Source organism: Algoriphagus sp. A40 (assembly GCF_002002735.1).
Lineage (GTDB): Bacteria > Bacteroidota > Bacteroidia > Cytophagales > Cyclobacteriaceae > Algoriphagus.
This window is the reverse complement of sequence record NZ_MUNY01000059.1, coordinates 57,672-115,342: the sequence shown is the minus strand read 5'-3', so window position 1 is coordinate 115,342 and position 57,671 is coordinate 57,672. Positions and strand designations below refer to the sequence as shown.

The 57,671-nt window shown below is 44.9% G+C and carries 43 protein-coding genes and 1 pseudogene (2 of these 44 cut by a window edge); 17 read left to right on the top strand and 27 right to left on the bottom strand.

The annotated features are described in order from the left end of the window. The 8 genes and pseudogenes from B0E43_RS14060 to purL form a co-directional block, all read right to left on the bottom strand. On the bottom strand, positions 1-103 hold the 5' end (the start) of the coding sequence (locus tag B0E43_RS14060; RefSeq protein WP_077350780.1) for a zinc-binding alcohol dehydrogenase family protein. It extends 923 nt beyond the left edge of the window; only the first 103 of its 1,026 coding nucleotides appear in the window; it begins with the start codon at positions 101-103; its stop codon lies off the left edge, out of view. 157 nt (positions 104-260) lie between these two features. Continuing rightward, positions 261-1,193: an aldo/keto reductase gene (locus B0E43_RS14055; protein WP_077350778.1), complete on the bottom strand. Its 933-nt coding sequence runs from the start codon at positions 1,191-1,193 to the stop codon at positions 261-263. A 174-nt stretch (positions 1,194-1,367) separates the two neighbouring features. Next, the gene (locus B0E43_RS14050) at positions 1,368-2,708 is read right to left on the bottom strand and encodes a serine hydrolase (RefSeq protein ID WP_077350776.1); all 1,341 of its coding nucleotides are present in this window, start codon (positions 2,706-2,708) and stop codon (positions 1,368-1,370) included. A gap of 55 nt (positions 2,709-2,763) precedes the next feature. After that, complete coding sequence (locus B0E43_RS14045; protein ID WP_077350774.1) at positions 2,764-3,570, bottom strand: metallophosphoesterase; 807 nt, start codon at positions 3,568-3,570, stop codon at positions 2,764-2,766. Between the two features lie 83 nt (positions 3,571-3,653). Continuing rightward, positions 3,654-4,028 carry a hypothetical protein gene (locus B0E43_RS14040; protein ID WP_077350772.1) on the bottom strand — a complete coding sequence of 125 codons (375 nt, stop codon included), beginning with the start codon at positions 4,026-4,028 and terminating at the stop codon, positions 3,654-3,656. Between the two features lie 66 nt (positions 4,029-4,094). After that, positions 4,095-4,463, bottom strand: coding sequence for a type II toxin-antitoxin system HigA family antitoxin (locus tag B0E43_RS14035; RefSeq protein WP_077350770.1), 369 nt, complete (start codon positions 4,461-4,463; stop codon positions 4,095-4,097). 2 nt (positions 4,464-4,465) lie between these two features. Further along, positions 4,466-4,761 (bottom strand): annotated as a pseudogene (locus B0E43_RS14030) (type II toxin-antitoxin system HigB family toxin). A 124-nt stretch (positions 4,762-4,885) separates the two neighbouring features. Continuing rightward, positions 4,886-8,560, bottom strand: coding sequence for a phosphoribosylformylglycinamidine synthase (gene purL / locus B0E43_RS14025; protein ID WP_077350768.1), 3,675 nt, complete (start codon positions 8,558-8,560; stop codon positions 4,886-4,888). A 580-nt stretch (positions 8,561-9,140) separates the two neighbouring features. Here purL and B0E43_RS14015 point away from each other — a divergent pair. The 5 genes from B0E43_RS14015 (at position 9,141) to B0E43_RS13995 (ending at position 16,348) form a co-directional block, all read left to right on the top strand. Then, complete coding sequence (locus B0E43_RS14015) at positions 9,141-9,746, top strand: TetR/AcrR family transcriptional regulator (protein WP_077350764.1); 606 nt, start codon at positions 9,141-9,143, stop codon at positions 9,744-9,746. Between the two features lie 14 nt (positions 9,747-9,760). Further along, positions 9,761-11,119: a TolC family protein gene (locus tag B0E43_RS14010; RefSeq protein ID WP_077350762.1), complete on the top strand. Its 1,359-nt coding sequence runs from the start codon at positions 9,761-9,763 to the stop codon at positions 11,117-11,119. A 40-nt stretch (positions 11,120-11,159) separates the two neighbouring features. Further along, a complete protein-coding gene (locus tag B0E43_RS14005; RefSeq protein ID WP_077350760.1) occupies positions 11,160-12,293 on the top strand; it encodes an efflux RND transporter periplasmic adaptor subunit in 1,134 nt (377 codons plus the stop codon). Between the two features lie 3 nt (positions 12,294-12,296). Then, positions 12,297-15,704, top strand: coding sequence for an efflux RND transporter permease subunit (locus tag B0E43_RS14000; RefSeq protein ID WP_077350758.1), 3,408 nt, complete (start codon positions 12,297-12,299; stop codon positions 15,702-15,704). Positions 15,705-15,832: 128 nt separating this feature from the next. Further along, a complete protein-coding gene (locus B0E43_RS13995; protein ID WP_077351063.1) occupies positions 15,833-16,348 on the top strand; it encodes a UpxY family transcription antiterminator in 516 nt (171 codons plus the stop codon). Between the two features lie 159 nt (positions 16,349-16,507). On the opposite strand, the gene B0E43_RS13990 is transcribed toward B0E43_RS13995, so the two are convergent. From B0E43_RS13990 to ligA, 15 genes are all read right to left on the bottom strand, one after another. After that, positions 16,508-18,259 carry a toll/interleukin-1 receptor domain-containing protein gene (locus B0E43_RS13990; protein WP_077350756.1) on the bottom strand — a complete coding sequence of 584 codons (1,752 nt, stop codon included), beginning with the start codon at positions 18,257-18,259 and terminating at the stop codon, positions 16,508-16,510. A 110-nt stretch (positions 18,260-18,369) separates the two neighbouring features. Next, the gene (locus tag B0E43_RS13985; RefSeq protein ID WP_077350754.1) at positions 18,370-19,074 is read right to left on the bottom strand and encodes a hypothetical protein; all 705 of its coding nucleotides are present in this window, start codon (positions 19,072-19,074) and stop codon (positions 18,370-18,372) included. A 126-nt stretch (positions 19,075-19,200) separates the two neighbouring features. Next, positions 19,201-19,389, bottom strand: coding sequence for an exodeoxyribonuclease VII small subunit (gene xseB, locus B0E43_RS13980; RefSeq protein WP_077350752.1), 189 nt, complete (start codon positions 19,387-19,389; stop codon positions 19,201-19,203). Then, positions 19,386-20,693 (bottom strand): exodeoxyribonuclease VII large subunit, encoded by a 1,308-nt coding sequence (xseA, locus tag B0E43_RS13975; RefSeq protein ID WP_077350750.1) that lies wholly within the window; start codon positions 20,691-20,693, stop codon positions 19,386-19,388. The genes xseB and xseA overlap by 4 nt, the downstream gene beginning before the upstream one ends. A gap of 7 nt (positions 20,694-20,700) precedes the next feature. After that, positions 20,701-21,561 (bottom strand): 4-hydroxy-tetrahydrodipicolinate synthase, encoded by an 861-nt coding sequence (dapA, locus tag B0E43_RS13970; protein ID WP_077350748.1) that lies wholly within the window; start codon positions 21,559-21,561, stop codon positions 20,701-20,703. Positions 21,562-21,861: 300 nt separating this feature from the next. Beyond that, positions 21,862-24,171: a cation:proton antiporter gene (locus tag B0E43_RS13965; RefSeq protein WP_077350746.1), complete on the bottom strand. Its 2,310-nt coding sequence runs from the start codon at positions 24,169-24,171 to the stop codon at positions 21,862-21,864. 248 nt (positions 24,172-24,419) lie between these two features. Further along, entirely contained in the window at positions 24,420-25,139 is a 720-nt protein-coding gene (locus B0E43_RS13960; RefSeq protein ID WP_077350744.1) for a LytTR family DNA-binding domain-containing protein, read from the bottom strand. Continuing rightward, entirely contained in the window at positions 25,123-25,863 is a 741-nt protein-coding gene (locus tag B0E43_RS13955) for a histidine kinase (RefSeq protein ID WP_217349171.1), read from the bottom strand. Before B0E43_RS13955 ends, B0E43_RS13960 begins: the two co-directional genes overlap by 17 nt. A gap of 204 nt (positions 25,864-26,067) precedes the next feature. Continuing rightward, entirely contained in the window at positions 26,068-26,700 is a 633-nt protein-coding gene (locus B0E43_RS13950) for a DedA family protein (RefSeq protein ID WP_077350742.1), read from the bottom strand. A gap of 53 nt (positions 26,701-26,753) precedes the next feature. After that, complete coding sequence (locus B0E43_RS13945) at positions 26,754-28,190, bottom strand: dicarboxylate/amino acid:cation symporter (RefSeq protein ID WP_077350740.1); 1,437 nt, start codon at positions 28,188-28,190, stop codon at positions 26,754-26,756. A 1,155-nt stretch (positions 28,191-29,345) separates the two neighbouring features. After that, positions 29,346-29,777 (bottom strand): VOC family protein, encoded by a 432-nt coding sequence (locus B0E43_RS13930; protein ID WP_077350734.1) that lies wholly within the window; start codon positions 29,775-29,777, stop codon positions 29,346-29,348. A gap of 72 nt (positions 29,778-29,849) precedes the next feature. Further along, positions 29,850-31,022, bottom strand: a complete 1,173-nt coding sequence (locus B0E43_RS13925; RefSeq protein ID WP_077350732.1) for a dicarboxylate/amino acid:cation symporter — start codon at positions 31,020-31,022, stop codon at positions 29,850-29,852. A gap of 134 nt (positions 31,023-31,156) precedes the next feature. Continuing rightward, positions 31,157-31,528 carry a DUF1801 domain-containing protein gene (locus tag B0E43_RS13920; protein ID WP_077350730.1) on the bottom strand — a complete coding sequence of 124 codons (372 nt, stop codon included), beginning with the start codon at positions 31,526-31,528 and terminating at the stop codon, positions 31,157-31,159. Between the two features lie 70 nt (positions 31,529-31,598). Next, complete coding sequence (locus B0E43_RS13915; RefSeq protein ID WP_077350728.1) at positions 31,599-32,582, bottom strand: virulence RhuM family protein; 984 nt, start codon at positions 32,580-32,582, stop codon at positions 31,599-31,601. Between the two features lie 155 nt (positions 32,583-32,737). Beyond that, positions 32,738-35,191, bottom strand: coding sequence for an NAD-dependent DNA ligase LigA (gene ligA / locus B0E43_RS13910; protein WP_077350726.1), 2,454 nt, complete (start codon positions 35,189-35,191; stop codon positions 32,738-32,740). Positions 35,192-35,428: 237 nt separating this feature from the next. On the opposite strand from ligA, the gene B0E43_RS13900 reads away from it, so the two are divergent. The 3 genes from B0E43_RS13900 to metG are packed head-to-tail and all read left to right on the top strand — an operon-like array spanning position 35,429 to position 38,813. After that, positions 35,429-36,061, top strand: a complete 633-nt coding sequence (locus B0E43_RS13900; protein ID WP_077350722.1) for a TetR/AcrR family transcriptional regulator — start codon at positions 35,429-35,431, stop codon at positions 36,059-36,061. A gap of 57 nt (positions 36,062-36,118) precedes the next feature. Then, complete coding sequence (locus B0E43_RS13895; RefSeq protein ID WP_077350720.1) at positions 36,119-36,703, top strand: GrpB family protein; 585 nt, start codon at positions 36,119-36,121, stop codon at positions 36,701-36,703. A gap of 49 nt (positions 36,704-36,752) precedes the next feature. Then, entirely contained in the window at positions 36,753-38,813 is a 2,061-nt protein-coding gene (gene metG / locus B0E43_RS13890; RefSeq protein WP_077350718.1) for a methionine--tRNA ligase, read from the top strand. 147 nt (positions 38,814-38,960) lie between these two features. Here the strand turns inward: metG and B0E43_RS13885 are convergent, their stop codons facing one another. Further along, complete coding sequence (locus B0E43_RS13885) at positions 38,961-40,478, bottom strand: potassium/proton antiporter (protein ID WP_077350716.1); 1,518 nt, start codon at positions 40,476-40,478, stop codon at positions 38,961-38,963. Positions 40,479-41,211: 733 nt separating this feature from the next. Between B0E43_RS13885 and B0E43_RS13880 the strand changes: the two genes are divergently transcribed. The 4 genes from B0E43_RS13880 to B0E43_RS13865 are packed head-to-tail and all read left to right on the top strand — an operon-like array spanning position 41,212 to position 45,238. Next, the gene (locus B0E43_RS13880) at positions 41,212-42,639 is read left to right on the top strand and encodes a circularly permuted type 2 ATP-grasp protein (RefSeq protein WP_077350714.1); all 1,428 of its coding nucleotides are present in this window, start codon (positions 41,212-41,214) and stop codon (positions 42,637-42,639) included. Between the two features lie 11 nt (positions 42,640-42,650). Beyond that, positions 42,651-43,631, top strand: a complete 981-nt coding sequence (locus B0E43_RS13875; RefSeq protein ID WP_077350712.1) for an alpha-E domain-containing protein — start codon at positions 42,651-42,653, stop codon at positions 43,629-43,631. Further along, positions 43,628-44,371, top strand: coding sequence for a peptidase (locus tag B0E43_RS13870; RefSeq protein WP_077350710.1), 744 nt, complete (start codon positions 43,628-43,630; stop codon positions 44,369-44,371). Before B0E43_RS13875 ends, B0E43_RS13870 begins: the two co-directional genes overlap by 4 nt. A gap of 3 nt (positions 44,372-44,374) precedes the next feature. Further along, positions 44,375-45,238 (top strand): transglutaminase family protein, encoded by an 864-nt coding sequence (locus B0E43_RS13865; protein WP_077350708.1) that lies wholly within the window; start codon positions 44,375-44,377, stop codon positions 45,236-45,238. 8 nt (positions 45,239-45,246) lie between these two features. On the opposite strand, the gene B0E43_RS13860 is transcribed toward B0E43_RS13865, so the two are convergent. The 3 genes from B0E43_RS13860 to B0E43_RS13850 all read right to left on the bottom strand — a co-directional run bounded on the left by B0E43_RS13860 (position 45,247) and on the right by B0E43_RS13850 (position 50,832). Continuing rightward, positions 45,247-46,023 carry a DUF6503 family protein gene (locus B0E43_RS13860; RefSeq protein ID WP_077350706.1) on the bottom strand — a complete coding sequence of 259 codons (777 nt, stop codon included), beginning with the start codon at positions 46,021-46,023 and terminating at the stop codon, positions 45,247-45,249. 213 nt (positions 46,024-46,236) lie between these two features. Further along, the gene (locus B0E43_RS13855; protein ID WP_139352771.1) at positions 46,237-47,748 is read right to left on the bottom strand and encodes a SusD/RagB family nutrient-binding outer membrane lipoprotein; all 1,512 of its coding nucleotides are present in this window, start codon (positions 47,746-47,748) and stop codon (positions 46,237-46,239) included. A 24-nt stretch (positions 47,749-47,772) separates the two neighbouring features. Continuing rightward, a complete protein-coding gene (locus tag B0E43_RS13850) occupies positions 47,773-50,832 on the bottom strand; it encodes a SusC/RagA family TonB-linked outer membrane protein (protein WP_077350704.1) in 3,060 nt (1,019 codons plus the stop codon). Positions 50,833-50,975: 143 nt separating this feature from the next. Here B0E43_RS13850 and B0E43_RS13845 point away from each other — a divergent pair, with 143 nt between their 5' ends. From B0E43_RS13845 to B0E43_RS13825, 5 genes are all read left to right on the top strand, one after another. Beyond that, positions 50,976-51,326 carry an AraC family transcriptional regulator gene (locus B0E43_RS13845; protein ID WP_077350702.1) on the top strand — a complete coding sequence of 117 codons (351 nt, stop codon included), beginning with the start codon at positions 50,976-50,978 and terminating at the stop codon, positions 51,324-51,326. Between the two features lie 177 nt (positions 51,327-51,503). Further along, entirely contained in the window at positions 51,504-52,730 is a 1,227-nt protein-coding gene (locus B0E43_RS13840) for a PepSY domain-containing protein (RefSeq protein ID WP_077350700.1), read from the top strand. 366 nt (positions 52,731-53,096) lie between these two features. Continuing rightward, positions 53,097-53,765 carry a response regulator transcription factor gene (locus B0E43_RS13835; RefSeq protein ID WP_077350698.1) on the top strand — a complete coding sequence of 223 codons (669 nt, stop codon included), beginning with the start codon at positions 53,097-53,099 and terminating at the stop codon, positions 53,763-53,765. 13 nt (positions 53,766-53,778) lie between these two features. Then, positions 53,779-55,158, top strand: coding sequence for a HAMP domain-containing sensor histidine kinase (locus B0E43_RS13830; protein ID WP_077350696.1), 1,380 nt, complete (start codon positions 53,779-53,781; stop codon positions 55,156-55,158). A 72-nt stretch (positions 55,159-55,230) separates the two neighbouring features. Next, positions 55,231-57,671 carry the 5' portion of a CusA/CzcA family heavy metal efflux RND transporter gene (locus B0E43_RS13825; RefSeq protein ID WP_077350694.1) on the top strand. Its footprint extends 1,882 nt past the window's final position, so the window shows 2,441 of its 4,323 coding nt (coding positions 1-2,441); its start codon is at positions 55,231-55,233; its stop codon lies off the right edge, out of view.

The window sequence follows — 57,671 nt, the reverse complement described above, 5'->3', positions numbered from 1 at the left end:
CGACCATACCCACTTTGAGCAGGACTTCTCCGGCTTTGGGAGCCGGTTTTTCGATTTCCCGAACTTCGGATTTCCCGATTTCGGTTAGAAAAAGAGCTTTCATAGGTTCGTTTTTTTGTCAACAGTCCATGGACCATAGTCCACAGCCGTTGCGTTTAATTTTCATTTTGGAGTTTCCTACAAATTCAGGAAAATCAAATTTTTGGACATTCGAGCTTCTCTTTTTTCAAAATCCGAAATCCGAAATCCGAAATCCGACATCAAATATTGTTCTCTTCCTTTCCCTCAAACCACATCCGGTTTTTGACGGGAGCCAAGAGTGTTTCGATTTTTTCCAAAAGTTCGGATGGAATCTCAAAATCCAAAGCAGCGACATTTTGTTTGACCACATCGAGTTCACACATGCCCACAATTGTCGTAGCAATCAGTTCATGATCCATTGCATAACGCAAAGCAACATCACTCAGTCGTACTCCATAGCTTTTGCAAAGCTCCAATAGAATGGGCTGCATCGCTTTGACTTCATCCGGTGAGCGATGCCAAGGCGGCAAGCTCCCATCCGAAAGGATTCGCTGCATGAGCGGGGCGGCATTCATCAGACCGAAGCCCATTTCCTGGGAGAGGGGCACCAATTCGTCGTTGATTTCGTCTTCTAGTAGATTGTAATGACCCCAAGAAAGGACGGTGTCCGGATTGGTTTCTCTGGCGATTTGGGCCAGATAACGAACCGGCAAACCAGTGATGCCCCAAAATCGGGCTTTGCCGGAAGCTACCACCTCCTGAATCGCCGGAATCGCCTCTTCGAGGATGATCCGTTTGTCCACAAACTCGATGTCGTGTAGCTGAAACAGATCCAGGTAATCGGTTTTCAGTCGGGTGAGGGATTCGTCAATGCTTTTTAGAATTCTTTTTCGGGAAAAGTCAAAGTCCTGCAGATCGTAACGCCCGCATTTGCTGGCCAGAATGATGTCCTTTCGCTTGCCTTCCAGGGCTTTTCCCAATCGGCTTTCCGCCAAAGTCAAGCCGTAAAAAGGAGAAACGTCAAAGAAATTGACTCCCTGATCCAAGGCATAATGGACCGCTGAAATTCCCTCCTTTTCATCGACAGGGTCAAAGACATTGCCCAAAGGCGAGGCTCCAAATCCCAGAATGGATACTTCCAGGCCGGTTTTTCCTAAAATTCGGTACTGCATAGGTTGGTAGGTAAATTGGGTTTTTGAGCTTCAGAAGCCAAGATAAAAGAAATTTGAGAAGTCTTTGTCCTGTCAGGCTATGGTTAGCGAAGTCCTCCTAATTTGGCGACTTAATATACGCTCAACGCAAAAGCTGCTTTGATTCAGAAGGAGAATCAGTTTCATTCAAACACATTATTCGATCTTTTCTATTTCGGTCCTGACTCCGGAAGAAATCAAAAAGACGCTCGCCACAGCACCGGAGCCATCAAACTGAAATTCCAGCTGCCGGTCTGAGTCATCGTCAAAGAACAATTTCTGCGGCGATTCAGCTTTTAGCTCGATCTCATAGCCGTCAGCAACAATCCTGAACAGTTTCCCTTCCTTTTTTGTGATTTCAAACGGAACTGAGCCTTCGAACTTTCCAAGGAAAACCTCAAGCTGCTCCTCTGAAAGAGTCACTTCCTTATGGACATAAGGCAGCTCGATGGGCAATCCGAAAATCAGGTGGCCCAGGCCAACACCGATAGTTGGGGTGTTGCTGGAATTGTTGGAAAGGGCAATGATGTACATCCCATCAGTCGGATAGTAGGCGACATAAGAGGAAAAGCCCGGGATGCTTCCGTCATGCCAGACCCTGAGGTGATTTTCCAGGCTGTCAATAATCAGCCCGTAGCCGAACGGATCCTTGCCGTCAGAACCATAGGGCGTTGTCATTTTTTTCAAAGAGGCCAAGGACACAATCTCATTATGATGAAGGGACTTGGTCCATTCATACAGATCATCCACGGTAGAATAAAGCGCACCTGCGCTCCAAGAACCTTCCATTGAGATGTATCCGGCATTGCGGAAGACATCTTTCCGTCGGTAATAGCCCCTTGCCCGAAAGGTCAGGACCGAATCAATTTTGTCCAAAGCGGTGTTTTGCAGTCCCGCCGGGGTAATGATGTTTTGGGCAAGGTAGCTTGAATAGGATTGCCCGCTGGCTTTTTCAATGATCAAACCCAACAGAATATAGCCCGAATTGCTATAGCTGCACTTGGCGCCAGGCTCAAAGTCGAAAGGCCTGTGCTTGAAAAGAGAAATCAACGAGTCGGTTTCCAGCCGTATGAATGCAGGGCCATCCCAAAACTCATCCAAATTGGTATAGTTGGTGATCCCTGAGGTGTGGGAAAGCAGCATGTGGACGGTGACTGTGTCGCCTTTTGGATAGTCCGGGATATACTTGCTGAGCTTGTCGTCCAGACTCAGCTTCCCTTCTTCAGCCAGTTTGAGGATGGCTGCAGCGGTGAATTGCTTGGTATTGGAGCCGATTCTGAATTTGGTCTCCGGAGTATTCAGGTTTCCCCACTCTCTATCGGCTTCGCCAAAACCCTTTTTATAGATTATCTCTTTCTCGTTTGCTACCAAGACGGTGCCGCTGAATTGCTTTATCCTGACCTGGGCATCCATGTACCGATCAATCGAAACCGGTAAATCAGTCTGAGCAAAACAGGCAAATGGAATAAAAAGCAGCAGAAGCAGAATTGACCTCATGACAGATTCAAGGTTTTCAAGTAAAAGTTAAATAATGCACTCATTGAAATGCTACCTACAGGTTATTTCCATTGAGGATCGTTCCGTCTTTCACCGTCTTGAGGTAGGTGATGGTCTTGCCGTCTTCCCCGACTTCACAGACTCTGTAGCTTGGAAAAGGATTGCCCCAGCTTCCCCCAAAGTGGCCTGACCAGAGAAACGGTTTTTTCTTGTAAAGCATGATTCCATCCACGTCGTGATCGTGTCCGTGAAAAGTGGCCTTGATATTCGGATAGCTGGCAATCATATCCAGGATATCCTGGCAGGGGACGCCGTGTCGGGTCCAGTCGTTTTGGGAGATGTGGACAAAAAGAAAGACGTGGGAGAGGTCTTTGTAAGCCTCCAGTTGGGACTTTAGAAATTCCGTTTCGACGCAGAGGTATTTTCCTGCTTCGTTGGAGGAGCTGGCCAGAATAATTCCGTAGTCTTCTTTGCTGACAAATCCGAAATTATCAGGACGCCCCCAGATTTGCTCCCAAACTTCATCCGAAACCCGGTCGTGGTTGCCTCTGGTGGTGAAATAGGGGACATTCAAGGTGTCATAGACTTTTTTTACTTCAGGCATCCATTTGGGTTCGTCGTGGATCAAATCCCCGTTGAAAACCACAAAATCGACATTTTCCTCTTTGTTGATCGCAGCGATCAGATTGCGGTGGGAAGTTTCAAAGTCTGTGTCCGGCTGCCCAAAATGCCCGTCAGAAGCAGTGATAAATTTGAGTCGGGTGGCTTTGGGGAATTCCATTTTCCCAAAGGAGACAAATGGCATGGTAACGAGAGCAGAGCCAATCAGGCTGATTTTTTGGAGAAAAGGGCGACGTTGCATTTGGTTAATTTAGGATTAAGGCCAGCAAAATCGAGTATTTCTCGGATGAATCAAAAGCTCTAGCCGAATTCCAGAATTATCCTTCAGTTAATTTTGCTTTTGACTTTCAAAAGCAAAAAAGACAGTATCCAGAAAGGAAAAGTGGAGAGGATGATCCTGTAATTCCCAGAAAGAATGCCTGCCAAGAGAAAAAAGAAAACAATAACGGAAAGCAGGATCAGGCTACCAAGTAGCAGCCATTTTTTTGGTTTGGGAATGAAAATACAGGAGACCAAGCCAATTTGTCCTAAAAGTCCGGCAAGAATCAAGGGGTGTGCAAAAGCTGAAATGTTGTCTTTTAGATCTTCGAAAAACCGGGCTTCAATCTCAAAAATAAAGGCTGACTGGTCTGTTCCCCATTCGGTATAGCAAAAGGAAAAACCGAGTATCACCCCAAGTATCAGCAGCTTGTAATTCACGAACTGAATTTAGGGAATATGGAGAAGAGTGAAAAAAGTCCCCTTTGGAATTGGTCAGAGGTATTATCAGGCCGAAAGTTCATAATCCTTTACAAGGATTTCAGCCGGAAGTTGGAGCTTGGAGGTTAGTTTCCTGATCATTTCAAGCGTGAGTTTTCTTTTTCTGTTGAGGATTTCAGAGACCCGATTGGCTCCCCCCATGGCCTCAGCCAGGTCCATCTGTTTCAGTGAAAGTTCCTCCATCCGGATTTTGATTGCCTCGATAGGATCAGGAGAATCTATTGGGAAGTTTCTGCTTTCATAATCGTTGATTATCAAAGCCAAAATATCCGCCTCATCGCTTTCTTGAGTCCCGATTGGTGCATCAAACAATACGTCCAGTCTTTTCAGAGCTGATTGGTAATCGAATTCTGATTTAATGGGTTTGATAGTCATGGTCAGATTGTGTTTGCGTCAATTTTATCATAATCCTGATGGGTTCCGATAAATCGGATAAACAGCCACTCTTTTTCGTAATTAATTCTGGAAACCAGCCGGTAGGAATTCCCTTTTATATTGAAAATAACCCTTCCATTTTTTAAGATACTGGCATTTGCAAAGGTTGATTTCACATCAGATGGACTTTTCCAACTTGCATTCATCACGGATTCATACCAAGTTTTTAGATGATGTTCTGAATCGGGATGGTTCACCCAAAATCCCTAATAGTTCCTTTAGAAAAAATCCGCTCCATAAATACATTTTAAAAGTAATTTAAATTCCCAATTTGGGAATTTTATTTTTTATGAACAAAAAAAATCCCTTCCGGTTTTCACCAGAAGGGATTGTATCAAATCTCAAATCTCAAATTTCGAATCTCAAATCCGTTCTTCTACCCAAACTTTTGCATTGACAAAAGCCTCCATCCAAGGCGTGAAGTCATCCTGTCTGTCTGCCGGATAGTGTGCCCAGTTCCAAGGCTTCAGGCTTCGCTCGATGTGCGGCATGATCGCCAGATGACGTCCGTCTTCTGAGGCAATTCCTGCTGTCGCAAAGTCCGAACCGTTGGGATTGCCCGGATAAGCGGCATAGCTGTATTTCATGGCAAAGTTGTATCCGTTTTCACCTTTTGGAAGGGAGAATTTACCTTCACCGTGAGCCACCCAAACGCCCAATCGCTGTCCACTCAGACTGCCGAGCATCACGGATTTGTTTTCCGGCACGGTCACATTTACAAAGCAAGACTCAAATTTATGGCTGGCGTTGTGGAGCATTTTTGGCTTCTGATCGTGGTCAGGAGTCACGAGACCCAGTTCGACCATCAGTTGACAACCATTGCAAACTCCTAAAGAAAGGGTGTCAGGTCTTGCGTAGAAGTTGTCCAATGCCTGTTTTGCTTTTGGATTGTAAAGAAATGCACCGGCCCAGCCTTTGGCAGAACCCAATACGTCGGAGTTGGAGAAGCCGCCCACAAAGACGATCATCTGCACATCCTCCAGGTTTTCACGACCGGCAATCAGGTCAGTCATGTGAACGTCCTTCACTTCAAATCCAGCCAACCAAAGCGCATAGGCCATTTCACGGTCGCCATTCACACCTTTTTCACGGATGATGGCAGCTTTGGCTTTGCCTTTTGTTTTTCTGAAAGGATCAAGACCCAGCTTGCTGAAGCTGCCGGTCCAAGCCGGAGCAAATTCATAGGAAAGGGCTTGGTTTTTATAATTGTCAAAGCGGTCCTTGGCCAGTTTTTCTCCACTTTGTTTTCTATCGAGAAGGTAGGAAGAGCGGAACCAAACGTCACGCATTTCGGCTAGATTCAGGCTCAGGCTTTCCAGATTCACAGTTCCATCCAAAGTAACTTCAGCCAGCTCGACAAAGTCAATGTCATTTTCAGACAGGAAGTTTTCGACGGCATTTTCATCGGAAACCTGAATCAAGATTCCCGGATTTTCAGCAAAAAGTGCTTTTACCAGATCGCTTTCTCCCAATCTGGATTCTTTCACTTTCAAGCCGACCTTCTGAGAAGGAAAGCACATTTCAAGCAAGGCGGTGATAGTTCCACCAGATGATATATCGTGACCTGAGAGCACCAATCCTTTTTCGATCAAGGTCTGCACAGCTCCAAATGCTTTTGCGAAATAGGCCGAATCAGTAACGGTAGGTGTATCAGTACCGATCTTGTTCAAAATCTGATAAAAGGAAGAACCGGCGAGTTTTGCTGAGTCTTTGGAGAAATCGATGTATAGGACTTTGCTTCCTGCTTTTGGAAGTAGCGCAGCTTTTACGGTCTTTTTCACATCAGAGCATTCTCCGACAGTAGAAATGATCACCGTTCCTGGGGAATAAACCACTTTCCCGTCCTTGTACTTTTGAGTCATGGAGAGCGAATCTTTTCCAGTAGGAATATTCACTCCCAGCTCGATTGCGAAGTCAGAAACGGCCTTCACTGCGCGGTACAATCGGTCGTTTTCGCCTTTGTTTTTTGCCGGCCACATCCAGTTGGCAGAGAGAGATATTCCGCTCAATCCATCTGCAATCGGAGCAAAAACCAAATTGGTCAAAGCCTCTGCAATTGCCAGTCGGCTGCCTGCCTCAGGATCTGCCAAAGCGGCCACTGGAGCATGCCCGATGGAAGTGGCGATGCCCTTGTTTCCGGTAAAATCCAAAGCCATCACGCCAAGGTCGTTGAGCGGAACTTGGATTTCTCCGACAGTCTGCTGCGTAGCTACCCGACCGGTTACGGATCGATCCACTTTATTGGTCAACCAATCCTTACATGCAACTGCTTCCAGTTGAAGCACTTCGGTGATGTACGATTTGATCTGCTCCGGATTGTATTTGCCTTCGGCAAAAGAAGCGTTTCCTGAGTTGTCCTCTAGAATCGTTTTTGGAGAGGAACCGAACATGTAGGCCAAGTCCCAATCCACAGGTTTTTCACCGGTCTTCTGGTTTTCAAACTTGAAGTGCATGTCTCCGGTTGTTTCGCCCACCACATAAAACGGTGCGCGCTCCCGGTCGGAAAGCTGCTTCAGGATATTGACATCTTTTTTGCCCACGACCAATCCCATTCTTTCCTGGGATTCGTTTCCGATAATTTCCTTGGCGGAAAGGGTAGGATCTCCCACCGGTAATTGGTCGATGTGGATCGTTCCTCCTGTACTTTCTACCAATTCAGAAAGACAGTTCAAGTGGCCTCCAGCACCATGGTCATGAATAGATATGATCGGATTGTTTTCGCTTTCCGCCATGGCACGGATTACGTTGGACACACGCTTTTGCATCTCCGGATTGGAGCGCTGGATTGCATTGAGTTCGATGGCGTTTGAAAGTTCCCCAGTATTAAGTGAGGAAACCGCAGAACCGCCCATACCGATTCGGTAGTTGTCACCGCCCATGATCACGATCTGGTCGCCTGCTTTTGGCTCGCCTTTTTTGGTGTATTTGGCATTGGTGAAGCCTACTCCACCCGCCAGCATGATGACTTTGTCGAAACCGTATTGTTTGTCGCCTTCTTCGTGTTCGAAAGTCAAAACCGATCCGGCGATCAAGGGTTGTCCGAATTTGTTACCAAAATCAGAAGCTCCGTTGGAAGCTTTGATCAGGATGTCCATTGGGGTTTGGTACAGCCAAGGACGCTCGGCAAGGTTCTTTTCCCAGCTTCTTCCTTTCTCAGATCGGGAATAAGAAGTCATGTAAACCGCAGTTCCAGCCAAAGGAATTGAGGCAGTTCCACCCGCCAAACGATCGCGGATTTCTCCGCCAGCTCCTGTTGCCGCTCCGTTGAATGGCTCGACAGTGGTTGGGAAATTGTGGGTTTCTGCTTTGAGAGAAATGACAGTGTCGATCTCTCTTTGCTCAAAGAAGTCCGCCACATGCTGTGTTTTCGGAGCGAACTGCTGTGCTTTTGGTCCGGTTACAAAGGCCACGTTGTCCTTGTAAGCCGAAGCAATCCGGTTGGGATGCTTTTTGGAAGTTTCTTTGATCAGCTGGAAAAGGGTCAGCGGTTTTTCCTCCCCATCTATTATAAAAGTACCGTTGAAAATTTTGTGACGGCAATGCTCGGAGTTGACCTGAGAGAAGCCAAACACCTCGGAATCTGTCAGAGGTCGGCCCAATTGAACGGAAACATTGTTGAGGTAATCGACCTCTTCCTGGCTGAGGGCAAGTCCTTCAGACTTGTTATAGGCAGCGATATCGGTGACCGCTTTGATCGGTTCGGGTTGGAGGTGAATGTCGTAGATTTCCTGATCCAGATCCTCGTAAGCTTTCTGAAGCATCGGATCAATCTGATCGCCTTCGTTCATCGGGAAAAACTCCTCAATGCGCTTGATTCCACTGATTCCCATGTTTACCGTGATTTCGACGGCATTGGTGGACCAGGGAGTGATCATTTCTTTGCGCGGACCGGAGTATCTTCCGGTTACTTTTTCTCCCTGGATTAGCTTGGCTTCGCCAAAAAGCCAGGTGAGTTTTTCGATGTCTTCAGTGCTGAGTGGTTGAGGAACTTGAACTCCGTAGATGAGTTTCTGAGGTGATTCAAAGAAGAAAATCATGTCCTTGGGCTGGTAAGCCGCAAAGGTAAGGAATTGAGGGGGAGATTGGAAAGTCAGGGGATTGAAAGATTGGAAAAAACACTTTTGAGTGGGCAGAGATCAGTAGGCAGTAGTTTTCAGTGATCAGTGATCAGTCCCAGTCCTCAATCGCAGAGTCAGTCTCAGTTTTGCCAGATTTTTTGCTTTTGGGTCAAAGAAGGGTAGCAGACGATTTGTCTCAGGTGGGGTTAAGAATTTTAAAAAAGCAACAATTTAGAGGCTGAACAATTGGAAATAAGAGCGTGTGGTTTTCAATTTTCTGGATAAGAGTTGGAGGAAAATAATCCAATCCATCACCTTTTTTCCCAAACTATTTTGGCTGTAATACCAACCTATATCCCGTTTTTGTTGAAAAATGAAAAGTAAATCCGATTTCCATTTTGCGAATTTAATTCTGTTTAATCTGGTCATTTTAAATTTTTGTTCGATAATGTACAGAATGATGTCAGTTTCGAGAAATAATATTTTTCAAAAAACCCAGGAAACTTTGAACAATATGAGAGTTTCCATAGTTTTGCCTCCCTGTTCAAATAGGAGATAGGTGACAAGGACTAGAATATTAGAAATCGCGACAGAGCAGTTTTCCCGGTATGGGGTCAGAGCAGTGACCATGGAGGATATTGCCAGGCTGGGAGGGATTTCAAAGAAAACTATCTATCTGGAGTTTTCTGACAAAAAGGACCTGGTAAAAGAGGCTTTTGAAGTGCTTCTGGAAGAAGACCGAAAGAAGCTGAGTTTCATTCTGGAAACGGAGGATGGAGTGATCGAGCATTTGGTGAAAACCTCCAAGATGGTTCGTGAGAGGCTTCAAAACATGAATCCTATGGTGATCATGGAAGTCCAAAAGTATTTTCCGGAAGCCTGGAGGATGTTTGAGGACTTCAAAGCCAATGTAATCATGGAGGACCTGGTCAACGTGATCGAAAAAGGAAAGAAACTCGGATATTTCAGACCGGAAATAGATTCCCAGATTTTGGCCAAAGTCAGAATTAACCAGATTACTTCTGGATTTGATCCGGATAATTTTACCCGAAAGGATTTCAACCTGGTTGAGGAGCAAATGGTCCTGTTGGATCATTTTTTACATGGAATATTTACGGAGAAGGGCCGGATGGCCTTTGCTGCACATCAAGCTATAGAAGATTGAAAACTAACCCACCTATGAAAAAGCACCTTTTTACGCTTTTGGTATTTTTACTGTCATTTTCAGCTATACAGGCTCAGGAAGTCGCTCAACTGACCTTGAACGAGTCCATCTTGTATGCGATTGAAAACAACTATGTGACCAAAAATGCCAGATTGGAAACCCTGGTTTCTAAGGCCACGGTGAAAGAAACAACTGCTCTCGGACTTCCTCAGATCAACGGTAATTTTAACCTGGATTTCAATCCCAAAATTCCGGTTATATTTCTCCCCAACCAGCCGCCATTTGGTGATCCAAGTAATCCCAGTGATGTAATTCCTGCAAGATTTGGAGTAAGCTATTCTTCGGGACTTGGGGTGAATGTGACCCAGATGATTTTTGACGGTTCATTTTTCATCGGTTTAAGAGCTGCAAAAACCTTGACTCAACTTACTGATTTTGATCTGGTGAAGGCAGAAAATGACGTGATCGAAAATGTCAAAAAAGCCTACTTCGGTGTCTTGGTCAATCAGGAAAGAATACGACTGGCCGAATCCAATTTGTCAAGGATTGATACCTTGCTCAAGGAAACCAAGGCCTTAAACGAGGCTGGATTTGCCGAAAAAATCGACGTTTCCCGAATTCAGGTCCAGCGAAACAACACCTATACACAAGTGGAACGCAGCCGAACCGCATGGGAAATCAGCAAGGAATTGCTCAAAATCCAAATGGGCATGCCGCTCACCTTTGACATTCTGATCACCGAAACTCTTCAGGAGCTAAATCCCCGGGAAGACCTTAATCAGCTTTTGGCGGATGAAGGAGAAAGCAGAATCGAACTTGACCAATTGAATACCCAAATCGAACTGCAACAGTACGATCTCAAGTACAACACTTCCCAGTACATGCCTACGATTGACTTTCTCGGAAATATGAGGAGGAGCGGTGCAGGGAACGAACTTAACACGGTATACGACAGCCAAAACTGGTTTGGAAGTTCCCTGGTCGGGGTCGTTATGAACATTCCAATCTTTGACGGGCTTAGCAAAAGTGCCCGAATCCAAAAAAACCGGTATACCATCAGTCAGCTCGAAAATCAGCGGTTTTTTCTGAATGACAGTTTCAAGAACGAAATTTTCACAGCAAAAACTTCCCTAAAAAATGACCTCAATATCCTCGATGTCCAGCGTGAAAACTTGGCGCTCGCACAGGAAGTGTTTGAAATTGCAAGGATCAAATACCAGGAAGGTGTCGGTTCCAACCTGGAAGTAGTGGATGCAGATGGCGCACTGATCGAAGCTGAAATAAATTATCTGGCAGCGCTGTACGATGGTTTGATTTCCAAAGTAAATCTTGAGAAAGCACTTGGCCTGTTGAAGGCTGATTTGAACAACTAAACCAACTCTTCTTTTCCATCTAAAAAAATATCTTCTCCATATGAAACCTATCATTAAGTTTTTACCATTCGTGTTCCTGGCTGCACTGACGATTTCTTGTGCCCAGGAAGAAGGCGTTGACGCCATGAAAACCAAACTTTCGGAGATGAAAGATCAGGTCAGCACACTCAATTCCGAGATTAAATCACTTGAAACTGAGATTTCAAAACTTGACCCGGAGTTTGCAAAATCAAATAAAAAATCTATCCTGATTACAACTGCTGCAGCCAGGAAGGGTGAGTTTTCACACTTTGTGGAGGTGACCGGATCTGTGCTTTCCAAGAAAAATGTAAGCATCAGTGCAGAGACTGCAGGTCGAATCCTGGAAGTTCCTGCCGTCGAAGGGATGAGGGTAACCAAAGGTCAGATTTTGGCCAGAATCGACGCAGAATCGATTCAGCGAAACATTGAGGAGATGGAGAGTTCTTTGGAATTGGCTACTACAATTTTCCAAAAACAGGAAAGACTCTGGAACCAAAAGATAGGAACCGAAATCCAATATCTGGAAGCCAAAAACAGAAAAGAAGGACTGGAAAAAAGTCTGGCTGCCATGAAAACCCAAATGGACAAGGCTTTGGTAAAAGCACCTTTTAATGGAACTGTGGAAAGCGTTGATGTGAGAATCGGTGAGTTGGTTCAGCCGGGAGTTCCGATGTTTCAGTTTGTGGGAGAAAGCGATCTCTTTATTCAGGCTGACGTTTCGGAAAGTTTTGTGGGAATATTGAGAAAAGGCGATTCAGTTGGAGTGGAATTTCCATCTATTAATAAGACGATGAAAACCAAAGTGTCCTCAGTAGGTGGGGTGATCAATCCAAACAACAGAACCTTTAAGGTGGAAGTTTCCCTTCCGAATCTTTTTGAATTGAAACCTAACATGATTTCGATCCTGAAGATCAAGGATTACGAAAGCAAGGAAAGTGTCATTGTACCGGCACATTTGATCTTGGCTGACAACCAAGGCGACTACCTGTTCATTGTTGAAAATGGAACTGCCAAGAAAAAATACGTGAAGCGGGGATTGACCAGTGGCGACGAAACCGAAATCAAGGAAGGATTGATCGGTACCGAAACAATCGTGGACAAAGGCTTCCGGGAAGTTGGGGATAATTTCAGTGTAAATATCGCACAGCTCTAAGCCATGTCAGATACTCCTAAATCTTCTATTATCCGGGAATTTGGGCTGTCCAGCTTTAGCGTGGACAATTCTACTTCCGTGGTTATTTTGACTCTGATCATTACGGTACTTGGACTTGGAGCCTATCGGACCATGCCCAAGGAAAGTTTTCCTGAGATTGTAATTCCGACTGTATACATCGGTACTCCTTATCCCGGCAACTCGCCGGTGGATATGGAAAACCTGATCACCCGTCCGATCGAGAAAGAACTGAAATCACTCAACAATGTGAAGGATATCAGGTCTACTTCAGTCCAGGATTTCTCCTCCATCGTAATTGAATTTACTCCCGGGATCGAAATTTCCAAGGCGATTCAGGATGTGAAAGATGCTGTGGATAAGTCGAAGAGTGAACTTCCTTCTGACTTGGATCAAGAGCCTAATGTACTGGAAGTCAATACTTCGGACTTCCCGATCATGAATGTGAACATTTCCGGCCCGTATTCTGAGCAGGAGTTGAAGAAGTTTGGAGAATATCTTGAAGATGTGATCGAAAAGCTTCCGGAGATTTCCAATGCTGACCTTGCAGGAACTGTAGAGCGGGAAATCCAGATCAATGCTGATCCTTATAAAATGGAATCCGTCGGTGTCAATTTTGGGGATATCTCCGAAGCGATCCGTGCAGAAAACCTGACTATTTCCGGGGGAAGTATTAAAAGCGGTGATTTCGAACGGACGCTTCGGGTGGATGGCGAGTTTACCAGTCCAGCCGAATTGCTCGACATCATTGTGAAGACGGACCAGCAAAAGATCGTCTATCTAAGAGATGTAGCCGAAATCAAGGATACCTTCAAAGACCGGACTTCCTACGCCCGTAGCAAAAACCTGCCTGTAGTCACTATCAACGTGACCAAAAGAAGCGGTGAAAACCTCTTGGATGCTGCTGACAAAATCAAAACCATCATTGAGACGACCAAAGCAAACCGGTTCCCTCAGGATTTGGAAATTACTATAACCAATGATCAAAGCAAGCAGACCAGAACTCAGGTAAGCGACTTGGAAAACTCCATCATTTTCGGGATTATCCTGGTGGTTTTGGTATTGATGTTTTTCATGGGTTTCAGGAATGCATTGTTTGTGGGTTCGGCGATACCGCTTTCCATGTTTATTTCATTTCTGATCCTGAATGCTTTCGGGATTACGCTAAACCTCATGGTTCTTTTCTCACTTATCCTTGCTTTGGGTATGTTGGTGGACAACGGGATTGTGGTCGTGGAGAATATCTACCGAATGATGCAGGAAGGAAAATCCAGCATTCAGGCAGCAAAAGAAGGTGTGGGGGAAGTGGCCTGGCCTATCATTACTTCTACCTTAACCACCTTAGCGGCATTTCTGCCCTTGGCATTTTGGGATGATTTGGTTGGGGAATTTATGAAATACCTTCCCATCACGCTGATCATTGTGCTTTCCGCGTCACTTTTGGTTGCCTTGGTGATCAATCCTGTGATGACTGCCATGTATATGAAAATCGATCCTTCGGACAAAAACAGACCCAAACAGCGATCTTTTATTGTCGCCGGGATTTTCCTGGTTTTGGCTACAATATTCTACATGGTGGGATGGACTTCCATGGGTTCTCTTTCTTTGGTTTCTTCGATTCTTACTGTGTTCAATGTTCTCTTTTTGAGAAACGCCATCAATTGGTTTCAGGAAGTTTTTTTGGTAAAGTTGGAAAATGGGTACGAGTCCACCCTACTTCATGTCTTGAATGGGAAAAGACCCTATTACTATTTCGGGGGAATGTTTGGCCTATTGTTTTTCTCCATCATATTACTAGGAATTCGGTCCCCTAAAGTGCTTTTCTTTCCGGACAATCAGCCTCAACTGATCAATGTGTTTGTGGAGTTTCCGATCGGAACAGATATCAACGCAACCAATGTTTTTGTCGACAAAATGGAAGACGAAATGATGGAAGTATTGGAACCCTACGGCGGAATATTGGAGTCGGTGATTTCCCAAGTGGGTGAAGGAACCGGGGATCCAATGGAAGGGCCTAGTCAGCAAGGGACTCCACATAAAGCAAAAATCACCATAGGTTTTGTGGATTACATTGACCGACAAGGAATCAACACCAATGGGGCCATGGAAGTGATCCGGGATTTGGTGGAAAAATATCCCGGAGTATTGGTTACAGTGGATAAACAACGCAACGGGCCACCTGTAGGAAAAGCAGTAAATATTGAGTTTGTAGGTGAAGACTATGAGCAGCTGATTGCTTTCGTGAATGAAACCAAAGAATATCTAGAGTCCACCAGTATTCCCGGTTTAGAAGAGCTGAAAACGGATCTTTCCACAGGAAATCCCGAGGTTGTCATCGACATTGACAGGGAAAAGGCCCGAAGATTCGGACTGTCTACTTCTTCAATTGCTACCGAGTTGAGGACTTCTCTTTTTGGACTTGAGGTTTCCAAATACAAGGAAGGGGAGGAGGATTTCCCGATCCAATTGCGTCTATCGGAAGATTATAGGTACGACATCAATACCTTGGTCAATAAAAAAATCGGGTTTAGAGATAAGTTTGGGGATAAACGTGAAGTTCCGATTTCTGCGGTGGCAAATATCCAGTATGGTTCCACTTACGGATCGGTGAAAAGAAAAGATCTCGAAAAGGCAATTTCAATGTTTTCCAATGTGTTGGACGGATACAATCCAACTGAGATCAATGCTCAAATTCAAGAATTGATGGCTGACTACCCCGTGCCGGATGGAATAACCATCAAGTTTACAGGAGAACAGGAAGAGCAGGCAAAATCCATGGCCTTTTTGGTAAATGCCCTGATGATTGCAGTTTCCTTGATTTTCCTGATCATCGTGGCCCAGTTTAATTCTGTGATCAGTCCGTTTATCATCATGACTTCCGTGCTGTTGAGTACCATCGGAGTGTTTTTAGGTTTGGTCATTTTCAATATGGATTTTGTCGTGATCATGACCGGAATCGGGATTATTTCATTGGCAGGAGTTGTGGTAAACAATGCCATCGTTTTGATTGACTATACTGATTTGGTCAGAGCCAGAAAGCGTGAGGAAAGAGGAATTAAACCGGGAGAGTATCTGACACTTGAGGATCTGCTGGGAAGTATCGTGGAAGCAGGCAAGACCCGCCTCCGACCGGTATTGCTGACAGCGATCACCACGGTTCTAGGTTTGGTTCCTCTTGCGATCGGAATGAATATCAATTTCAGTACGCTATTGAGTGATTTTGATCCCCAATTTTATGTTGGTGGAGACAATGCGGCATTTTGGGGACCAATGGCCTGGACTGTGATTTTTGGGTTAACCTTTGCCACAGTCATTACGTTAGTAATCGTACCGGTCATGTATTATTTGTCTGACAGGCTCGCATCGAGATTCAGGAAGGCAAAACATGATTGATTTAAGGTTGGTGGTTTTTTTTGACAAAACCCCCGGGACATTGTTCCGGGGGTTTTTTATTGTTCACCACTGAGTTTCCAGCATGGATTTTGTATTTTTGGCCTCCCAAAAAAAAAACTTTTGCAGAGATGGAGGAATTGAAATGGTTTGTAATGTACACCGCATCGCGTTCGGAAAAGAAAGTAGCCGATAGGCTAAAAGAGAGAGGATGGGAAGTGTATTTACCGATCGTAGAGGAACTTCGGCAGTGGTCTGACCGCAAAAAGAAAGTGCAAAGGCCATTGTTCAATGGTTATGTTTTTGTCAAAACCCGACGAAACCAATTGTGGGAATGCCTTCAAGTGCCAGGAGCTGTAAAATTTGTCCACTTCTCCGGGCATCATGCCACCATCAGGGAAGAAGAACTTGAAATCATCGAACGGATAGTGACCACCGGTGTGGCTGTAGAGACTGACGGAAGTGTGATCGAACCGGGAGAAAAAGTAAAGGTCATGGGAGGTCCACTTCAGGACATGACAGGTGAGGTAATAGAAAAGGGCAACAAGGACTATTTCCTGATCCGTATTCCGGGAATTTTACAAAACATGCTCATTACCATTGAAAGGAAGTTTTTGCAGGTCATTGAGAAAGCACAATCTGTTTGACAGGGATGGGATTGGGTGGCAGGTTTCTAGTTTTCTCTCGGAATTCTTGCTTTCATTTGAAGTTTTTTAAAAGAGGCACTAATGAGCCGCTGAGGTTGGGAGCTTATTACCTGAGTTTCGGGATTGACTTTAGGTTCACTGCTTTCTATCCTTTGGCCCCTATTTGTTCAGGTCTGAGAGAGTTTTTTGAACTGAATCCTGGATCGCCAATATCGAATACTCAGGAATGTAGCCGAGATTTAAGCCCAATGTATCTGATGCTGGAAATATTTGCAGACTAAAATTTCCCGGATCCAAAAGATCCAATGAATCCAATTTCTCGGATCCAATCATAAAAAGTAATACCTCTTTGCTTGTTTTCCCGGATTTATCGGTGGATTCAAGACTTAGAGCAACCAGTATTTTTTCGTCATAATCGGTCTCGGGAAGACTAATGTCAACACTGCCTAGATTCGGGGAAGAAACCTCGTACTCTTGAGGATATTTCTCTGGATGTGGTGAGGATGCTTCATACTCTTGAGAATATTGACTGTCAAATCTTGGAAAAAACAAGGCTCCAACCACGACCAAAAGAGCTAGGGACGCAGCATAAGGCAGGATTTTTCTAAAGGTGGTTGATTTTGCTTTGGGTGAAGGCTGAGATTCGGAATAAGCACTTTTCGGATTGGGAGGAATTGGTAATGGATTTGAAGTTGTAGGGATTTGAAAAGAATCCGATTTCGATGAAGGGCGATTGGAAATTCTAGGCTGAGTTGCGGGTTTTTCCTCTTCATCTGATAATTCTGGATAAACTTTGTAATAATCCTTACTCTGCTGGAGCATTTCTTCAATTTTGATTAATGAAGGGTTTCCTTTTCCAACTTCAGGTGGAACAAGTCCTTTTTCAGCGGTTTCAAAGCGAGCTAAAGCCTTTGGGACTACGGCTTCTGTAATCACATTCCGCTCCAGAACAATGTCTTTTTTACGTTCTTTTCCTTCGATAATCTGGATCACCGTCACCCTCAAAATGAGAACGAAATTGCCTAAGGTCAGGGGCTTAACATCAAAAAGCCACTCAGTAAAATCGTCCTCAAAAATGACCTGCTCTTCATTGTTCAAGGACTTAATTTCAAAGTTGTGCCCATCTCTTCCTTCATTCAGGGATACCTGCATCACATTGCCAAGACGAATAGATTCGATGATACGATCCTCTTCCGGTATTTTCAATCCTTCAGTCAGCAGCAGTTCTTCCCAGGCCAGCCGGATGGTACACCGGGTCCATTTTTCTACCTGCATCATTCCGGGAATGTGGAAAAGGATTTTGCCTTCTTTTTTGCGGGGGGAAGTAGGGTTTAGAGGATTGGGTTGACCGATTTCATTCTCCTTCAAAAGGGAATCCACCAAGGGTTGGTAATTTTTAGCCCTCATGATTTCCACAGTCAGGGTATTCATATTGCTGAGCTTTCCCGCAAGGTCATCAATGGCACCTCGGATGTCAGTGTAAAGATTGATGTCTTCCTGGACTTTTCTGGTGTCCGCGAGATTGTCCAATTCTTTGACGCTGGCGTTGAGTTCTTTGATTTTTTGATCCCAATGTTTGAGGTAATTGATGATCCCCAAAGAATCGTAAATGTCTGCATCGGGAAGAATTACCGGGAAAATCCTGCTAAAAAATTCTCCTTTTTTCTCCACCTCCAAAAGTTCAAACATACAGTTTTTGGACTTCAGGTATTTGTCGCTAATGACCAAAACCACCAAGTTTCCCTGACCGATTTGTTCCATAAAAGGCCGGATCAGACCTTTGAAACCAAGATCAGTTTTATCCCTAATCAGGCGGATGTTTTTTGCACTAAGGACGGCTTCCAGTTCGTCGGCAACATTTTCGCTTTCCCCTCCCCAAGCGTAAGAAATAAAAACCTCCTGTTGAGCCATTGTTGTCCTGAAAAATCTTTATCAATGAAGTTAAACCACTTTTGGCAAAAGATCAAAAAATGAAAAAGGCAACCTAATGGCTGCCTGCTATGAATTGATCTTGGTGTCGATCATTTATTGTCTTTGGGTACAAAATACCTTCTGTACACGATTTGGGCCTGAAACAGATGGTCCCCGTATCGGTTGAAGCCCACATTCCCATCGAGGTTATCCGTAAAAGTCCACATCATGGTGCCTTCACCTGCAATGTCAGAATAGGCACCCAAACGATAACTCAATCCTGCCCTAACGGGGACGTAACCAGTGGTGATTTGGTGTTTCATAGGCTCTTCCTCCGGGCTAAAAGATTTGGTTTGTTCAGTTCTTACATTCATAACTCCCAAACCAAAACCGCCATATAGGTTAAACAGACTCCGGTGCATGTGGTTGGTGAATTTGATCAGGTTAAGACTTGGAACCAGATCAAAATAATAGGCTGAACCTTTGGCTGTGAAGGAAGCAAAATCCTCATACCACATATCCCTGATTTGAGTGGATGGGTTGCCTCCGCTGCTGATGCCCTGAATGCCGAGGGTTGACCTGAGATCAAAAGTAGGATTTAACTTTCTGGTTAAAGCAACGGAAAAAGCTGGCTTTATTTCAAAATTCAAATCCCGGTATTGACCGCCATTGTCCAGATAGGCAAAGGATGGCCCAAGTCCTATCGTGAGAATATTATCCCTGGAAACCCGCTCTTTGTAAAAGTTTTGAGCAGCCAGGTTTCCTGAGAACAAAATCACAGACAGGAACGAAAGGGTTTTTACTAGGGTGTTCATGTGGTAAGATACTGATGGGGTGAGCTAGGATTTCTCACCATTTGGTTTTTACAACAAACATGCCAATGGGAATGGTTTGTATTTATTCAAACTCATCCAGGCGGGTTTTATTGTTTTGGATTCGGTTTAGGCGCTTTGAAAGGCCTCTTGAATATCCGATTCGGTGGTTTTTAATTTTTCCCGGCAATGTTTAACCAAAGCTGCGGCTTCTTTTACCAGATCAGAAAGTTCATCCACCGATTTGTTGCCTTCCTCGAGTTGGCTGAGAATGGTTTCGAGCCGGGTCATGGCTTCAGAATAGCTTTTGTCTTTCATTTTTCCTCGATTTTGGTAATGGAACTGCTGATTTTTTGATTTTGGGTAAATGTCTCTATTTGATCTCCAGGCTTGGCGTTACTCAAGTGGATTGGAATTCCATCAAGTTCGGTGCGAGTATATCCCCGGCGCATGATTGAATTTGGGTCCAGTTGACGCAGCAGCGTTTCCCTGTTTTCGAGGGTTTCTTTTTGCTTGACCAGAAATGTGTTCAGACTTTTCTTAAGGTTGGTTTCCAATCCTTCAAGACTCATTCTCTGGATTTTCAGCCGGTTTTTAGCTGCAAGGGTAATTCTGTTGATCCTGTTTTTGACAATTTCACCTTCGAGTGAAATCCGATTTTTGGCCAGAGATTTTGTCCGGAGTTCGTATTGGTGAATTTTGTTTTCTTCTTCTTTAAGCTGCTGACGAGTTGACCTGTCGAGTCTTTGGAGCACCATGCCCATATTCTCCTCAAATTCCCTAAAGCCAGAAAGAAGGAATTCAGCCACCGCAGTTGGAGTTTTCAGACTGGTGTGGGCAACTAGGTCTGCCACGGTTTCATCGCGCTCATGCCCGATTCCGGTGAAGACCGGCAAAGGGAAATTGGAAATCGCCGCACCTAAACGATAATCGTCAAAGCAGTCCAGATCCAGCTGTGCACCACCTCCCCGGATGATTATTACTGCCTCCAGATTGAGGTTTTCCACTTCCGCATAAACCCTTTCCAAAGCAGAGATGAGACTGGTAACCGCTTCATTTCCCTGCATCAGGGAATTGTAAAGTTTGTGGTAAACCTTATACCCGTAATTGTTTTGATCAATTTGATTGACAAAATCTCCGTATCCCGCAGCCGTTGCACTGGAAATGATGGCGATTTTCTGAATAATAGGAGGAAGTTCAAAGCGGCCGTTTAATCGGATCAATCCTTCCCGGGTCAGTCGGTCGACTGTTTCCTGACGAAGTCTTGCTCTTTCCCCCAAAGAAAAGGAGGGATCGATGTCCTTCACATTCACACTCAAGGCATAGACCGGGTGGTAATTGACCGTTACTTGGGCCAGGATTTTCATCCCGTTTTTCAGGCTGTTCCCCGTGATGGATTCGAATTTGGAAGCAACTGATCGGTAGGTGAACTGCCAAAGATTAGCCTTGATTTTTGCCAGGACCTGATTTCCCTGCTTTTCGACCAACTCAAAATAAACATGCCCCTGAGGAGCCTGTCGAAAGTCCGCCAACTCACCCATCACCCAATAGACCGGCTCAAGTTCGTTTTCCAGGGTCAGCCGGATCTGTTCGGTCAGTTGGGAAATAGATAATGGGGACATGCCGGGCTTATTTTTGGTAGGCCGCCTTGATCTGATCGCTTAGCTCAGGACTCGCTTTCAGCATTGGAAGTCTCACCTGATCGCTTTCGATGATCCCCATGTGGAACAAAAGATTTTTAACCCCGACAGGATTGCCTTCCAAGTACATCAAGCTGTTAAGATTGAGTAGAGAAAAAGTAGTCTGAAGCGCCTCTTCCCGGGTTCCATGGGTCAGCGTTTTGAATTTTTCAGGAAATGCATTTGCCAAAACGGAAATCACGCCACTGCCACCCACAGCCATCAAAGCTTTGGTCATCAGGTCGTCTCCGGATAGAAGCAAAAAATCTTTTGGCATGGCCGCAGCGATCTGCATGCATTGCTCCAGGTTGCCACTTGCCTCTTTCATTCCCACAATATTGGGATGGTGTGAAAGCTTCAGCGTGGTGGCTGCAGTCATGTTGGACATGGTACGGCCCGGAATGTTGTACAACACCACAGGGGCAGGAGAAGCATCTGCAATCGCCGTGTAATGCGCGACGATTCCTTCCTGACTTGGTTTATTGTAGTAAGGGCTTACTGAAAGAATGGCCGCTACACCGTAGAAATCAGTGTTTTTGATTTCATTGATTACCGCATGGGTATTGTTTCCCCCGATCCCGAGCATCATCGGTACGCGGCCGGCATTGTATTCAAGACAGGCTTTGAGCACCTGTTTCCTTTCGGCTGAATTTAAGGTAGCTGATTCACCTGTTGTACCAAGTACAACCAGGTAATCCACTCCGCCGGAAACAACATGATCGATCAGGCGCTTTAGGCCATTGAAATCTATCGATTGATCGTCATGAAAAGGTGTGACGAGTGCCACCCCGGTGCCTTTGAATGCGTTCATGGTAATTTTAAGGTTTGAGCCTGCAAAGATAAAACCTAGAATCGGATTTGGGTTCCGTTTAGCTAAAATTTGGGAAAAAGGGCTTAGTAACTTACAACGAAACCTGTGTGAAATTTAATTTTGGCCTGAAAAAATGGACCAATGGAAGTCTGTTCAGTCAAAAATGATCCGGTTGGGATGAAGTACTATAGAATTGTTTGGTGAAAAACCACCTCTAAAATCTCTGGTTAAAAAGTGGAATTCTCCTTTGAAAATCGATTGCTGTAAAAAGAAAAGGATCGGATTGTCTACAAATTGATTTTATTCTGATGCTTCAGCAACTTTGATTTTCTCCGCCTTTTTCTCCGCCAAAATCAATACGGACGGAATGTCCTCCAGCCAGTCGCTCTTGCTTTCAACCAGCTTTTTCCAGCTTTTGAAAGAGATGACCATCAAGTCCTGAGTTTTCAAAAAGTCCTTGTTGATAAAGTCTTGATTTCGAAGCTGAATATGATGGGGAGCCACATGCTCTATTGCCCGGATCGCTTCTTTGATTTCGGGTCGGCTTTTCACCTGGCCTGCCGCATCGATCAGGGTGACCTGTGCACCGGAATTGTTGATCCATTTTTGGGCGAATTGAACCAAAAAATCATCCTTTTGGGAAAAAAGCGGAATAAAAATCCGGTCCGCCTGCTTGAATCCCTTGTCAATCCAAACCCCAACAGGTAACTGACAGGTGCGGATGATGCTTCTGGTTCTTTCGTCAAATGGAAGGTTTTCAAACAGATTTTCTTTTCCGGTGACCTGATTTAGGATTCGGTCCGGGCTGATTATTTTGGTGGTGAAGCCCAGGACTTTCCCCAACAAACTTCCCTCAAAAATGGACTGGCCGACACCCATCAGGAGCAGGTCATAATTCCCCTTGTTGGCGACTTCGATGATGTCGGTTTCAATATCCGAAGATGCTTTGAAAAGTGTGGTGACCTTTTGGTGAAGTTTTTGGGCTTCATGGATTACCGGAGCGAAACTTTCCCTTTCGTAAGCCGCCTGATTGAAATAATTCAATTCGTCTACCGGGCTCAGGTGCATTGCAGTGATGGAAGCGTTTCCATTTAGTTTTCGGATCATACTGTGGGCAAGTCTGACCAAAGATCTGCCACGCTCAGGATGGCCAAAGGAAATCAAAATGCGGTAATTGCTTTGCTGAATGATTTCCTGTGGAATCAGGGAAGGCTTTGAGCGGAAGGCCCAATTGATCAGATCCAGCGCCGGACCGGTCATAAAGGTGGTCACCAAGGCCATAATGACCATCATGGCAAAGATCTCAGGAGTCAACACACCAAGGTCATAGCCGATATTTAGGACCACAAGCTCCATCAGTCCCCGAGTATTCATCAATGCTCCGATGGTCAGGCTGTCTTTCCAGTTTTGGCCTACAAACCGGGCGGCGATGGCACTTCCGACAAACTTTCCAACCACCGCCACAAGGATGATCATTCCGGTCACTTTCCACAAGTAAGGATCATTCAGAAGCCCGATCTCTGTCCTCAAACCGGTGTAAACAAAGAATAGAGGAAGAAGCAGAACCAAGGACACATCCTCTACTTTTTCGATGAAAATGTTTCGGAATTTGGTGTTTTCAGGCATGATCGCTCCTGCCATAAATGCGCCGAACAAGGCATGTATTCCAATCACCTCGGTGGCGTAAGCGGAAATGATCAGGGTAAGGAAAAAGATGGCTACAATCGGTTTGCTGAGGTTTTCCCGGGAGGTATGGAGGTCACCAATCCGCTTGAGAAAGGGCCGGATCACTTTGACCATCACAAATACATAGGCTATTGCAAGACCGATCACATACAGTGAACTGACAAAAGAACCCGCTTTGACTATGGCAATCACGGCAGCCAATAGACACCATGCCGTGATATCATCTGCAGCGGCGCAGGTAATGACCACAGTCCCAAGTCTGGTTTTTTGCAGACCTCTTTCCTGGACGATCCGGGCCAAAACCGGAAAGGCGGTGATGCTCATCGCAATACCCAAAAACAGTCCAAAGGATGAAAACTCAACTCCTATCGGGGCAAATGAAGTGTAAATGAAATAAGCCAAACCTATTCCCAATGCAAACGGAACGATGATACTGGCATGACTGATGACTACTGCATCATGCGCTTTATTTCGGAGGACTTTCAGATCCAACTCCATTCCGATCACAAACATGAATAGAATCAGGCCGATCTGACTGAGAAACTGGAGGTTTCCCAAAGATTCAACAGGGAATAAAGCCAGAGAAAATTCAGGAAAAGCCCAACCCAAAAGGGAAGGTCCCAGTACAATTCCCGCGATGATTTCTCCAATTACGGTGGGTTGCCCGATTTTTTTGCTGATCCAACCAAAAATCCTAGCAACCAAAATAATAGTAACAATCTGTGCCAAAAGGATGGCAAGCGGGTGAGTAATATTATGGGCCATGGAATCCACAAACTCTTCCCATTGACTGGAATTTGATTCGGAAACCTGAATATTACGACCTGCCTCCAGCTCTTTTCCTTGGAGGATAAGAAAATACATCAATGCTGAGAATGCCCCGATTATTGAGACATAAAAAAACGAATTGCGATATTTTCCCATTGATTCTTTTGGTTTAATAGATTTGGTCCGGGCGATGCAGATAACTTTCCGTTCAGCCTAACTTGTTTTCATTCTTCTGTCAGAAAAGCTACCTGGCCTGGCTTGGATCAGGCTTTCATCCCCGGGTGTAAATGACAAGGCTGTCATTCCAAATCCACACTAATTTGGGGCAAATCGATTTGAAAAACTTAGGGATTATCCTGTATTACCTCTCAAATGGTACAAGTCAGGAATTTTTTGTAACAAGTTCAGGAATTCACTTTTTTGAGAAATTCCTCCCGGTACCGCTCGCTCAGGTTGAGAATTAAGGGTTTGCCGGATTCCTGATTCAAAACTGTGGTGATCTGGTCATGGGAAAAGAACCGGACAATTCCCAGGTTGATAATTTCCTGCTTGTTGATCCGGGCAAAAGAACTTGTCGGGAGGGAACTTTGGAGGGTTTCAAAAGATATGTTCTTGAGCAGGAGGGAAGTGCCGTCTTTCAGATGTGCGGTTTTGTCCCGGCTTTCTATCAAAGATGTTCTGATCCAAGCCAACTGATCAATGGATACTAATGCTTTTCCTTTGTCCGTATTGCAGGTAAAAAAACGGTTTGGTTCGTGCTGGGCATTGATCCGGATCCTGGCTTTGTCTATAGCCAGCTTTAGTCGGTCAATAGAAACAGGCTTTCGCAGGTAATCTACGGCATTGAGATCAAAAGCCTCTGCCGCATATTCTTTATAAGCTGTCGCAAAAATGACCGCTTTACCCTGAAGGAGGTTGGCCACCTTCAATCCGTCAAATTGTGGCATCTCAATGTCAAGGATACAGAGATCAAAATCAAGATTTGGGAGTTCCTCCAAAAACCGGGAAGGATCATTGAAGGACTTTACCACACGAAGTCCCGGAATCTGCTCGCAAAGCATTTTGAGATAAGTCAGACCGGGCAACTCATCGTCCAAAAGCAGGCATTTAAGTTCCTTTTCCATTCAGGTCGATTTTAAGTTGAGCCAGGTAAACTTCCCCCTCCTTGAATCTTTCCAGAGTATAGCGTCCCTTGTAGAGGATATTCAGCCGCTGGTCCAGAGATTCCATTCCAAGTCCGCTGTTGGCTTTGAAAAGGGATGATTTTGAGGAAACTTTATTGGAAACCAAGATGGAAAACACTCCATTTTTCAGTTCGATGATGATCCGGATAAAGGAATCACCACTCTGAAGGTCAGCGTGCTTGAAGGCGTTTTCGATGAGATCAATGGAAATCATCGGTGCCAAAATTTTTGAAAGATAGATCGGATTTTTCTCCTCGATTTTGGTCTTTACGCTGAGTTCAAACAGAGGGCTTAGTTTGATTTTGTTGATTTCGATAAGATTCAATGCAAAATCAATTTCCTCCTTTGGACTTACAAACTTTTGGCGGCTTTCATAGAGAATATAGTCCAGCACGTTTGCGAGTTTGTCGAGTGCAAAGTAGGTCTGGTACGCATGCGACTGGATTGAATTCAGGATATTCTTAAATAGGTGCGGATTCAGTTTGGACTCCAGTGTTTCGAGTCTCAGAGATCCTGTTTTTTGCTCCAGCTGACTCAGGAGTTCAGCGGATTTCCGGTTTTCCTCGATGATTTTTTGAAGCTTTTTAAAAAGGAAAATAATCCCAACTCCTCCTCCAATTAGGAGTAATAGCAAAACGCAAATGATGAGTTGTTCCAGAGTCACCTTTCAGGATTTGGAGGGTTAAGTTGGGAAAAATAGGAAAAAGACGTTGGAAATCGTGAACATGAGGGAAATGCCAGGAGAGATTTTTCCCTTGAACTATTTGGGTAAATCCTAGGTCTCCGCAACTTTTTGGAAAGTCATAAATACAAATACCAGGATTTCTCAAGAATTGATTTAAAGGAATCTCATTCTTCCTGAATTGAATTAGGAGTTAGGATTTCGCTTGAGTTTAAGATACTGTCGAATTAGGGGAATGGATGTAATTGCGATCAGTGTGATAACAATCCATTCCAGATAATGGATGAGGTCTGGGAAGATGATTTTCAGAAAATACCCCCCAAGGACCAAGCTGGAAGTCCAGACCAAAGCCCCGATTAGATTATAGATCATAAAATTCTTGAAATCAGATTTGATTAACCCCAAACAAATAGGAAGAAAAGTCCGAATGACTGGAATAAACCGACCGATGATGATGGCGCCGTTATGCCGTTTTTCGAAATAGGAAGAAGCAGCATTGAGATAGCTGGATTTGAAGAAAAGTGAGTCTGGGCGTGAAAGCAACCACTTTCCTAACTTAAGTCCTACGAAGTATGATACGATATATCCCAGGAATGCTGCAAATGCAATATAGAGGACCAGTAAATAAATGGATAAATCTAAAATAGGCAATCCACAAAGCATTCCGGCCAGGAACAACAGGGAATCTCCGGGTAGAAAAAAACCGAAAAACACTCCATTTTCTGTAAAAACGATAGCCAATAAAAGAATGAGCCCACCCCGATTGATGATCAGTGCAGGACTCAAAATTTCTAGAATGGACTGAATAAATTCAACCATGGAGTTTTTGGGTTTTTACAGTTTTCTTTCGTGCTGATGACATTTCCATGAATTTAATCTTGGATTGTTGTGGATATTTCCGTCCTATTTTCAGACTCATATTCAAGAGAAATTGAATCAGCATGATCAACTTCCTGCAACCCAAATTCTCCTTCCCACTTAGCTATTACAACAGTTGCCAGGCAGTTTCCAATTACATTGACCGAAGTTCGAGCCATGTCCATCAATTCGTCGATGGCCAAAATCAGAAAAATAGGAGCCATTGGCAGATTAAAGCTAGCGGCGGTTCCCATCAGGATGATCAGCGAGGCTCTGGGGATTCCAGCGACGCCTTTGCTGGTCAGCATCAAGGTCAGTACCATCAAAATTTGATCTTCTAGACCCATTTTGATCCCAGCTGCCTGAGCTACAAAAATGGAGGCCAAAGCTAGGTAGAGCGTGGTTCCGTCCAAGTTGAAGCTATAGCCTGTGGGCATAACAAAAGCCACAATTTTCCGCGGTACACCAAACTTCTCCATGGCTTCCATTGCTTTGGGTAGTGCTGCTTCAGAACTGGTTGTGGCAAAAGCAATCGACACAGGTTCGGTGATTGCCTTCAAAAATTTGATCACAGGAATTTTGAGTGACAAGGCAATTGGGAGCAAAACAACCACGAGAAAAGCCAGTAGCGCAACATACAAGGTGGCTAACAAATGAAAGAGATTGACTAAGATCCCTAGGCCCATTTCCCCCACGGTGTAGGCAATTGCAGCTCCGACTCCAAAAGGCGCGAAATACATGATCACTCTGGTGAAATTAAACATGACTTCAGAGAGGCTTTCGGTGAAGTTCAGCATGAAAGCTTTCTTTTTCCCGTCTTTTACCAGTGCCAATCCAATCCCAAACAAAATACTGAAGATGACGATTTGAAGAATTTCCCCTTCAAAGATGGATTTGGCGATATTTTCTGGAAAAATGTGAAGGATAACTTCCTGCCAACCGCGGGCAGTCCCCTGAAGAGGCACCTCGCCAACAGGGAGTTCAATACCGACTCCTGCCTGCGAAATGTTGATTGCCAATAAGCCGATTATGAGCGCAAGAGTTGTGACAATTTCAAAGTACAAGAGTGACTTCCAGCCCATTCTTCCCACCTGTTTCAAGTTGGAATGTCCGGCAATGCCTACGACCAGAGTTCCAAAGAGTAGCGGAGCAATGACAGTTTTGATCAGTTTGAGAAAAACCTGACTGACTACTTTCAGGTTCATCGCCACTTCGGGAAAGTCAGCACCGATGGCTGTACCAATCAGCATACTGCCAAAAATCCATGTAGTAAGTGATGCCCGCTTCAGACAGTAGCCGACAACTGCAACCAATCCTAGCCATCTGCTGGCGATGAGTAGTGAGTCTGATAAGGATTCGGGCCAAAGCAAATGAATTACAATGAATACCGCCGCCTGTGTAGCTAGTGCCACCAGAATGAATGGGATTGCGCTTGATTTTTTAAGTGTCATAAGTTAATCGTAATCAGTTGGGACTGTAATTGGGGTGAATGGGAGATATGAGTGAGGATAAATCCAAGATTTGATTGCTGTAGATTTTTCCCATCATGCAAGTCTGGAATTGAGTCAAGAAATCGACTGGATTGGATGAAATTTTAAGATTGTGGAGTAGGTATCCGGGACTCTAACCGAGGTTGTTTCGAGTAGATTTTGCTCAAAAAAACCGGCTGATCAAGGAAGTTGTTTAAGCGAAAGGTTAGTGTAGTGCCCACGTTTTTCCTAAAAGGGCAAGACTTAGAAATGCTTAAAGCGAGTAGATTCCTATGTCTAAACGACTAACTCTAGGACAGAGAATATTCTTTTGTCTGGAGGAAATCGCTGAATCGGTTTGGATATTAACCTTTCGATCAAGATCAAATCTGTTCAAAGCAATGGATCTCATGGGTAAGGAGTGAAATCTTTCATTCTGGGAAATGAAGTTTTCTTGGCCCTTGCCAGCTTTTTAGAAAAACATTCGGTTTTTCTAGGCCCTAGGTGAAATAGTGGTGGGGAAAAACTATTAAAAATCCTGGTAAACTGGAGTCGATACAAAGGGCTAATTTTTGATAAGTGCGCCCTTTTGATTCATAATTTGCTGATAAACCGGAAAAATGTTCCAAGATGAACTGAGCTTCGAAAAAATAATGAGGTGCTCGGACAACAGGCCTTTCAGGAACGAAGCTATTGGGAAGTGGTTCACCAATTTTCTGTATCGGACTTTGCTGAATGGTAATTTCTGATTGGGGAAAATCACTTATTATCTGGATGTCAGAATCCAATGAGGAAACTGATTGGCTTGCCCAAATGCCAAGCAATCCAATTAGGTTGAGAAATATGAATAATGTCCCTATAGTCCTCATAATAAGTATTGGCGATAAATCTAGCTGAAAAAAAAATAGGATTAAATTTTAAAGAGGATTCAAGAAATTTTTTGTGATTTTTTGAAATAGGGATGCACCAACCCTCGTCTCCCTTTGGATTGCCTGAAAAAGGAATTCCAAACGGGATTTCGCATGAAGTCAGTCAAAACTTGATCCGAAAGGCCAAGAATGTAGATTTCAGTTTTGATTTTTCTTTAAACATTGGATTTGAAAGTAGGGAGTTAATTACCGCTTGCCGAAGCAGAGGCTAATCTGACTTTTTAGAATTGAGCCAATCGGAATAGCGGGTTTCCTCAGGCACGTCGGTGAGGCTTTCGAAGACCAGCTCGTATCCGTCCGGATCCCGGATGGCCACCACCCACATGCCATTACCGACAAAAGGTTCTTCTAGCTCAAGGTTTCGTTGGAGAAATTCCCCATAAATATCCAAAGCATCCCTACAGATAAAGCAAACAGAACTACCCGTTCCCAGCGGGTCATTAGGTAAAAATCCCTCCCGAAATTCCTGAAGCATCACCGCAACCCCATCCCTTTCCAACCAGCACCATTCGATGGTTCCGTTTGGTTTCCACTCGATTTTAATCCCAAATCCCAAGCCTCTTACATAAAAATCCAATGATTTTTCCATTGAAGTGACCATGAAAAAAGGGACCGCCTGTTTTAGGTTTTCGGTAGTCATCCTACGTTTTTTCAAAAAAAATACAAGAATTTTTGCTGAAAAAGAAGGTCAGAAACCTATGTCAGAATGAAACTAGCTTTTGGTTTCCCCTGTCAGTTTGTTGACAACCAGAGCAATTGCCCCGTCGCCGGTCACGTTGCAGGCAGTGCCAAAGCTGTCCATGGCGATATACAGCGCCACCATCAGCCCGATCATCTCTTCATTGAAACCCAACATTGCTTGAAGTATCCCAATGGCAGCCATAATTGCCCCGCCAGGAACACCTGGTGCTGCGACCATCGCTATCCCAAGCATAAAAATAAACCCTGCAAAAAGAGTTAAATCAAAAGGGACTCCTTCCAGGATCATAAGTGCCATCGCGCATGCAGTGATCTTCATGGTGCTTCCGGAGAGGTGAATGGTTGCGCAAAGCGGAATGACAAAGCCCGCTACTTTCTCGGGAACTCCGTTTTTTTCGGTCTGGATCAGAGTGACGGGGATGGTGGCTGCAGATGATTGGGTACCCAAAGCAGTAAAATAGGCAGGCATCATCGTAGCCAGCAGGCGCAATGGATTTCTCTTGACAATGATCCCTGCGACAAAGTATTGTACGAGTAATAATAGGATGTGGAGCGCGAATATGACGCCGATGATGTTCAGAAAGACCGAGAGGATTTCAAACACCTGCCCGCTAAAAGCCATATTGGCAAAAATACCCAAAATAAAGAGCGGCAACAGCGGTACAATTAAGTTTTCGATCACCTGCATGATGATGATCTGAAAGTCTTTGACGGCGGTTTTCAGCGTGGATTTTTCCTGAAAGGAAAGCCCCAAGCCCACCATAAATGCCAGGACCAAGGCCGACATCACATCGAGAATAGGAGGGATGGAAATAGAAAAATAGGGACTCAGTGCCTTGGTGCTTTCTGCCACCTCGTTTGCCGAGTTAACATGGGATTCAAGCAGGGAAGGGAAGATGCCCGATGCTGCGAAATAGGTCATAAAACCCGAAAAAAGTGTGGAACCGTAGGCGATTCCGGCGGTCAGAAGAAGCAGTTTTCCAGCTCCTTTGCCCAGGTCAGAGATGGCCGGCATGATCAAACCCATGATGATCAGTGGGATGGCGAAGCTCAAAAACTGACCAAAAAGCGCATTGAAGGTGGCAAAGATCCGGTTGAACCACTCGGGCATATACAGGCCGAAAACCATGCCCAAAACGATGGCGACAAAGACTTTAAACAATAAGTTGGAAAACAGACTTTTCATGGGGATTTGGGTTTGCAGTTTTGCCAATAATTTCTGGCGTTTTCGAGATTTTGAGCCCGCTAAGATAGGAGGAATGGCCTTTTTGCTTTAACCACAGGTCAATTAATTGAGTCTGAAAATGAATTCAATTCCGATCAGCCCTTGGTTTTGATTATTCCCTGTCGGTACAAGTCCAGGGCTCCGTTCAGTATTTCGCTGATTTTTTCTAATGGTAAGTCGGCAGCAGGATTGACCCTGAAGATCTTCATCCTGCTTCTGTCACCTGTTTCCAAATCTGGATTCTTCAGGAGCATTCCCTCGACGAGAAGGAGATACGGCTCAGTGGTTTTTTTGTCCGTCCAGAGGTAACAGAATGCTTTTTTCCGAAAGCAAAAGCAGGGCATGCCGTACTTCCGGGTTTCGGAAATTTCCGGATCCTGAGCGAGGATGATTTGCCGCAAGGTCAATAGGCAACTCTTGTTGGGTTCAGCTTGGTCGAGGTAAAAGTTCTGGAGGTCTTGGAGCATTTGTTGAGAATTCAACCAATGGTTTTTGGGCGTACGCTTAGGGGTTCCCTGGATTCGGTTTCAATCCACTTCATTTTTTTGTCTTCGCTATCAACTTATCAAAATCCGACTGGTAGGTTTGATCCTGGATGACACGAAATTTGTCAAATTCGCTCTCGGCTTTCAGTTTGGCTTCCAACATGGTCACTTTTCCTTTGTCCCGCAGGATCGGATAGCTGGAGAGTTCCAGAAAGCTGTCCAGAAACTTGGCCCATTGCTGCATCGAGAAGGCCATTCCCCGTTGTGCATTGTTTTCTGCCAGATCCAGATAGGCGGACACAATTCGGTTCAGTTCCTGGATATGCTGATGGGAGAGATAGTTTTTGGCAATGGACACATCGCTTTTTTGGATTTTCCCTTCCGGGGCGTCTTTCCAGGTTTTTAGTCCCATGTAGAGTTTGGTGGCATCGGCCTCGGTATAGATTATTTCGGCGGCTGTTTTCCCGGTGATTGCCCAGTGAAGTTTGTTTTGCACCATTCCAAAAAACTCCCTGGTTTGCTGGCTTTGCGGGTCATAGTCAGTACTTAGCGCGTAGAGATCGGTGATCTTCTGGTAAAACCTGCGCTCACTGGCCCTGATCTCCCGGATACGCTCCAGCAGTTCATCAAAATAGTCCTGCCCAAAGAGCTTCCCCTGCTTCATCCGCTCGTCATCCATGACAAAACCCTTGATGATAAACTCATTTAAGGTTTGGGTTGCCCACTTGCGAAAATCTGTCGCCTGCACTGAATTGACTCGGTAACCTACTGCCAGAATGGCTTCCAGGCGATGGAAATTGGTAGAGTAGGTTTTCCCATCTTCGGCAGTATGTGCAATTTTTGCACATACTGAATCTTTGTCCAGCTCCCCGGTTTTGAAAATATTGTTTAGATGTTTAGTAATAACCGTCCTTTCCACATTAAACAATTCGGCCATGGTCTTCTGAGTCAGCCAAAACGTCCCGTTCTGAAAGTAGACAGAGACATTGACGGATTGGTCAGCATTCTGGAAAAGTAAAATGTCTTTTGGTTTCATAACTTTTTGGATCAGTTTGTTTTAAACTCTCCCTTATTTCCCAAAATCTCCGCATCTAAAACTATCATCTCAGCTAGCATCCTGTCTTTGGTATACGCCATGGTTCCAAAAGTCTATAATCTTAAGTCTTGTGTCTAATATCTTGTGTCTTGCTTCTATTTCCCAACCATCTTCAAAAACTCCTCTTCAGAAATCAGCGGCACACCAAGTTTGAGGGCTTTTTCTTTTTTGCTCGGCCCCATTTCTTCGCCTTCGATGATGAAGTCGAGATTCTTGGAAACCCCAGAAATGTACTGTCCGCCATGTGCCTGCACAAAATCCACAATCTCATCCCGCTTGAAGTTTTGGAGTTTCCCCGAAGCCAAAATTCTCTTGCCTGCCAATGCAGTACCCAGCTGCGTGGATTCCTTTTGCTCAATTTCAAATTTCAAACCATGGAACTTCAGTCTGCTGATAATCTCCAGGTTTTCAGGCTGGGCAAAAAACTCCTTCAGGCTGTGGACCAGGGTTTCTCCGACTCCATTGATTTCCAACAGCTGCTCGGAACTGGCTTCCTGCAGTTTTTCGATTGTCCCAAAATGTTTGGCCAGCAATTGGGCCGTATTTTCACCGATATTTCGGATGCCTAGGGCGAAAAGCACTTTTTCAAAAGGTTGCTCTTTGGAGGCAAAGATTCCCTCCATCATGTTGGAAATTACGCCTTCCTGGAAAGTGTTGGCTTTGAGTTTTTTGATCCGTTCGATGAGCTCGGAAGATAAGTCAAGGTCCAGTTCGAGCAAAATCATGTGAACGGTTCCATGTTTTTTGCTGGCCTCCAGAATATTCTCAAACGCTACTCTTCGGCCCAGAAAAATCTCCAGAATTATTGCCACAGGCACATAGTCTTCGACTTTCATCAGTTCGGGATGGGAGTCGAGATTTTGTAATAGGAAGTCTACCATGCCCACATTAGAAGGCACTTTTTTCTTCCAAGCCCGGATCTGTGCCTGGAATGCCCGAAGCCGATCCCTAAGTGGAAGGTGGGTGTTTTCCAGAAGGAAATCCTGAATCTGCTTGAAGGAAATGGTTTCGGTCAGCGCAAAAAGCGCTTTTTCCAGAGAGATGTACAAAAGTCCCGACACTTCGCGCTCGTATTGATCCTGGCTCATTTCCAGCCCGAGGAGTTCATGTTGCTTGGTTTCAAGTTCGTAGATGTCCGCATAATTCCGGATAAATCCCTGATCGATCAGGGCACGGATTCGCTCGGTCCCCAGGGAGTCAATGTCCATGGCCCGCTTGCTTACAAAGTGCTCGATCCGTCCCAGAACTTGAGGCGGGCAACTCACTGCATTAGGGCAATAATGCTTGGCTTCGCCCTCTTTTCGGACCAAGGCAGATCCGCATTCTGGGCAGTTTTCGATGTAGGGAATGGGCGGTGCCCCGGGTTTCCTGCGGGTTGGATTGACCGCAGTGATTTTGGGGATGATTTCTCCGCCTTTTTCTACAGCAACAAAGTCTCGCTCATGAAGATCCAGTCGCTCGATTTCATTGGCATTGTGGAGGGAGGCCCGCTTTACGGTAGTCCCGGCGAGTTGGACAGGAGCGAGGTTGGCGACGGGGGTAATCGCTCCGGTTCGGCCGACCTGATAGGTGATCGACAGCAATTCGGTTTCCGCGCTTTCGGCTTTGTACTTGTATGCGATGGCCCAGCGGGGGGTTTTTGCCGTAAAGCCGAGTTCTTCCCGCTGATCGTAGTCGTTAATTTTCAGGACAACTCCATCCGTATCCAAGGGAAGGGAATACCGCTTTTCCCGCCATTCCTCGATGTACTCGAGAACCTCCGCGATGCTTTTAGCTTTTTTGTATGTCGGAGAAACATTAAATCCCCAGTTTTCGATCAGGTGGATGGCCTCGTCATGCTTGCTGACACCGATTTCATCACCCAGTAGTTGGTAAAAATAGCAGTTGAGTCGCCGTTTTGCCACCACCGAACTGTCCTGCATTTTCAGGGTCCCTGAAGCTGCATTTCTTGGGTTTGCCAGCAATTGGTCCCCCGAGGCTTCTTTTTCGGCATTGATTTTCAGAAACTCCTTCAGAGGCAGGAATATCTCACCTCGTACCTCAAACTTGGCCGGAATATTTTCTCCGGTAACGGTCAGAGGAATATTCCGGATCGTCTTCACATTGGCGGTGACATCGTCTCCTTTGGTGCCGTCGCCCCGTGTTACTGCCCGGATGAGTTTTCCATTTTCATAGACCAAACTGATTGCCACACCATCGAATTTCATTTCACAGAAATACTCGTAATTGGGGTGTCCAAGGCCTTTTGCCACACGATCGTCAAAGGCAATCAGTTCCTCTTGGGAATACGTGTTGCCAAGGGAAAGCATCCTCGAACTGTGCTCTACGGTTCTGAATTCCTTGGTAAGCGTACCTCCGACCCGCTGGCTTGGGCTGTCGGAAAGCAACAAATCAGGAAATTCCCGCTCCAGTTTCACCAATTCCTCCAAAAGTTGGTCGAATTCAAAATCAGAGATTTCGATTCGGCTTTCCTGGTAATAGAGTTGATTGTGGTGATTGATTTCTTTGCTGAGTTGGGCGATCCGGGCAATGGCTTCTGAAGGGGTCATGGGTACAAAAATTATAGGGGGTAAAAATAAGAGGATTGAGGTGAGATTGGAAGGTTGATTGGATTTGAAAATTGGAAAATTAGAGGGAACGTAAGACTGTAAAGTTTTTTGCCTATGGAAGTTTCATAAAACGGTTGATTCAATAATTCCGAAATCCGAAATCCGAAATCCGAAATCCAAAAATCCTGAAGCCCGAAATCCCAACCCGTCCCTATCTTTGGCCACACATTCCCTATTATGAGTAAAAAGACCTCCATCGAAGGAAAAATCCTGGACACCGCCTATCGGCTTTTCCTGGAAAAGGGCTACCGGCATACCACGATGGATGACATCGCACTTGACTTGGGGATGAGCAAAAAGACCCTTTACAAGTATCATCCGGGAAAACTTGAGCTTTTGTCTGCTTCATTTGAACTGCTAAAAACCCGGATGACAGCCAAGGTCGAAGCCATTGTGGACAATCGCTATCTGGCTTTTCCGCTAAAACTCCGCTCTTTCCTCACAGTCGTGGCGGGGTACTTGGCGCCGATCAACCCCGGACTTTTTGAAGATCTCGAAGAGCATGCCCCGGAAGTGTGGCAGGACCTCAAGGCTTTTATCAACGAGTCTGCCCATACGCGATTTGCAAAGCTGATCGAAGAAGGAGCCGGGTTGGGACTGATCAATCCCCGCATCAATATCAATTTGGTGGTGATGCTCTATGCCGCTGCCGTTCAGTCGCTTTGGGACCCGAAGTTTGCAGCACAGTTTCCGGAGTCGATTAGGAAAGGTGCGAAAATGCCGCCTTCAGAGGCCTTTGAGCAAGCGATCAGTATCCTCTACAACGGGATTTTGACAGAGGATGCCCGCAAGGAATTTCAAAATGCCTAAGCTTGTCTTCGGCTGATTTATCTATCTTTGGCCTCGATTTTCAACACCGGAGAGCAAATGAACAGTCCATTGTATGAGTTAAAGAAAGAAGATTGGAACCGTCTCTTTCCGATCCAGTTGGAGGATCATAATCCCGATTGGAGCGGGATTTTCCTTGCCGAAAAAGAGTTGATTCAGTCTAGGATTTCCGGTTTTTCTCCTGAGTTAATCGAGCATGTTGGCAGTACTTCTATTCCCGGTATCAAAGCAAAACCTTACATCGATCTGTTGATCATAATTCCTGAAGAGCATCTATTTAGCCAAAGTCTGATCGATCTCATGGCGGAGATTGGCTTTACCTACTTTTTGGTTCCAAAGCGGGATCAGATTGAGGCTTATATGTCCTTCGGAAAAGGATACCATCTGGATGGAAGGAAAGAGCAGATTTTTCACATCCACATGTGTCCCGGGGACAACTTTATGGTGAACCAATTGGCCTTCAGAGATGCTCTCAGAAACGACAGAGAATTGGCAAAAGCCTACGAAGCCCTCAAAATAGCTTCCGCTTCCAAGTTTAGAAATGACCGGGGAGGCTATTTGCTTTCAAAAAATGAATTTATCCTGCAAGTCCTCAGCAGTATGTCAGCAGAAGGAAGAAACTAGCTTATCCTGCTTTTGAATACTGGATTTAAGGATTTTGAAAAAATAAACTATGAGTACTAAGAATTTTAAAAGATATACCGTCACTTCAGCTTTGCCCTATGCCAATGGCCCGCTTCATATCGGACACCTGGCTGGCTGCTATGTGCCTTCCGATATTTATGTCCGCTACCTCCGATCGCAGGGCAGGGAGGTAGCATATATCTGTGGCTCGGATGAGCATGGCGTCGCCATCACGATCAAAGCTCAAAAAGAAGGAAAAACTCCACAGCAGGTCGTCGACCATTACCATCAGATGATGAAGCACAGCTTTCAAGAGTTTGGGATCAGCTTCGATCATTATTCCAGGACCTCTGCCAAAATTCATCATGAAACCGCTCAGGGATTTTTCAAAGATCTCTATGAAAAAGGTGAATTCCTGGAGCAGAGCACGGATCAGTATTATGACGAGGAAGCCAATCAGTTTTTGGCGGATCGATACATCGAAGGTACTTGCCCGAAGTGTGGCAACGAGCATGCCTATGGTGACCAATGCGAAAGATGCGGAAGTTCTCTCAGTCCTACAGACTTGATTAATCCTGTTTCCAAACTAAGCGGTAGGAGACCGGTTTTGAAAGAAACCAAGCACTGGTTTCTTGATTTGGCCAGGTATCAGGATTTTCTGAAAAAGTGGATTCTCGAAGACCACGCCAATGATTGGAAAAACAATGTATTAGGTCAATGCCGTTCTTGGCTGGAAGCCGGTGATGGATTGCAGGCACGCTCCATGACCCGAGATCTCGACTGGGGGATTCCTGTTCCGGTTTCTGGTGCCGAAGGGAAAGTGCTTTACGTCTGGTTTGACGCCCCGATCGGATACATTTCTTCCACCAAAGAATGGGCAGCAGAGAAAGGGATCGACTGGCAGCCGTATTGGAAAGACGAAGAAACCAAACTGGTTCACTTCATTGGCAAGGATAACATCGTATTCCACTGCATCATTTTCCCGGCGATCCTGAAAACTCATGGGGGTTATATTCTTCCGGAGAATGTTCCAGCCAATGAGTTTTTGAATTTGGAAGGTGACAAAATCTCCACTTCCCGCAATTGGGCTGTTTGGCTTCATGAGTACTTGGAGGAATTTCCCGGCAAGCAGGATGTGCTTCGGTATGTGCTGACTGCCAATGCCCCTGAGACCAAAGACAATGACTTCACTTGGAAAGACTTTCAAACCAGGAACAATTCCGAACTGGTGGCCATCTATGGCAACTTCGTGAACCGTGCTGTGGTTTTGACCCAAAAGTTTTTCCAGGGAATTGTGCCGGAAAGGGGAGAACTGAGAGGCTATGACGGGGAAGTTTTGGCTACAATCGCTGAGTTTCCTGCGAAAATCGCTGACTCCATCGAGCGCTACCGATTTAGGGAGGCTTTGGGTTTGGTGATGGATTTGGCCCGATTGGGCAACAAATACCTGGCGGATACCGAGCCTTGGAAGGAGATCAAGACCGACGAGCCGCGGACCAAGACGATTCTGAATATTGCACTGAACATAGCCGCAAACCTGGCGATTGTGTCTGAGCCTTTCCTTCCCCATACCGCGAAAAAGCTGTTTGACCTTTTTGATATTGAATCGGCCAAATGGAGCGAAGCCGGAAACGGGGAACTGATTCAAGCCAACAGGTCTTTGGGGCAAATGGGCCTGCTCTTCGAGAAAATCGAAGACGAAACCGTAGAAAAACAAGTACAAAAACTCCTGGATTCCAAAAAAATGAATGAAGCTGCTAATACACCTGTCACACCGATGAAAGAGCTGATCACTTACGATGATTTCGCCAAGCTCGATATGCGAGTGGTAACGATCCTGGAAGCTGAACCAATGCCAAAATCCAAAAAGCTGTTGAAGCTGAAGGTCGATATCGGATTAGGGCACAGAACGGTACTGAGTGGAGTAGCTGAGCATTTCGCACCGGAATTCCTGATCGGAAAGCAAGTGACCATGCTGATCAACCTGGCTCCTCGCAAGATGATGGGCATCGACTCCGAAGGGATGATCCTGATGGCGGAGGACAAAGACGGAAAGTTGAAATTGCTACAGCCGCACGAAGGCACGGCGAGTGGATCGACGATTAGTTAAGAGGCAAGAAGCAAGAGACAAGAATCAAGAGATAAAAAGACCTGTCTGCGTGGATAATGCGGACAGGTTTTTTTGTGGGGAGAGGGATTTGAAATAGAAAGGCAAAAATTTGATTATTTGGATAGGATATCCACCATTCTTGGCTCGTTAAGTTGTTGTGCTTAAGTCAGAAGGAGCAGTGGTTTCCAGATTGGTAATTGTCTTAAGCAAGGCCTCTTGATTATCCGTGATGATAAGAAGTTTGTCACCTTCCTGCAGGGTGGTTTTTCCGGTCGGGATAAAGAATTTATCGTCTCGTTTGACCATTACCACTAGGGTATTTTCCGGAATGGCTAAGTCCATCAGGTGGTTTCCAGACTTTAGTGTGTTGGCTGTGATGGTGATTTCAGTTGTGACAGATTTGATTTCGTCAGAAAATTCAACATCGAAATTTTTCATTTTTTTGAGTTCACTCGGTTTTTCTGCCAAGCCAAGCCAAACCGCCATCTGTGAAAGAGAAGATCCCTGGACCACCAGCGAAACCAGCGTGCAGAAAAAGACAATGTTGAACATCAGCCGAGCATGGGGGACTTCCTCAGCAAGCAGGATAATCGCAAAAATAATAGGCACCGCCCCTCTCAGACCAACCCAGGAAACAAAGGTTTTATCCTTGAAGGACATTTTTCTAAAGGGCAACAAAGTGAAAAAAACACTAAGTGGCCTCGTGACCAAAATCATCAAAAAACTGATGATCAAACCGGGAATAATGATTGGGATCAATTCGTGGGGATTCACCAGGAGACCCAAGGTGAGGAACATCAGGAGTTGACTCATCCAGGCCATACCGTCAAAGAAATTGACTGAAGAGCGTTTATGGACAAATCGGGTATTTCCAATGACTAATCCACCGATATAGACCGCCAAATAGCCATTTCCTTGAATGAGGTAGGTGAAGGAGAAGATAAAAATGCAGAACGTAAAAACAAGAATCGGGTAAAGAGAAGCGTTATCAATCTCAAGCCTATTAATCAATCTTACTGATAGTTTGCCCAGCCCGTATCCGGCAATACCTCCCACGATCAATTGGAAAAAAAGCATTCCAAAAGCTGATAGGTAGTCAGGTTCACCGCCCATTTGTACAATTTCAATCAGTGTAATAGTCAGAATATAAGCCATCGGGTCATTGCTGCCGCTTTCCAGTTCGAGCATGGGGCGCAGGTTGTTTTTGAGATTCAGGCCCTTGGATCGAAGAATGGAAAAAACCGAAGCGGAATCAGTGGAGGACATGGTAGCGGCCAACAAAAGGGAAGTGATAAGCCCAATACCTGTTGAGGCCATGGTCATTCCCAACACCCACCAAATCAGGACACCTGTCAAAATCGCTGTCAAAAACACCCCAAAAGTTGCTAATACCACTCCCTGAGGGATAATAGGCCTGATTTCAGAGAGTTTGGTGTCCATTCCTCCTGAAAATAGAATGATGCAAAGGGAAATGGTTCCTATGGCTTGGGCAACCTGAATATTTTCAAATTGAATTCCCAAACCGTCACTTCCAAAAGCCATTCCCACCCCCAAAAATAAAAGTAGGGCAGGCACACCAAATTTATATCCGGCTTTACTGGCCAGGATGCTCAGAAAGAAAAGAATAGAAATTACAAAGAGTACTAATTCTACAGAAACGGTCATCACAATTAATTTATCAGATAAGTTTTGTGCATTTGCACGCTAAATAGGCGGTTTTGCTTTATTCAATTGAGCCAGTCACCCTTTAAAAAATATAGAACCAAAAATCACAAGAGTCGCAAATCAACTAAATTTGGATTTTTCCATCTTTACAAAAATAAGAACCTGAAGGGATTCTCATTAGTTTTGATTGGGTAATTCTTGGTCTTTTCTATTCCACCTACTTGAATTTTCTTCAACTATTTAGGGTGACTTTTATCCACATCATTGAGTAACGCAACCTGAAGGCGCTAAATCCAACTTTGATTTAATAAAATCCATAAATTTTTACGAGGAGGTTTTAAGTATTTGATTTTCAAAATGATGAGATCGCTGTGTTTTGAGCGATTTTTGTGTTCGGTTGATTCTAAATTCACTTTTATTACTCTTTATTTCCACCTTAGGATTATTGTGATCGAAAGAGTTTTATATCTTCCAGAATGTCCTTTCTGAGCTGCTCTTTGGAATTGACCACATTGAATTTTCCGACTGAAATCCAAAAGGGAATAGGCTTCTTCGGAAGAATATGAAAGGAATTTGAAATATAAAGCCGGACTTTTTTTAATTCATTTTTTGAAAATTAATCAGTAAATAGCCTCTGGAGATAAAAAAATGAACAGCTAAATCGAAAAATTTTGAAATTCTTTGATTTTGCAGTTTCTTTTTTATCTTACTGTAGGATTTTAATTCAGCGCATATGAAGACAGAAGGGTATTCCTGTAATGAGCATTATGACGAAATGTTCTCACCGGAAGGAAAAGTAAGAGGGCACTACGAAGAGTTTTTCGGCTATCTCAGCAAAGCTTCTCCAAAGAAGATGAACCAGCTTCAGTTTTCGGCAAACAAAACCCAAAAAGCCATGGGGATGACTTTCAATGTCTATCATGACAATCAGGGGCTTGAGAAAATCCTCCATCTTGACATCATCCCTAGGATCATTGCCAATGCGGAATGGAAAAAGCTGGAGGCCGGGCTGAAGCAGCGGATTTATGCACTCAATCTTTTCCTGCAGGATGTCTACAACGAGCAAAAAATCCTGAAGGACGGAATCGTGCCCTCAGAATTGATCCTGGGTTCAAAAGATTACTTAACCCCCTGCATCGGACTGACTCCGCCAAAAGGGATCTGGTGCCACATCACCGGTACCGATCTGGTGCGGGATAAAAACGGCGAATACTACATTCTGGAAGACAATCTCCGGTGTCCATCCGGAGTCTCCTATATGCTGGAAAGCAGGGAAATCATCAAGCGGGCATATCCACAGCTTTTCAATGACGAGGGCGTGATGCCGGTCTCCGATTACCCGACTAAGCTGCTCAAAATGCTCCAATTCCTTTCTAACAAAGCCAAGCCTGTGGTGGGTGTGTTGACTCCCGGTATATACAATTCGGCTTATTTCGAGCATTCTTACCTTGCCCTGCAAATGGGTGTGGAGCTGGTGAATGGTGTGGATCTTATTGTAAAAGACCGGAAAGCTTATATGCAGACTACCAAGGGTCTGGAGCAAATTGATGTCATTTACAGAAGGATCGATGACGCATTCCTGGATCCGTTGACCTTCAATCCACATTCCATGCTGGGTGTACCAGGAATATTTGACGCCTACAAAGCCGGAAATGTAGCTCTCGCCAATGCTCCCGGAACTGGAGTTGCAGATGATAAAGCCGTCTATGCCTACGTGCCTCGGATCATCAAATATTACTTAGGAGAGGAGCCCATTTTGAACAATGTGCCGACTTACCTTTGTCGGGAAGAGGAAGATAGAAAATATGTACTGGACCATATTGATCAGCTGGTCGTGAAAGAAACCAATGCTGCGGGAGGCTATGGGATGTTGATCGGACCCAAATCCACCAAAGAAGAGCATGACAATTTCCGAAAATTAATCAGAGACAATCCGACCAATTACATCGCTCAGCCGACATTGTCACTTTCCACTGTCCCCTGCCTGACCGATGAAGGTATTGTAGGGAGACACGTCGATCTGAGGCCCTATATCCTGTATGGGGATGAGATTGAGGTAATTCCCGGCGCTCTTACCCGGGTGGCACTCAAAAAGGGCTCTTTGGTGGTCAACAGTTCACAGGGAGGAGGAAGCAAGGATACTTGGGTGTTATACAATTAATTTGAAGAAATATGCTGAGTAGAGTAGCGAGTCATATCTATTGGTTGGGAAGGTATCTGGAAAGAGCAGAAAATTACGCCCGATTTATCGATGTCAATTTTAATCTGATGCAGGATCTCCCCATGGATCTGAAGGAGCAATGGGGACCCTTGGTGGCTGCCACGGGAGATCTGGATATGTACAAAAAAAAATACACCGGATTCGAGCGAAACCAGGTCATGTATTTTTTGACCTTCGATCCGGACAATCCCAATTCTATGCTCTGTTCTGTGACCAAAGCCCGTGAGAATGCCCGGATAATCCGGGAAAATCTCAGCAAAGAAACCTGGGAAAAAGCCAATGAGCTGTATTATATGCTGCAGAGCGGATTGGAAAAAAAGGTCTGGAAAAAAGAAGATCCGAGGCAATTTTATGAGCAGGTGAAAAATCAGATTTTGCTGCTTTACGGTTTGGCGGATGCTACGGTGGCCCGTACGGAAGGCTGGTATTTCAGGCAATTGGGGCAACTGCTGGAGCGGGCCGATAAGACCTCCCGAATCTTGGATGTCAAGTATCACATTTTGCTGCCCTCAACTTTTGAAGTGGGTTCGCCGCTGGATTTTCTCCATTGGATGGCTTTGCTTAAGTCTGTCACAGGCTTCAATACCTATCGCAGGCTCTATGGAAATATCGATCCTTCGGGAGTGGTCGAATTCTTGGTTCTCAACAAGTACTTTCCGCGCTCGATCTACTACTGCCTGAAGGAAGCCGAGCGTTGCCTCCACTGCATTTCAGGAAATACAACGGACGGGTTTAAAAATTCAGTTGAAAAAACAATCGGTGAGATGCGTTCCCGCCTGGAGTATTCTGAGGTCGATGATATAATATCTGTGGGCCTTCATGAATATTTGGATACACTTCAGCTAAAAATCAACCATATTTCGGACCTCATTGACATCAATTATTTCCGGGTGAAGGATAATTATGTCTTACAATCTCCAACTCTATCATGACCTTCTGTCTGGGTATTAAAACTAAAAATGGCATTGTCGGCCTATCTGATACCCGAATTACTTCCGGTAGCGAAACCACGACTTCCAAGAAAGTTTTCACTGTAAATAAGAGAAAGCATTCTTTTTTCATCATGACTTCAGGGCTTCGGTCTGTCAGGGACAAGGCGATTACTTATTTTTCTGAGGTTATTGATCATCAGGGTGATTCGTTTTCCAAGTTATATCAAGCGGTCAACGAATTTGGAAATCAGGTGAAAGTCGTGGCCAAAGAGGATAAGGTCTTTTTGGAAGAAGCCGGCTTTCAGTTTAACCTGTTTTCCATTATCGGAGGACAGCTGGAAGACGATCCTGAACCCAAACTCTACCTTTTGTATCCTCAGGGCAATTGGATCGAGATTCGTAAAGGAACTCCTTTTGTCATTATCGGGAATACCGGTTTTGGCAATCCGGTTTTAAGGAGATCTCTTCATTACGATGATTCTCTTGAGTATGCGCTGAAGTGTGCCTTTTTGGCTTTTGATGCGACACGGATTTCAGCCAATGATGTCGATTTCCCGATTGACACGGTGATTTTGAAAAACGACGAATACTTTATCAAAGAGAAACGCTTTGAGCAAAAAGAACTGGAGCATGTCTCCGCTTTTTGGAACAGCAGAATCAAAAATGCCATCGCAGAACTTCCATCTGAGGTACTGAGCAGTGCTTTTGAGGATTTTGATTTAGTTTCACGGGATTCCTGATCCATGCTGGTCCAGGTTTGGCATCACTCGCAATACGACTACAGCTCGGAGGTTTCACTCGGAATTCATAAGCTATACTTGATTCCCCAACACAGGCCGTATTTCCGGATTGAGCATCAAAAATTTCATGTTTCACCGGAACCGGATGGGCATAATTTCCGACAGGATCTTGCCGGTAACTGGTATAAGCAATGTTGGTTTACAGGGTTTACCCAAACACTGGAAATTACCACCGAATGGATTTTTAAAATTCAGCATTTTAATCCTTTCGGATTTATCATAGACAAAAACTTCGAGGAAAAGGGTTGGAGCAATACCTTTTTCCAGTTTAGCTATGAGGATAAAACCGCCTTTCTCATTCCTTTCCTAACTGACAAAGATGAAAATCTATTCACTGATTACCTTTTTGAAATAAAAAACCAATCCTCAGGGCTGGTAGATTTTTTGGTGAGATTGACCAAGGAAATTTATCTCAGTTGGGAACACCTCATCCGTCATGAGCAGAATATCTGGAGTGCGGAATTTACTTTTTCGGAGAAAAAAGGCTCCTGCAGAGACATTGCACTCCTACAGATGGAGATGCTGAGGGAATTGGGTCTTGCCACCCGCTTTGTGAGTGGATATGCTTTCAACCCTGATTTGGACGAAGGACATGAACTGCACGCTTGGCTGGAAGTTTTTCTCCCCGGGGCTGGTTGGGTGGGACTCGATCCGAGTTTGGGTTTGCTTACAGACCACCGCTACATTCCTCTGGCCACACATCCTGATCCTACCCGCACATTGCCAGTGCAAGGTTCATTTGCAGGTTTTTCAGACTCTGAACTGAAGACCCACGTGGACATGAAATTGCTCCATCAGGGGAAATAAGACTATTTTTAATTTGCTACGACTGCATTTTTCTCCGGCATTTTAAACAGGTCTTCATCCAGTGGTTCTTCCAATAAAAAGACATCTGAGAAGCTCACCTGATAGTTGAGGCCCTTAGTCGAATCATTCTCAAACTGGTAGCCAGTCATGACTCTGGGGAAAACCAATCCTCCCGCATTGCGATAGTCCTCGTATTTCAAGGCATTCATCTTCGTGTTGCTTTTGTCAAAAAAGGTGACAGTGTATAGCACCCAGGCAAGTTTTCCGGTTTCAGGATCGACAAGCATAAAGTATTTGTCCTTAGAACTGTCGCCTACGTTTTCCTCAAAACTCACCTCAAAAGCTTCATAGGATATACCATTCAAAAGCTTGTTTTCGAACTTGTTCACTTTTACTCCAGGGTCTGTGAAGATGTAGGGGATGGAAAAAAAGTAGAAATAGAGGTTATGGTAGAAGCGGACCGAGTTTCCCTGAAAAGCTTGTCTGTTTGGGCTGATCCAAACTTTTTCACCGTCATTTCCGATTTGCCAGGTATCTGCATCGATCCGTACTTTTCGATCTTGAAGACTGATGTAATGGTTTTCCCAAGCCAAGTTGGTTTCATGCACCATCGCAAATGAAAAAGCCTTGGCATCAATCCACTTTTTCCAATCCCCGTGGGCATCGAGCAGTTTTTTGAAGTCTTCAGGCTGATTCAGTCGTGGATCAGGAGTGGTGTTTTTTTGCTCGCAGGCAAAAGAAAAAGAAGCTAGAACAAGAAATAGGATGGATCGGCTGATTGTCATTTGGGTGGTTTTGGAAAAGAAAGATACCAAAAGAGATGAATTTCACCAGACCGACATGGTGAAAATGGAAAAGTCCGACCACTGGGCCGGACTTTACACCTATTTTCTATAAATATGATCCGCCACCTTGCCTGAATTTAAATCCAACAAATGGGGCAGCTGAAAACTATTGGACAAGATTTCTTCAGTCTTCTGTCTTCCGTCTAGGGGTCTTCATTTCATCCACCACACCTTTGCCTCGGTAACCTTGTCATTTCCCTGGAGTTCTACATTTTCGAGATTGGTGCCGCGCTCAGTCTCAGGGTACATCAGGCGGTATGGTCTGCCTTCGATTCCTGTTGCAGCGGTTTTTGGGAAATTCGGAACCCCCAGTCTTCGGTAATCGCTCCATGCTTCGATGCTGCTTACCGAATTTAACGCCAGCCATTTTTGCTCAATAATCCGCTCAATCGGATTGGATGCCTGACTGAAATCTACTCCTTCCTGTGCCAAATAGCTTTCAAGTGAATTCAGATTGGTTTTGTAATACTGAAATGAAGCACGGATTGCCTGGTTGTAGAGTGTCTCGGCATCACCCGAAATCCAGCCTCTTGCCGCTGCTTCTGCCTGAAGGAAAAGACTTTCGGTGCCGGTCATCAATACACTGGATTGGTTTAATGCATGGAAAATCCCGGTAGCCTGATTGCTGTTTTCAGATGGCCCTTTGAAAGCAGAAGTGGCAGCTGCATCATACTCGGGATTTCCTGCATCGGGATTTCCGAATATCACACCTTTGATTTTACCGCCAACTGACTGATAAAGGGAGGGAAGCCTCGGATCATTTTTGGCGTTCATCTGGTCGACCAAATACTGAGTAGGTCGGATGTTGAGATGATTTGCAGTGGTTTTTCCATCTACTGTTCGGTAATAATTTTCCCAAACCGGATTCAGTTTACCGGCACTGTTAAGGTAGCCCGGATTTACGAGGGCATTTTCTCCCAAAGCCAGAAATCCACTTCCTTCCTGTTGAATGGCCTGAATTTGAGCCGAAATGTAAGACTGATTTCCTTTTTCACTTTGTCTGATCAAGGCTCGGAGCTTGACAGTATTGGCGAATTTCAGCCACATTTCAGTATTTCCGGCAAAGAGCAAATCACCGGAATTTTCAGCAGTTGTTGTCGTGGAGGCTTTCAGGTCAGCCATTCCTTCTGAAATCAAATCCACTGATTTTTGGTAGACTAGTTCGCCCGGTTCATAAGCCGGATTGAGGAAAGCATTTCCCTGTGCAGCCTGATCAAATGGAATGTTGTTGTAGAAATCAACCAATCGGAGAAACAACCAACCCTGCATGATTTTGGACACCCCGGAGTAAAAATTGGCTCCCTGGAGTTCGGCTTCATCCTGAATCAGGCGGAAGTAAAGGATATTGTTGTAGCCGTTTTCCCACACAGGAATCCCGTCACGCTGGCTGCGGATCCCGGGTCCATTGTAAGTTTTGAGGTCAAAAAACTGGTTTGCACCTTCATTGTCAGTACCCCAGTATCCACCCCAAAATGCCCCGATTTGGTTGATTTGCTGAGTTTCCTGGTTTACAGTAGAGACCAAGGCTGCCGGTAGTTTGGCACTCAGGGGTAAATTTTCAGAGTTGGGACTGTTTGGGTTGGAATTGACATCCAGAAACTGGTCGCATCCGCTCAGTTGAAGCAAAAGCACTAAAAAGAAGGAATAATATTTCAAGTTTTTCATAATTCAGATTTTAACAGGCCAAGCTTAAAATTTCATGTTTACTGTGAAGCCGTAGGTCCTCATTGGAGGTACCTGACGGAAGCTGTAATAGCCGTCGGTATTGTTGTAGAGGTATTCAGGATCTCCTATGTTGTTGGAGGAATGGCGGACGATGAATAAGTTGGTGCCTACTACTCCGAAATTCATCGCTTGGATGACGTTTTGACGGTCGAGGAAATGCTGAGGAACAGTATAGGTCAGGCTTAGCTCCCTCAGTTTCAGAAAATCGGCTTTTGCAGCGGTATTGCTTTGCACCGCTCCCTGTCTTGCCCAAAATTCTTTTCCACCGCTGGAAGTTTTCAGATCAGTATTTGGAACAAATACTCCCGGTTCCACTTCGATGACCGAGTTTGGCCAAACGAAAGACTCTCTACCATAAGCTGCTGTGATCGGATGAGTACCGAATTCATACATTGGCGGTATCGTCTCTGAGTAAAACCATGCGCCCTGTCTTGCATCAAACTGAGCCGTTAGCTGAAACCCTTTGTATCCGGTTGCGATGTTCAGTCCAAACATGTGAGGAGGCACCATTGGACCGAGTTTCACATTGTCTGTGGCCACCATCGGATCTCCACTGTCCTGATCCACGACAACATTGCCATTTGGATCTCTTTGGTAATCACTTACCCAAAGTGTAGGAAATTGCTCTCCGACAAAAGCATAGGATTGTCTGAAGTTTTGACGGTAGTCCGCGCCTCCATAAAGCTCTTTTACCTCGTTTTTGGTGTAGGTGTAGTTACCGGACACACGAAGTGAAAAGTCTTCTTTTCTGATCAAATCTGCAGTCAGGGTGAATTCGAGGATATTGTTGGTCATCCGTCCGGAATTCACCAAAGTGGCATTGTAACCGGTCGCCCGGGAGACGTTGGCGTTTGAGATTTGTCCGTCAGAATCTGAATAGATGTAAGCAGTCTCTACATAGATTTTGTGGTTGAAAAGTCCCACCTGCATTCCGACCTCATAAGATGTTACAAATTCAGGCTGGATATTTTGGTTTGGATTGGTCAAACTCGGAAGGAATCCGATAGAGTTCCCAAAAGGAAAACCGTTAGCCTGACTGTAGGCATTGTTAAGCTGATATGGGGCAAGGGTTACGTTTCCGGTTTTATTCCAGGATGAGTAGAGCTTCGCAAAAGAAACCTGACGCATCTGCCGAATAGCTGGGATTGCTTCTGTCAAAATCAAGGAGGCGCTCACACCCGGATAGAAATAGGATCTGTTCTCTTTTGCCAAAACGGAGGTCCATTCATTTCTTCCCGTCAAAGTCAGGAACAACAAATCGTTGTAGCCTGTTGATAGTTCACCATAGACTGCCATGGACCGTTGTTCCGTAATGGTTGTGCCCCCGGCAAGTTCTCCTGTTCGGCTGCTTTGGTTGATAATGTCAGTATAAAGCAGGTTACTTGCTGACACGTTGCTTTGCTTTTTATCATCAGTCCGGATATTCTGGCCCAAAAGCAGGCGGTTGTTCCATTTCCCGATGTTCTTTTTGAAGTTCAAAATCAGGTCACTGTTGAGTCTTCGGTAGAAAACAGAGCCATCATTTACAGAACCGGGCGTATTTCTGGTTCCCGGTGCTTCGTATTTGTTGGTATAATCGCGGAATTGTTCAGCAATGTTGTAGACACCGGCACGATAGAGCACATCAAACCAGGGAGCAATCTGATAGTTCAATTCGATTTTCCCATTGAAAATCTGCTCTTGGCTCTGATTTCTGATATTGTCAATCAGGAAATAGGGGTTTCTCAACCATGAACCGTTCGGTATGAAATAGTTTTTTGGATTGCCCGGAGAATTTGGGTTTTCCCAGTCCTTCACCATGTCATAAGGGAAGTTGGCCGGATAGCGGTATGCAGAAATCCAGGGTCCGTCTGGGGTGATGTCCTTGTTGTTGGAAATGTAGTTGAGGGTGTAAGAAGTAGTCAGTTTTCCGAATTTTCTGGAACCGTTGAATCTCAGGTTAAACCGCTTGTTGACATCATCGGGAATGATTCCTTCCTGATCCACATATTGGGCGGAAAGAAAATAAGTGGAGACTTCATCTCCTGCGGAAAAAGAAACATCATTTTGAAGGTTCACACCAGTTTGGAAGAGGTTCAGTCTGTTGTCACCATTTGGAGCGGAATACTCGACCATCGGCTGAGTTCCGTCGGGAAGCGGCAGGCCAAAAGGCTTCATGCTTCCATCAAAAGCAGGTCCCCAAGATTCATAAGTTGTCGGGCTGTAAGTGCCGTTATTTCCTTGGCCATAAGTAGTTTGAGCTTCCGGTAGGAGGTAGGGTTTTGAGAAAGTCGTGGTGTTGCTGATGCTCACTTCGCCTCTTCCGGTTTTGCCGGATTTGGTTGTGATCATAATTGCACCGTTTACGCCCTCCGAACCGTAAAGCGCCGCTGCGTTTGCACCTTTCAGCACAGTAATACTTTCGATGTCATTCGGATTTAGCCGGTTGATATTGGGCATCGGATTGCCATCTACCACGTAGATTGGTTCATTTGGATTTCTTCCATCAATTCCTGTGGTTCTTTGCAAGCTTCGGTTTCCCCGGAGAACAATTTGAGTGGCAGGATCGACTTTACTGTCGTACATGTTGATTCTTAGACCAGCAACTTTGCTGTTCAGGCCAAAAATCGGATTGACAGTCTTGCCTTCATTGAGTTTTTCGGATGAAATCAAGGTGGCTGAGGAGCCTATTTCCTTGGCTGAGCGGGGAATTCCCAAAGCTCCAGTTACTTCTACTTCAGTGAGGTTGGTGAAATCTTCCTTCAAAAGAATTTCTACCTGAGATTCATCCGCAGGAGCGATGAAAGACTGGGTGGTGAAACCTAAAAACCGCACCTCAAGCGTGTCACCGACATTGGCGTACATTCTGAATTTACCCTCCCCATCGGATACAGAAGTTGATGGGCTATTCTTAACCTGGATCGTTGCTCCCGGTAATGTCTCCCGTTTATAATCATCCTTCACCAATCCGTTGACATGGATTCTTTGAGCAAATGCACATTCAAAAAGGATTAGGAAAAACAGCAGTGGTAGTATTTTTTTCATGTTTTGCAAGTAATTCTTATTTAGACTTATTCTAAAAAGCATAGATTTGTGGCGCAAAAGTAAATTCTCCATGGATAAAGACAAGTGCCAAATCCGGGAAAAAAGGACGCAAAACGGAATTTTTGAATAAAACAGAAAAATTGATGAAGGTTAAATCGGAATTGATTGAAAAGATGGAACAAGCAAAAAATCTGCTTGAGTCTAAGCTCCAAAATCCTCCTTCAATTGCTGAATTGGCACATTTGGTTGGATTGAATGAGACTTACCTGAAGATTCATTTTAAGGCGATTTTTGCCAATACTGTTTATGGATTTGTGAAAAAGCGAAGAATTCAAAAAGCGATTCAACTTCTCAAAGAGGGAAAATTGAATATTTCAGAAATCGGATGGGAAGTCGGATACAGGCACCCGACCCATTTTTCGGCGGCATTTAAAAAGGAAACCGGATGCACTCCAAAAGAATACTCTAGAGATCCCCTTGGTGGAAAGTTTTAACAGACCTTCTCTTTTCCAGTTCCATCAAAGCATCTTTTCATCTTTAAAATTTCGATTTTCAACTTTTGAATCAGTCTAAATAAAATTATTTATTAGAATCATTCTAAATAATGATTTCCCTTTTTACATTTGCGGCAGATCTTAATCTAAAGGCTAATTCTCTAAAACCTCCCTACCATGTGGAAGCCCATCCGGAAGTTTCTCAATGACATTCACCTCTATGCTGGGTTGACATGCGGACTGATCGTAATCGCAGTTTGTCTTAGCGGTACGATCTATGTATACAACACTGAAATCCGTGAATTCGCCGATTCCGAGCGCTATTTTATTGAGGTATCCGGTTCAAAGAAGTCACTTGATGAGTTGAGAACAGAAGTTGAGAAAAGTCTCTCAGCTGAGGTGGTGGGGGTGAATGTCTTCCAGGCTGAAGATCGGAGCGTACAGTTTCAGGTGAAAAAAGAAGGGGAGGAACGACCTGTCAGCTATTTTGTCAACCCCTATTCCGGAGAATTCCTCGCAAATACTGCAGAGAAAACTTCTACTGAGGAATTTATGGGCTACATGTTTTCACTGCATCGTTGGCTGATGCTCGACAAAATCGAGGAACCGATCCTGGAATCCATGAGCAATATGGAATTGGGCAGGTTCATCAACGGAGTCGCGACCTTGCTGTTTTTATTGGGTGTTGTCACCGGGATTTTTATCTGGGTCCCTCAAAAAGCCAAAAACTGGAAACAAGGCCTGAAGGTGAAGTGGGATGCCAACTGGAAGCGTGTTAACCATGACCTGCACAATACCCTGGCATTTTATTCCCTGTTGATCTTGTTCATCATGGCTGTAACTGGACCATTCTGGTCCTATCAGTGGTACAAAACCGGATGGCAAAAGACCTGGGATATCTATCAAGCCCAAACCGGAGGAAATCCAGGAGGAGAGAGAGGCGGAGAAAAATCCAAAGAACCTGCCGATGAAGCTCCAGTTAAGCAGGTATTTATCTCTTTTGACCAAGCGGTAGCGTCAAGTAATTCGACTCTTCCTTATGATGGGAATCTTCGGATTTCTTTACCGAGTAAGCCCGACGGAGATATTTCTGTGAGTAAATCACGCACAGGATTTTTTGCAAAAGCAGGTTCGGACCAGTTGACTCTGAATCCTGCAAATCTTGAAGTAAAGGAGGCTAAATTGTTTTCAGATCTTCCTACAAGACAGCAGATTGGTCGCTCGGTCAAGTCACTTCATACCGGAGAAATTTTCGGCCAATTCACCAAGTTTATTTGGTTTGTAGCTTGTCTCATCGCTACCTCGCTTCCGATCACAGGGACGCTGATTTGGTGGAACAAGCACAAAAAGAAAAAGCATAATCGAACCCGGAATACAAAAAGTCCTCTGGTCGAAATGGCTTAATTCCCATTTAAATTTTAAGTCGCAAAGACGAAGGCTCGCAAAGGGTTTTGACCGCAAAGGCCTCTAAGAATTATTTTTTTGAATCAATTGGAAGCGAAAGGACTCCATATGTATGTTTCGGCATTGAGCTTTTTCAAGGACGCTGAGGAAGAGCTTCGCTCTTTTTGGTGTTTCGGTTCTGTGTAAATTATTAGCTGCAAAGTACACGAAGGTGAGCAAGGGAGTCAGAATACTGATTTCCTTTGCGCTTCATCGTTTTCTCTGTGGTTAAAAATCCGTGTTAAGTAAAAAGTTAAGTGAATCTTAAGGATTCAAATCGCTGAATATCCTCCGAATTTTTAATTTTTGTCTCTGTAATCCAATCCGATGCGCATCCTGATAGTCGAAGACGAACCCGGAATTTCCAATTTCCTCAAGCAGGGATTGGAAGAGGAAGCCTTTGCTGTCGATGTTGCCGATAACGGAAAGGAAGGATTGGAATTGGCACTTTCCGGAAATTACGACCTGCTTTTGCTCGATTGGATGCTTCCAGGAATGAGCGGAATCGAGCTTACCCGGCTATTTCGAAGGGAATTCCCGAATACTCCTATCATATTTCTCACTGCCAAAGACACCGTGGATGAGACGGTTTTTGGACTCCAGACCGGGGCCAATGATTACATCAAAAAGCCATTTCACTTCGAGGAATTGCTTGTTCGGATCCGGGTTCAACTCAGAGGGAAGCAAGGCTTGGAGGAAAAGCTAAGCCTTGGACCGATTTCGATTTTTCCAGACCGTCATTTGGTTCAGAAAGGGGACGAAGAAATCCAGCTCACCCAAAAAGAATTTGCACTGCTGGAATACCTTGTTCGCAATAAAAACAAGGTTTGCCGCCGTACTCGTATCATCGAAAGTGTCTGGGATATTCACTTCGAATACAACACCGGTGTGATCGATGTCTTTATCAATTCACTCCGCAAAAAGCTGAATCTGCAGAAAGACGAGGATTACATCCAGACGATCCGTGGGGTAGGCTATATGGCGAAGGAATTATGAAATCGAGCTACCTATGAAACTGGCCTACAAAGAGCGGATAGCCAGTCGGCTTACTCTGGTCACTGCCCTGATCATTTTGGTGGTTTTTTGGGTCATCTACTTGGTAGCCAATTTCACAGTGGTTACGAATATCGACCGGGAACTTGGCCTAGAAACAGACAAGCACAGGGGTGAGATTTTCATGATCAACGGAGAAATCCGCTTTTTACACATGGATGAATGGCAAGAAATGGAACACAGCCAGATTCAGCTCAATCCTATTTTCATTGAAATCGTCGATTTGGAGGGGAATTCCATGGATCGCTCTCCGAATTTGAGGGAAAACCACCTCAGCTTTTCCCCTGAAAAATCTGCAAGAAAAGAAGCCTGGACCCTGAGAATCGGGGCGAGTGAAGTTAGGCAGATGCAGATACCCTTGATCAATGCCGGAAAACTCGAAGGGTACCTCTTGCTGGCCAAGTCCTTTGAGGATTCCCGTGAGTTGCTCAATAATCTCAGAAACGTACTCTTGGTACTGTATCCTGTGATTTTACTTTCCCTGTTTCTTACAATGCGATATTTGGCCGGAAAAAGCATCGAGCCGATCCAACAAATCATCAGAAAAACCAATCAAATTACCCAAAGCAATCTCAATGAACGGGTGCCTGTGGCCGAACCCAATGATGAAATCGGGCAGCTTACCCGGTCGATCAATGAACTGTTGGAGCGTTTGGAAGCTTCCCTCAATCGGGAAAAACAGTTTACTTCTGATGCCTCCCATGAGTTGAGAACGCCCCTTTCTGTATTGCGTGGTACTTTGGAAGTTTTGATCCGCAAGCCCAGGAATTCGGAGGAGTATGTGGAAAAAATCAAAACCGCACTTTCGAGTATTGACAGGATGTCTGCCACGATCGATCAACTTTTGGCCTTGGCCAGAGAGGAAAAAGGAAAAAACCTAGTGAAAGAGGAACTCGAATTGATCACTTTTTTGGAGGAAATAGTGGATCAGCTTGCTAATGAACAACAACGAAAAATCAGCTTTCGATGTGAATCTGGTGTTCCGGTTTTTGTCAATGCTAATGAGAAATCGCTTCAGATGATCTTGGGAAACCTGATACAAAATGCCATAAAATACTCTGGACCCGACACGGAAATTTTGGTAAAAACTGGAGTAAGTCAGACCCTTCCTTACATTGAGATCTGCGATGCCGGATCGGGGATTTCACCGGAATACCTGGAAAAGATTTTCGATCCATTTTTTAGGGAAAAGGAAGCAGTCGATCAGCTGATTCCGGGAACTGGGCTCGGCTTGGCTATTGTCAAAAAACTTGCCATGGAGTCCGGAATTAAGATTTCGGTCTCCAGCGAAAAAGGCTCGGGAAGCACCTTCAGACTGGATTTTCCCATTTCTTAAGCAAATCTTAAGAATCGGCTAAGATTGAACTAAGGACCGAACAGGAACTTCGTTGCAAATTTTGGCCGGTTCATGCTAGATCGTATTATCCATTGGAGTATTGGGCACAAGCTCATCATATTTATTTTTATCGCCATTTGGCTGGGATTCGGGATTTTCGCCCTTACCAATTTGCCTATCGGGGCCGTTCCTGACGTCACCAACAATCAGGTGCAAGTCATCACCACTTCCCGAAATCTCGCAACCGAAGATGTGGAAAAATACCTGACCTACCCTGTCGAGCTGGAGATGGCCAATTTGCCAGGGGTGAAAGAAATCCGCTCGGTTTCCAAATTCGGGCTTTCGGTGGTGACGATTGTTTTTGAGGAAGACATGGGGACTTACCTGCCCCGGCAGCTGATTTCAGAGCGCTTGATTATGGCCCAGGAGCGAATCCCCCAGGGATTTGGGACACCTTTTATGGGGCCGATTTCTACTGGATTGGGGGAAATTTACCAATATGTCATCGATGTCAAGCCGGGTTATGAGGACAAGTATTCCATCACGGATCTGCGGACCATTCAGGATTGGGTAGTTCGAAGACAGCTGGCTGGGATCTCCGGAGTAGTAGAAATCAACACCTGGGGAGGATACCTGAAACAATATGAAGTGGCCATCAATCCGGAGCGATTGAAAGGCATGAACATCAATCTCGCTACCGTTTACGAGGTTTTGAGCAAAAACAATTCCGTGGCTGGCGGTAGCTATATCGAAAAAACCAACGAGAGCTTTTTTATCCGGGGGGAAGGATTGGTCAGCAGCCTGGAGGACATCGGCGATATTGTCGTTGAGGTTCGCAACGGTTCTCCAGTTTACATCAGCGACATTGCTGAAGTCCGCTTCGGACATGCCAACCGATTTGGGGCAATCACGGCAAATGGAGAAGGGGAAAAAGTCCTAGGTCAGGTCATGATGCTCAAGGGTGCTGATGGCAAAGGAACGATCGACCGAGTGAAGGAGCGGATTGCAGAAATGGAAAATACCCTGCCTGAAGGAATCGTGATCAACGGCTTTTTGGATAGGTCAGAATTGATCGAACGAACCACTTTTACGATTGCTGAAAACTTGATTCTAGGCTGTTTGATTGTGGTTTTTGTAGTGGTTTTGCTCCTGGGAAATTTCCGATCCGGTTTGGTCGTGGCTTCAGTGATTCCCCTGAGTTTGCTTTTTGCGCTTGCGATGATGTACATCTTCGGAGTGGATGCCAATCTGATGAGTTTGGGAGCGATCGACTTCGGGATCATCATTGATGGTGCAGTGATCATTGTCGAGTTTATAGCTTTCAGATTTACCAAATCCTCGGCTCTTTTTGCAGGACTTTCCCGAAGTGAAAAACAAGCTGAAAAGGACAAAATTACCTTTACAGGAGCGTCCAAAATGATGCATTCCGCCATTTTTGGACAGATCATCATCATTATCGTCTTTATCCCGATTCTTTCTCTTTCAGGAGTTGAGGGAAAAATGTTCCGCCCGATGGCCGAAGTGTTCAGCTTTGCGCTGATCGGCGCGATGATTTTGGGACTGACTTATGTGCCGGTAGTTTCTTCACTTTTTTTGAAATCCGAGGCTCCTGGTCCGAAAAACGTATCAGTTCTTCTGATCAATTTTCTGAATATAATCTACGAACCTGCCATCAATTGGGCATTGAAACATACTAAGGCTGTTCTTGCAGGGGCAGCTGCAATTTTGGTGGGGACGTTTTTACTTTTTTCCACCATGGGATCTGAGTTTGTGCCGACTTTGGATGAGGGGGATTTTGTGATTCAGCCGGTTTTGAAGACCGGGACGACGCTATCCAATACCGTGGAAACCATCACCAAGATGGAGGAAATTCTGATGAAGTTTCCAGAAGTCAATCAGGTGGTAACCCGGATCGGTGCCGCCGAAATACCCACCGATCCGATGTCTATGGAAGAAAGTGACGTGATCGTGACTTTGCATCCGCCTTCGGAATGGACCACGGTGGAAACCAAAGACGAGCTTGCTGAAGAATTCAAAAAAGCCTTGGAAGCGATTCCCGGATTGGATTATGAGTTTACCCAACCCATCGAAATGCGCTTCAATGAGCTGATCACCGGGGTTAGGGCGGATTTGGCGATCAAGGTTTTCGGGGAGGATTTGGAAGTGCTGTTAAAAACAGCTGAAGAAATCGAAGCCGCAATCCAGGGTGTTGAAGGTGCAGCAGACATCATTTTGGAAAAAGTCGATGGACTTCCACAGATGAAAATCGAGTATGACCGGGCTAAAATCGCCAAATATGGATTGAACGTGGAAGACCTGAATCAGGTCGTGACCATGGGATTTGCCGGGATGAGTACAGGGACAGTGTTCGAAGGGGAAAAGCAATTTGATTTGGTAGTCAGATTTGCAGAGCCTTTCCGCAAGGATATTTCCCATCTCGAAAATGCTGCGATTCAGCTTCCGATCGGAGGAAGTGTTCCACTCCACGAATTGGCAAAAATCTCATATACCAA

Bases quoted from the DNA above. Each gene is read 5' to 3' on its own strand.
- B0E43_RS14055 (WP_077350778.1), bottom strand. From the start codon at position 1,193: ATGCAGTACCGAATTTTAGGAAAAACCGGCCTGGAAGTATCCATTCTG.
- B0E43_RS14050 (WP_077350776.1), bottom strand. From the start codon at position 2,708: ATGAGGTCAATTCTGCTTCTGCTGCTTTTTATTCCATTTGCCTGTTTT.
- B0E43_RS14045 (WP_077350774.1), bottom strand. From the start codon at position 3,570: ATGCAACGTCGCCCTTTTCTCCAAAAAATCAGCCTGATTGGCTCTGCT.
- B0E43_RS14035 (WP_077350770.1), bottom strand. From the start codon at position 4,463: ATGACTATCAAACCCATTAAATCAGAATTCGATTACCAATCAGCTCTG.
- purL (WP_077350768.1), bottom strand. From the start codon at position 8,560: ATGATTTTCTTCTTTGAATCACCTCAGAAACTCATCTACGGAGTTCAA.
- B0E43_RS14010 (WP_077350762.1), top strand. From the start codon at position 9,761: ATGAAAAAGCACCTTTTTACGCTTTTGGTATTTTTACTGTCATTTTCA.
- B0E43_RS14005 (WP_077350760.1), top strand. From the start codon at position 11,160: ATGAAACCTATCATTAAGTTTTTACCATTCGTGTTCCTGGCTGCACTG.
- B0E43_RS14000 (WP_077350758.1), top strand. From the start codon at position 12,297: ATGTCAGATACTCCTAAATCTTCTATTATCCGGGAATTTGGGCTGTCC.
- B0E43_RS13995 (WP_077351063.1), top strand. From the start codon at position 15,833: ATGGAGGAATTGAAATGGTTTGTAATGTACACCGCATCGCGTTCGGAA.
- B0E43_RS13990 (WP_077350756.1), bottom strand. From the start codon at position 18,259: ATGGCTCAACAGGAGGTTTTTATTTCTTACGCTTGGGGAGGGGAAAGC.
- B0E43_RS13985 (WP_077350754.1), bottom strand. From the start codon at position 19,074: ATGAACACCCTAGTAAAAACCCTTTCGTTCCTGTCTGTGATTTTGTTC.
- xseB (WP_077350752.1), bottom strand. From the start codon at position 19,389: ATGAAAGACAAAAGCTATTCTGAAGCCATGACCCGGCTCGAAACCATT.
- xseA (WP_077350750.1), bottom strand. From the start codon at position 20,693: ATGTCCCCATTATCTATTTCCCAACTGACCGAACAGATCCGGCTGACC.
- dapA (WP_077350748.1), bottom strand. From the start codon at position 21,561: ATGAACGCATTCAAAGGCACCGGGGTGGCACTCGTCACACCTTTTCAT.
- B0E43_RS13965 (WP_077350746.1), bottom strand. From the start codon at position 24,171: ATGGGAAAATATCGCAATTCGTTTTTTTATGTCTCAATAATCGGGGCA.
- B0E43_RS13960 (WP_077350744.1), bottom strand. From the start codon at position 25,139: ATGGAAAAGGAACTTAAATGCCTGCTTTTGGACGATGAGTTGCCCGGT.
- B0E43_RS13950 (WP_077350742.1), bottom strand. From the start codon at position 26,700: ATGGTTGAATTTATTCAGTCCATTCTAGAAATTTTGAGTCCTGCACTG.
- B0E43_RS13945 (WP_077350740.1), bottom strand. From the start codon at position 28,190: ATGACACTTAAAAAATCAAGCGCAATCCCATTCATTCTGGTGGCACTA.
- B0E43_RS13930 (WP_077350734.1), bottom strand. From the start codon at position 29,777: ATGACTACCGAAAACCTAAAACAGGCGGTCCCTTTTTTCATGGTCACT.
- B0E43_RS13925 (WP_077350732.1), bottom strand. From the start codon at position 31,022: ATGAAAAGTCTGTTTTCCAACTTATTGTTTAAAGTCTTTGTCGCCATC.
- B0E43_RS13920 (WP_077350730.1), bottom strand. From the start codon at position 31,528: ATGCTCCAAGACCTCCAGAACTTTTACCTCGACCAAGCTGAACCCAAC.
- B0E43_RS13915 (WP_077350728.1), bottom strand. From the start codon at position 32,582: ATGAAACCAAAAGACATTTTACTTTTCCAGAATGCTGACCAATCCGTC.
- ligA (WP_077350726.1), bottom strand. From the start codon at position 35,191: ATGACCCCTTCAGAAGCCATTGCCCGGATCGCCCAACTCAGCAAAGAA.
- B0E43_RS13900 (WP_077350722.1), top strand. From the start codon at position 35,429: ATGAGTAAAAAGACCTCCATCGAAGGAAAAATCCTGGACACCGCCTAT.
- B0E43_RS13895 (WP_077350720.1), top strand. From the start codon at position 36,119: ATGAACAGTCCATTGTATGAGTTAAAGAAAGAAGATTGGAACCGTCTC.
- metG (WP_077350718.1), top strand. From the start codon at position 36,753: ATGAGTACTAAGAATTTTAAAAGATATACCGTCACTTCAGCTTTGCCC.
- B0E43_RS13885 (WP_077350716.1), bottom strand. From the start codon at position 40,478: ATGACCGTTTCTGTAGAATTAGTACTCTTTGTAATTTCTATTCTTTTC.
- B0E43_RS13880 (WP_077350714.1), top strand. From the start codon at position 41,212: ATGAAGACAGAAGGGTATTCCTGTAATGAGCATTATGACGAAATGTTC.
- B0E43_RS13875 (WP_077350712.1), top strand. From the start codon at position 42,651: ATGCTGAGTAGAGTAGCGAGTCATATCTATTGGTTGGGAAGGTATCTG.
- B0E43_RS13870 (WP_077350710.1), top strand. From the start codon at position 43,628: ATGACCTTCTGTCTGGGTATTAAAACTAAAAATGGCATTGTCGGCCTA.
- B0E43_RS13865 (WP_077350708.1), top strand. From the start codon at position 44,375: ATGCTGGTCCAGGTTTGGCATCACTCGCAATACGACTACAGCTCGGAG.
- B0E43_RS13860 (WP_077350706.1), bottom strand. From the start codon at position 46,023: ATGACAATCAGCCGATCCATCCTATTTCTTGTTCTAGCTTCTTTTTCT.
- B0E43_RS13855 (WP_139352771.1), bottom strand. From the start codon at position 47,748: ATGAAAAACTTGAAATATTATTCCTTCTTTTTAGTGCTTTTGCTTCAA.
- B0E43_RS13850 (WP_077350704.1), bottom strand. From the start codon at position 50,832: ATGAAAAAAATACTACCACTGCTGTTTTTCCTAATCCTTTTTGAATGT.
- B0E43_RS13845 (WP_077350702.1), top strand. From the start codon at position 50,976: ATGAAGGTTAAATCGGAATTGATTGAAAAGATGGAACAAGCAAAAAAT.
- B0E43_RS13840 (WP_077350700.1), top strand. From the start codon at position 51,504: ATGTGGAAGCCCATCCGGAAGTTTCTCAATGACATTCACCTCTATGCT.
- B0E43_RS13835 (WP_077350698.1), top strand. From the start codon at position 53,097: ATGCGCATCCTGATAGTCGAAGACGAACCCGGAATTTCCAATTTCCTC.
- B0E43_RS13830 (WP_077350696.1), top strand. From the start codon at position 53,779: ATGAAACTGGCCTACAAAGAGCGGATAGCCAGTCGGCTTACTCTGGTC.